Source organism: Prosthecobacter sp., assembly GCF_044222345.1.
In the GTDB taxonomy this organism is placed as follows: Bacteria; Verrucomicrobiota; Verrucomicrobiia; order Verrucomicrobiales; family Verrucomicrobiaceae; genus Prosthecobacter.
Window position 1 is genome coordinate 1 of the sequence record NZ_JBGANL010000034.1, and the last position, 55968, is coordinate 55968.

Below are 55968 nucleotides of genomic sequence, written 5' to 3' on the forward strand. Positions count from 1 at the left end.
TTGCGCGACTTCGCCACCAGCTGCGGAAACTCCTCCACACACGGCCCGCACCACGTCGCCCACACGTTGAACAACCGCACCTTCTTCGTGTCGTTCTTCCGCAGCGCTGCGATCCCCTTGGCGTCGATCAGCTCCACCTCCACTTCACCCTTCTCCCACTTCTCATTGTCCGCCGCCAGCAGCTTCCTCTTGTCGATCCATTTCGTCGAGCACCCATGCGGCTTCGTCACCTCCACCGGCACCGCCTTGCCCTCCACCAGCGCCTCGATCGCATTTCGCGCATCCGGCGCGGTCACCGTGCTCTCATCCGCATAGCGTGAATCATCCAGCCGCCCTTGGTACCGCAGCTTGCGCTCCTTGTCGAAAAGGAAGACATGCGGCGTCGCCAGGCATCCGTAGGCCAGCGCCGCCTTCTGCGTGTCCCCATCGTAGAGGTAGGAAAAAGTAAACCCCTGCTCCTTCGCGTGCAGCTTCATCTCCGGAAAACTGTCGTTGTACTTCGAGTAGCCCAGCTCATCCGGCCGCAGCGCCGCCGGATCATTCGGATTGATCGCCACCACCCGCAGCCCCTTCCCTTTGAATTCCTTGATCAGCTTTTTGATCCGCCCCTCCACCGCCTGCGAGGTCGGGCAGTGGTTGCTCAAAAATGCGATCATGAGCAAGTCCGCATCCTCATACTCTTTCAGCGTGTGCTTCTCCTCATCAATCCCCACCAGATCAAAATCCGGCGCCGCATCCCCAATTTTGAGCTCATGAAACCCCTCCGGCATCGCCTGTTTTTTGGCCTTCGGAGTTTCCGCATTCATGAGCGCCGGCAGCAGTCCCACCAGCAGCGTAAGAGCGAGCTTGTTCATAAGTTGAATCATCATTCGTGTTGGGCCGTCTGGCATTTCCAACACAGTTCAAACGAGGCCGGATTCGATTCTTTGCACTGAGGACAAAGCCATTCTTCAGCGGCACAGGCTCCCTCCGTCTGGTGCGGCACCAGCAGCGCGCTTGCCCGCTCAAAATCCGCATCCTCCACCAGACACAAAGTCGGTTGCAGCGGCCCAATGAAGATGTTGGTCAGCTGCGCGGTCGTTTCATTCCGGATGAAACAGGCGATCTCCGCCTCATCGAGGATCGATTTAAAAAAACCAAGCCTCGTCGAATCAATGCTGGTGATGAGGTCGCGCATAAATGGGTGTCACACCTCAAACTCATCCGCCGGATCAAACGGCGGCATCGGCACATTGATGATTTTCAGTTTCCCCACCGCCCGGTGCACACACCCCGGCCGGATCATCACCGTCGTCATCGGCTTCAGCGGCACGATCTGCCCGTCCACCTCCAGATGCCCCTCCCCTTCCAGCACAATGTAGATCTCTGTCATCTTCTTGTGATAGTGCGCCTTCGAATCCGCGTGGATGTCCGTCAGGTGCACCGTCGCCAGCGTGTTCCAGTCCTCCTTGAACGCCCTCCTCGCCTGCCCGCACGGACAAGGCGTCGGCGGAATTTCATCCAGCTGGGCAACGGCAAAACGGGGTTCGGACATACCACAGGTTACTGGCGTTGGTGTTCCTTGGCAAATGCTGCGGCATCCCGCGCTCCATGCAGCACATAAAGAATGCGTACCCCGGCATTCTCCGGCAGCGGGCGGTAATAGATCAGGTAGTTTGGATATTCCGTGACCGCGATCATGCGGATACCTTTTAGCGTGCGGCGCAGCGGATGATATTCGGTGCCCAAAAGAGGATGGCCCGACAGCAGTGCGAACATATCACGAATGGCGATCACCACTTTCCTCGCAGCTGCAGGATTGTCCGATGCGATGTGCTCTGCAATCCCAACCAGGTCGATCGTCCCCACATCGGGGTGCATGTGCTGCAAAGGATCAAACATGCGTTTTCCGCCCTTGAATCCTTGTCATCGCCTGCTCCATGACTCTTTCCACCAGATCATCAGGCACCGGCACAAACGGTCCCTTGTCGCGTTCTACCAGAATATCCTCGAGGCGCTCTTGCTCCTCCCGCGTCATGCCCTGTGCGGTCTCACCGTCATCGTCCTCCAATGTCACCACGAGATGGCTCACGATAAACTCCTCCGGCGTCTCCTGCACAATCTCAGCCTTGCGGGTGAGAAGCGGCATGAGCGTTTCAGGCACATCAATGGTAATCTGGGGCATGCGCAAAGCATACCCCGTTTCCCACCGGACTCATCTCCTTTTCTACAACGCCGCCAGCGCCGCCGCAGCCACCTCCGCCGTCTCCTCCAGATCATCACGGCTGTGCGCCATGCTGATGAATCCCGTCTCAAACTGGCTCGGCGCAAAGTACACGCCGTGGTCCAGGCAGTAGTGGAAGAACTTCCGAAACGCCGCCAAATCTGAAGTCTTCGCGTCCTGCAAATTGTGCACTTCCTTCTCCGTGAAGAACAGGCAGAACATGCTCCCCCGGCGATACCACCGGTAGTTCAGCCCCTTCTTCTTCAGCACCTCCAGCACCGCGTCCTCCATGATCTGCCCCAGGTTCTCCAGCAGCGCATAGCCATTCTTCTTCTCCAGCTCGCGCAGCTGCGCAAGACCCGCCGCCAGCGCCACCGGGCTGCCGCTCAGCGTGCCCGCCTGATACACCGGGCCGATCGGCGCGAGGTAGTCCATGATGTCCGCACGCCCGCCAAAAGCACCCACCGGCAACCCACCGCCAATCACCTTGCCCAGGCACGTCAGATCCGGCGTGATCTTCTCCAGCTCCTGCACCCCGCCTTTGGCCAGGCGAAAGCCCGTCATCACTTCATCAAAAATCAGCAGCGCCCCATGCTTCGCCGTGATGTCGCGCAGCTTCTGCAAAAAGCCCGGCTTCGGCAGAATGAGGCCCGCATTCGCCGGATACGGCTCCACGATCACACACGCGATCTCATGCCCCTGCTTTTCAAACAACTCCTCCAGCGCCGCCTCGTCATTGAACGGCAGCACGCTCGTCAGTTCCGCAAAGCTCTTCGGCACCCCGGCGCTGTCCGGGTTCCCATGCGTCAGCGCCCCGCTGCCCGCCGCCACCAGCAGGCTGTCCGAATGGCCATGATAGCACCCGTCAAACTTCACCAAGCGGTCGCGCCCGGTAAATCCACGCGCCAGACGGATCGCTGACATCGTCGCCTCCGTGCCGCTGCTCACCATGCGCACCTTCTGAATGCTCGGCACCCATTCACAGATCGTCCGCGCCATCTCCACCTCATACAGGTTCGGAATCCCAAAGCTCACGCCTTCTTTGGCCGCGTTGTGGATCGCCTCGATCACCGCAATCGGTGCGTGCCCCAGAATCGCCGGGCCCCACGTCCCCACGTAGTCGATCATGCAGCGGTCATCCACATCGTAGATCCGGCACCCTTTGGCGCGTTTCACGAAAAAGGGATCACCGCCGACGTTGCGGAAGGCGCGCACCGGCGAGTTCACTCCTCCGGGAATGTACTGCTTGGCGAGGTCGAAGAGCTTGGTGGAAAGGGGTCCGTTTGGCATGGTTGGAAGTGGAAAGGGATACGCGGGAGATTTTATGCGTCGAACAAAAGGTTGCTCCGAACCGTCTGAGTCGGCTATTCTCAGCCCAATTCCCGACCACCCTGCCCATGAAAGCGTTCTGTTTGGTTCTCCTCGCCCTTTGCACCACGCAGGCCGCCCAGGCCCAGTCCGTCACCTTTTCCCCGCGGAATCGCTCCTCTCTGACCACGGTGGAGCCCGGCACCTTTGCCGTGGAAGGCATGACGCCCAGGCCCATCGTGCTCAAAGTCCAGATCGAGGCCCCCGTCTATCCCACCAGCAAGCTCCAGGGCGCCCTCGGCTCCTTTGCCCCCGGCTCTCTCGTCACCCTCCTGGCCATGTCAGACACCGCCTACCGCGTGCGCGGCCGCGCCCGCCATGGCGACGTCGCAGGCTGGGTGCGCATGAACGAAGTCATCTCCGCCGTGCCGAACCTGAACGAGAACCTCAAAAAACTCTATGAGCGCACCAAGCTGGTGGACGAGCTCATCCAGCGCAAGCAAGTCGCTCTCGGCATGACCAGCCAGGAAGTGCATGCCTCTCTGGGGAAGCCCTCCCGCAAGTCCAGCAAGATCACCGCCGCAGGCAAGGAAGAGCGCGTCGAATATGCCATCTACGAGCAGGTCCCGCAGACCAGCACCAGCGTCAATGCCTTCGGCCAGATCGTTCAAACCGTCGTCTACATCCGCGTCGAAGTCGGCACCCTCAGCCTGAGTTTCAAAGACAACGTCGTCTCCGAAATCGAAGAAACCAAAGGCAATCCCCTCGGCGGCGGCGGTGCCCGTACCATCCCGCCACCCATCGGTGGCTTCTAAGTCGCCAATCTCCTGTCGAGCCCCGCATCGCCTCCGCCACGCGATCAAACTTCGACAATCAACAATCGATTGCTCGTCAATCGTCAATCACGCACGCCCAGAGCGCTCCAAACCCAAGCGGATTGACCACTACCCTTCGCTGCCTCCGCCAGCTTCCGGTGCCCGCTCTTCCACCCCACAGCGCCACCATTCGTCATTCGTCATCCCTCCCCACGACCTCCCTCACCCGCCCCGCCGTCCACCCCTCTGCCCTCAGGCTCCTCAGCGACCGCGCATCATCCCGCTTCGCCAGCCGCTTCCCGTTCTCATCCGTGATCAGCCCATGGTGCCGCCACTCAGGCACCGGCAGCCCCAGCAGCGCCTGCAGCAGCCGGTGCAGATGCGTCGCCTCCAGCAGGTCCTCCCCCCGCGTCACCAGCGTGATCCCCTGCAGCGCATCATCCACCACCACCGCCAGGTGATAGCTCGCCGGCGTATCCTTTCGCGCCAGCACCACATCCCCAAACACATCGGGCCTCGCCGTGAAAACCCCACGCCCCCGGTCCGTCCACACCAGCTCTCCTCCCGCCAAATCCACCGCCTTCGCCACATCCAGCCGCAGCGCATACGGCTCCCCCGCAGCCATCCGCCGCGCACGCTCCGCCGCAATGCGTCCCCGGCACGTCCCCGGGTACAGCGGCCCGTCCGGCCCCTGCGGCGCATTTCCCGCACGCGCGATCTCCTCCTGAATCTCCCGCCTTGTACAGAAGCACGGATACAGCACCCCCAGCCCTTCCAGCTTCGTCAAAGCCGCACGATAATCCTCAAAGTGCTCCGACTGCTTCCGCACCGGCTGCTCCCATTCCAGCCCCAGCCACGCCAGATCTTCAAAAATCGCCTCCTCATACTCCCGCCTCGCCCGCGTCCCATCAATGTCCTCCAGCCGGATTAAAAACCGCCCCCCCGCCGCCTGCTCCTGCGCAAACAACGCCGCATACGCATGCCCCAGATGCAGCCATCCAGTGGGGCTTGGGGCGAATCGTGTGACTTCTGGCATGAGCCGCAAATTGTCACAACCCGCACCGCTTGGCCTCTTTTTTTGCACGGCTCGACAATTCATCCAAACGCCCCAAACTACCCCCGCATGAATCTCGCCGACCTCGTCTCCCACCTCGACACCGAACTGCGCATCGCCGAGATCGCGGACTACTCCAACGCCCTCAACGGCCTCCAGCTCGAAAACCGCAAAGGAGAAGTCACCAAGATCGTCGCCGCCGTGGATGCCACCCTGCCCGTCATCACCAAAGCCGTCGCCGCTGGTGCAGACCTCCTCATCGTCCACCACGGCATGTTCTGGACCGGCCTCCAGACCTGGACCGGCCCCGTCTTCCAAAAGATCCAAACCGCCCTCGATGCCGGTCTGGCGATTTATAGCTGTCACCTCCCGCTGGACATGCATCCCACACTCGGCAACAACGCCCAGATCGCCCAGTCGCTTGGCATCACACCCGACGGCGGCTTTTTGGAATACAAAGGAAACGCGGTCGGTGTGACGGCAGCTCATGAGATCCCGCTGGATGATCTGGTGGCAAAATTCCACGCCTCCCTCGGTGGCAGCAAGGTGCACGTCTGCCCCGGTGGACCCAGGACGACACGCAGGATCGGCATTTCATCCGGAGGCTCCGGCTCGGAAGTCGCTGCAGCAGCCAAGGCCGGCATCGACACCTTCATCACCGGCGAAGGCCCCCACTGGAGCTACACCCTCGCCGAGGAGATCGGCGTCAATCTCATCTACGGCGGCCACTACGCCACCGAGACCTTCGGCGTCAAAGCCCTATCCGCCTACATCCAGCAAAAATTTGGCATCCCCTGGGAGTTCGTCGACCATCCGACCGGCCTCTGAAAGCCGGTTTAAAACGCGAATGCAGAAGAATGACCGCGCATGGCCACGAATCAGAATCCAACCCAGCGCCATTCACCCTAATTCGCGGCTATTCGCGCCCATTCGCGTTGGAAGTTCTAGCCATCACAAATCCGCGCCGCACCAAGCCATGCCCTACCTCGGCACCTCCTTCTTCCAGCGCGACGTCCTCACCGTCGCCCGTGATCTCATCGGCGTGGAACTCGTCTGGAAAGGCTGCGCAGGCATCATCGTCGAAACCGAAGCCTACTCCGTGGAGGGCGATCTCGCCGCCCACACCGCCACCCGCCCCAGCGCCCGCGAGTTCGTCAAAAAACACCCGCCCGGCACCGCCTACGTCTATTTCAACTACGGCATGTACTGGCTCTTCAACCTCCTCGTCAAAGGCGGCTCCCAGGACGGCCTCATCCTCATCCGCGCCCTCGAGCCCACCCGCGGCATCCCGCAAATGCAGCAGCGCCGCCACCGCGAAAAACTCCACGAACTCTGCTCCGGCCCCGGCAAGCTCGCCCTGGCCCTCGGCATCGACGGCACCCACCACGGCCTCCCCATGACCGGCACAGGCCGCCCCGCCGGCTGCGGCCTCGTCCGGCCCTCGTCATCCCCCCACGAAATCGCCACGGACATCCGCGTCGGCATCAGCCAGGCCCTCGACTACCCCTGGCGCTTCCTCTCCCGCCACAGCCCTCATCTCAGCGTCAAGCACGGCAAAGTAAAACTGCCCGCAAAGACTGGCCCTCGATAAAGGCAGACCGTCGTCTGCGCATCGCCCCCGCAGAGTAAAAGTCCTTGGTACCAGACAGCTTTCTTCCACCATTCCACTCCGCGACACACCAGCCCTGAAGGGGCTGCGCAATTAGAGCATTTTAAATAAAAATATGGCCTCATCTGGGTTGAAAAATCCAAAGCTATCGCGAGGGCGACAGCAAAGTGGTCCGCACAGTCCCCTGTGCGGCGCTCCGCCACACCCATCAAATCCGCGTCACCGCCGCTGCCCCATTAGCTATAATATAATTTAAAATGCTCTAAGCCCAGGGTTGCCAGGCTACCCTGGGTCAACTTGAAGCCGACCGGGTAGCAAACCCCGCATTCCGCAGCACATCAAGGCCACCAGCAGCGTTTGCACAGGACTCCGCCGCATAGCATCGCCCACGGCATCGGCTCGCCTCACATGGCCAGCCAGCGTTTAAAACAAGCCGCCGCCAAGGAACAACCTCAACGCCGCCACCAATGCGACGGCCACGTTGATCGTCAGGCCGATCTTCCGCTGGCAGAAGGAACCGGCGATGATGCCTACCACACAGCCCGCCAGCACCGCCCATTGCAGCCAGCCCAGCAGAGGGATGAGTCCCGGCACCAGCAGCACCGCGCACACCAGACCGATAAGAACAGAGAGAATTTGCATAGCAATGTCAAAGATCACCACCCTCCGCTGAATACAACTGCAATTCTCCGGACTCATTGTAAAGCCGCGCCTTGCATTCAGCCGTGAAGGCTGTACTCTCACGGCCTCGAAATGATCCGGAGAGGTGGCTGAGTGGTTGAAGGCACCTGACTCGAAATCAGACGTTGTCGTAAGGCAACCGAGGGTTCGAATCCCTCCCTCTCCGCCATTCAGAAAACGGGTTAAAACCCACTCGCTAGCCGGTTGATTTTTTTGCGGCCCGAGGCACAAATGAGGCACGCCCGTCATGAGTGTCGAAAAGAGCTTCCCCATCTACGGAAAAACCCATGCCAGCGGGAATATTGGCTACAGGGTGGACATGGGCTTCATAGCTGGTAAGCGCGTCTTCAAAAGCTTCCCCACCAAAGAGGCTGCCGAACGTTTCCAACGCCGGTGCCTTGAAGCCGAGGCCAAGAAGAAGCCGGTCGACCTCAGGGATCTCAATGATGTCATGCGTCATGAGGTGCTCTCCGCCCTGGCCAAACTCCGTGAGCACAATGCCACCATTGCCCAGGCAGTGGATTTCTACCTCAAACACGCACGGCCCGCCAAGGCGAACGCCACAATCGGAGAGGTCATGGATCAGTTCAAGGGGGTGAAGACCAAATCAGGCAGATCCAGCAAATACATCGAAACGGCTTGGTCGAGTTTCTTCGTGCCATTCCGTGACCACTTCAAAAATTGTGAAATCAGTGAGGTCACCAGCGATGCGTGTGAACGATACTTTTACCAGTCCAAGACCTGGAGCGCCACCACTCGACGTTCCCACTTGAGACATGTGTCCGTGCTTTTCAATTTTGCCGTCGACCGTGGCTATGCAGGGATCAATCCCATTCGTTCAGTGGAGACACCCAAAAAGCCAGCGGGAACCTCTCGTAAGCGTGTGGTCTCGGTCGAAAACGTCATAAAGCTCCTGCGCTATGCCAATGAGAACGGCTACCAGCAGGAGTGCGCCGCACTGGTGCTCATTCTTTTTTGCGGGGTGCGGGTGGATGAAGTCGCCAGATTGACTTGGGACGACATCAAGCTTGATGAGGACACCCCTGTTGTGACTCTTGGTGACGATCAGACAAAAACCGGAAAAACACGAATCAACCCCATTCCGGACAACGCAATGGAGTGGTTGAAAATACTTCGCGCCAAGGGAAACATCACACCCCCGAATTATGAGGGCCGAATGCGTTACCTCAGGCAGCAAGCAAAAGCTGGATTCAAGCAGAACGCAGCGCGAATTTGCTTTGCCAGTTACCACCTCGCCAGATTTGAAGATGCCCCTAAAACTGCTTTCCTGCTTGGTCACGACAGCCCAACCCTTCTTTACTCCACATACAAGGCTCTTGTCACAAAAGAGGCTGCCATCCGCTACTGGAAGATCACCCCTGAATACGACGGTAAAAACGATTACATCGCTCCTCCGCCCACACAGGAAGAACTTTCAGAAGCACGCAGAAAGGGAATCCAAAGAGCCTTGAGCCAAAATTGATCCCTATACGGATGGAGATAGCGAAGCCTTTGGAGCCTGGTCAATGAACGCCGGTCGAAATTGGGATGTCAGCAACGTCATGACAAACAAATCCATACTGACACCTCGCGACAAAGAAATTCAGTCCCTTTTTGCCAGAGGAAAAGCACCCAAGATCATTACGATTCGGCTTGGCATCAAAATTTCCCATGTGCTGCTGGCAATTGCGACGGTGCCGGGTCAAATCAATGCTTAACAAAGTTGAAGGTTTTGATATTATGACCGACACCTCTCATCCATGGCGACCGCCGAACAGCTCAAATCCCTCATCAGAAGTCATCTCAGCGATGATGAAGAGCGATTCATGACTGTTGCCCTGCAAGTCGCTGCGCATGAAGCTGTGCAAGGCCACGGCGCTCTGGCTCATGATATTCGGGACATTGTTGACAAGGCCAGACGCACCCGTGGTCCCAATGTTCTACTGAAGTTCCCGCAGGAGCTCAGCGGTCTGGTTTTGTCCGAGCGTGCAGACATTCCACTCGCTGCCCTAGTATTGTCTGAGCCTCTGATCGAGCGAATTCGGCGGGTCATTCATGAGCATCGGCAGCAGGAGAAACTGAAAAGTCACGGTCTGGGTCATCGACGCAAACTGCTTCTGGCTGGTCCTCCTGGTACAGGTAAGACCATGACCGCGCGCGTGCTGGCACATGAACTCAAGATGCCATTGCACACGATTCAGGTGGATCGTCTTGTAACCAAGTTCATGGGCGAAACGGGGGCTAAGCTTCGGACCATCTTTGATCTAATACGTGATGTCCCAGGGGTTTATCTTTTCGACGAATTCGATGCCATTGCAGGAGATCGTGCACTCGACAACGATGTGGGTGAGATGAGGCGCGTCTTGAATGCCCTGCTTCAATTTATCGAGCAGGATGCCTCAGACAGCCTCATCATTGGAGCGACGAACAACCTGCGACTTCTAGACAAAGCATTGTTTCGTCGATTTGACGATGTGTTGCATTTTGTTCTGCCCGATGACTCGGAACGAAAAACTTTGATCACAAATGTGCTAGGCACATTCAGACCCCGGACGCTCACTTGGAAGAGCATTGTCACAGCCTGCAGTGGATTGAGCCACGCGGAGATCGACATGGCCGTCAGGGACGCGGTCAAGGATGCCATTCTGCACGACCGAAAAACCATTCAGCAAGATGCCCTCATGGACGCGCTGAATGATCGTCGCAGTGCGCAGCCAGTCTGATCGTTATGCCACGTTATCCGCACCTCTTTCTCGACGGACCATCTCGCACCAAAGATTTCTCCAGTCCTCAGCAGGGCGGCGGCGGAGTTGATTTGCCTCGGCGTGAACGCCAAGCTCATGCCGAAAGACTTAAGAATGAGCTAGTAGTGAGCTTTGAAAAGGATCGAGAGAAGCGTGTTGCTGCTGTTTCTGATCGAGCGGGCACTTATCTCTCATTTGCAAGTGATCCGGGTTTTGATCTAACCACAAAGAGCCTGGAGGCTGCAAAGCTTGGCATCAGACTAATGAATGTGCAGGAATCAAGGGACGCTGGCACCTCAATTACTCGCGCCACGGTCTATGTGCCACAAAATGCTTCTGCGCACTTTCTGAAAAAGCTCACTCAATACGAAAAGCAGGATAGCAACCGAGGACCAGAGCCCAAGCCGATGAATGCGACACTGGTTGAAAGCATCGCCGAAATCCGGCTCGCCGTGCTTGAACGGGGGTTTTGGACCGATGCCATTTCGCTTTTGCCCGGAGATTCACCAGACTGGGTTGAAGCTTGGCTAAGCACTGCCGATCTGGGCGCGATTGAGCGATTCAACTTTCTGTGCGAGAGACTGGAGATTAAACAAGGTGAGGGCCGCTTAACTTTTCCCGAGCGCACCGTGCTTTTGATCTGTGCCTCGCGTGGTCAACTTGCGCAATTGATTGAGCACTCAGAACACATCGCGGAGTTTCGGGCGGCACGGGAAGTGGCATCGTTTTTCTTGTCGCAGAGTAATCGTGAGCAAGCTGATTGGGTTCAACATTTGCTCGATAGGCTGTCCTATCAATCGCCCGATGATGTGGCTGTTCTCGTTTTGGATCATGGGGTCAATCGAGGACACCGATTGCTAGAACCACTATTGGCGGAGATTGACCGACATGCAGTGCTTCCTTCATGGGGCAAGAATGATCATCATGGACATGGAACATTAATGGCTGGCACGGCGGCTTATGGTGATCTGCTGCAAGTGCTCCAGGATAAGCATCCTGTACGGGTGACACACTGCCTCGAATCTGCCAAGATCTTGCCGCCGCCGCCAGCCTACAATTCAAAACAGCTATGGGGTCACTATACCGCTCAGGGCATTAGTTTGGCAACGATTCAAGCCCCGCATCGCAAGCGGGTGATTTGCATGGCCGTTACAAGCTCAACCAATGGCGATCGAGGACGTCCTTCGTCTTGGTCTGGCAAACTCGATGAACTCGCCTCGGGCTGCGACGATGAGATTCGTCGATTGATCATCGTGAGTGCCGGCAATGTCGCTGATGAAGAAGATTGGAAACGCTATCCTGAATCGAACAAGACGGCCGAGATTCATGATCCTGCGCAAGCTTGGAACGTACTCACTGTTGGCGCTTTCACAGCCAAGACTCGTCTTGCTGATGAGACTATGTCTGGTTGGAATGCTATGGCGGAGACGGGTGCGTTGTCACCCTACAGTTCTACATCGTTGACGTGGGATCGATATCGATGGCCGCTCAAACCCGAGGTGATCTTCGAGGGCGGCAATTTGGCTGTTCATCCTGAATCTGGTGCGGTGACGCCACATGATGATTTGGAGCTGCTTTCCACCAGCAAAACTCCGCAGTTCGCTCAATTCGCTGCCTTTGGTCAAACAAGTGCCGCCGCTGCCCAAGCCGCATGGATGGCTGCAAAAATACAGGCGGCTTATCCGACAGCTTGGCCGGAAACGGTTCGTGCATTGATCGTTCACTCAGCGGAGTGGACCGAAGCACAAACCCGCGTCTTTCTCACTGGAAACACAAAGAAGGCCTTTGGGCGTCTTGTGCGGGCCTGCGGGTATGGCGTGCCTGATCTGGAACGCGCACTCTACTGCGCCAACAATTCACTGACATTGATCGCTCAAGAAACCATCCAGCCATTCACAAAGCATCTGGAACGTAGTGGCTACGTCACCAATCAAATGCACCTATATCAGTTGCCTTGGCCAACCGAGGACCTCCTTGCACTTGGTGAGTTGCCGGTTCAGATGCGAGTCACACTCTCCTACTTCATTGAGCCTAGTCCTGGAGAGGTTGGGTGGCGGGATCGCTATCGATATGCATCTCATGCTCTGCGGTTTGACCTAAACGCTCCTGGCGAATCCGAGGACGAGTTCATCAAGCGTGTCAATGCTAAGGAGCGTGAGAATCCAAAAGTTGGCCCCGGAACGAAGGCTCCGGGTGATCACTGGACGCTAGGAGAGCTGCGCGATGTTGGCTCAATTCACTCTGACATCTGGTCAGGTCGAGCCGCTGATCTGGCCTCGTCTTTTCGACTGATCGTGCATCCTGCAGTCGGCTGGTGGAGGGAGCGACATCACCTTGGCCGTTGGAACAAGGTTACGCGCTACTCTTTGATCGTATCTATCCATTTGCCAGGCGTGGAAACCGACATCTACACGCCAGTCGCTTTTAAGATCAAAGCAGCAATCCCGATTCCAATCGAAGTGCCGGTAGTGTGAGCCCTCCAACAATGGAGGTCTGATGGCCCTGGGGCAAGAGCACTTGGCATTCCACATAGCTGGCCGCATAGACCACACCTCTTTGATTCGTCGGAGAACCAACGATCACCTCATGAGAGCAGTTTGACCAATGCAATCAAGTGCTTTGGATGAAGCGAATCAGGGACTCCCCCTGACATGGCATTCACTAGAGCATCCGCAAGATAGAGCTTCCCACCTTTGATGCCGAGTTCCGCCACAAACAGTCGTGCGAGCTGGTATCGGAAAACGAAATTCCTCAATGATCGTGGGCCAACAACATCCGAGGCTCTCCTCTCGACCAGCGTCTGAACGGCTTTTCTGATAGCGAATGTCTCAGCCATCGTGAATGAGTGGTCATCATCAATCTCAGTTTTCGGCTTTGCTCGCATCACCTCGCGTTGAAACTCTTTCCCGTCCTTGGTGATATCTTCGTCAATCCGTTCCTTTGGTTCGGCACCTGAGGCAACAGCGCTCTCAGCAACGGGTGATGGATTGCTTTCCGTAGGTTCTTGTTCAGTCTCTATTGAATCATCTTTCTTCTCCGGCTCGTCATCGAAGGAATTGAAAGTGGGTGCCACAACGGGGGCATTCAACGACACGAAATATCGGCACAAGACTTCATCGGCCTCGCGTGCGCTAAGTGCCGAAAGCCGGAGGTGAACTGAAAACAGCTTCTCCATACTCTCACGAATGAGCCGATCATCCTTCAGTCCTGTGGCGTCCCTCGCAGTGCTGCGCACCCGGGCATACTTGTGAAGAATGGCGCGCTTCAAAACTTCCTCTTCCACCAGCATCACGACTTGCATTCGGGTGCTGATCTCCGGCTGTTCTACCATCAGCTTAACGGACTCCATCACCGTGATAAGCAATTCCAGCGGACAGCGATCTAGGTCATCAACCACAAGAAGCACCTTTTTCGGAGCAGAGGGAGCGGTCCAGAGCAGGATGGGAAACAGCCCCCCAAGTGCGACAATGATCCACGCGGGCCAGTAGCCGAGATGCCACGTTCCAGGAAGCCACCCGAAGAGGTCGAATTCAGACCAATGCGCCACCTCATACCACAGCAACCCGATAAGCGCAATGTAGGCAACCCATGCGAGAACGCCGAATGGCGATCCGCTTGGCAGCCATCCTTCGATCAATGCTCGCACGTCATGCCCTATCGTTGCCTGGAGTCCGAGTTTCTCTGTATGGCGGGTTACCGACAGATACTTGTCATTGAGTGCCTTGACGGATTTCTTGAGCCCAAAGAACAGCTTTACCAACCAGATGAAGAGTCCAATGCCGAGAGCTGGCAGCATGTAGGACACCCATCCATAAACCTTGATGCCAAGGTCGATCATTGGGTAAAGAGATGCAGCGAGGACAAACAGTGCCGACAGGAATGGCCATGGACCATGGCGTGCCAATCCGATGGAGAACATGCGCGGATAAGTTTCCCAGAACCAGCCGGAGCAGGCTGCGTCAGCCAGGGTTTCGTAAAGGTGAACCCATGTCTCGCGGGCAGTCGGATACTTCCATGCCTGGAATCGCACCGTCGTGTAGCAGTTCTTTTTCAATAGTTCCGCCGTTAAGTCCACCAAATGCGTTTTTCCACGCCCCCATGGTGCAAAGATCGCCAAACAACATTCGCCGGTGTTGGGTTCCGTGAAGAACTTCCGCAGCACCTCGGCGTATTTGCCCACATTAAGTGCAGACTGCACCTTTGAGGCTTTACTGGTGAAGTCATGTTTGCCGCCGGTTTTGAGTATAACCTTTGGATACCGTGACAAGAAGTCAAGCCAGTCGTTGAGGCGATCAGGCTCAATTGCGGACACATGCGACACGAGCAGGTTACCAATCAGCGACGGATCAAATCCTACCATGCGGAGATCTTCACCCGTTGGGTTGTCTGCTTCATGCCAGATCATCGCCGCCACAAGGTGGCGGGCAGATACCTCGGCCAGACCATCAGTCTTTTTGGTGCATCTCATGCTTACCACTCGTGCGTGGGCGAACATCTGGTCCGCCTCGTTCAAGAAGCTGATTTCATCGCCTCGGGTGTGTCGAGACGAAGTAGCGGCGAGAGCTTCGTTGTAGGAGTGAAAGATTGCTTCAGTAGTTTCGTCATCGAGAGCAAGCTCCCTTGCTATAGCGAACCCCAATGATGTATCTGTCTCCAATTCGTTTTGGTGCTCGACCACCGAGGCCAGCAACCCTAGAAAGAGATTTCTAGGTTCGATATAGGCAAAGCCTTGAGTAGCTCTGAAACGCTCAGCCTCGTCGCATGTCAGCTCGATGGCTAATTTTACCTCATCGCTAGGAGCGATTCGAAGTTCAGTAAGTCGTTCGAGAACTCGCTTAAATGCCCCTGTTCCAGAGGTCCCTGGCGTTGCGGAAGCTGCATTTCCAGAGCTAAACCGAGCCGACATATCGAGTGTCTCCTCAATTTGAGCCGCCTGGGTTGGAATCACAGCCGTGGACAAAGCATTAGCCGACAGGAGCTTCTGTTGTCTCAAAGAAATTAGGCGTGCGATAGCGCTGGAATGAGCATTTGTAAGTTTTTCATGCCAGTTTGGACTCAGGATTTTGTGGGATCGCCCTTTGAATTGTTTGGGGAAATCTCTCGTCGCCTCATTCAGAACCCGCTGGGTCTCCGCGACATCCTTTTCCGCCTGTTTGATCTGGGAGTCGAGTGAACTAGGGGCGAGGAAGTTTTTCATTCCGCTCCACAAGCCTTGGTTATTTCTTTCTTCGGACGACCCTTCCGCGTCAGGTGGCACTGCGTCGCTCATACTGTTGCTTGGTTTGGATGTCTTTTGCTGGCTGGTACATTTTCAGCCAGCGCATTATCAAAGAGCACCCGGATGAACTCAGCTTTGTTGGCGTAGCCTTTCGAAGCAGCAATTTCCGCCAGCGCCTTGTCTTTCTCTGCACTGATGTACGCACCTGCGAGTTTCGTTCCGGGTTGTCTTTGATTTGGCATATCCCAAGAGGTTTTAGCACCAGAGACGCAACCGAGCCACAGCAAACTGGATGAACAGGCAACGGCAAATTCCTTTTTAAGGTCTTTCGTTTCAGGATCGACAAGGATGCGTGTGGTCTGCTACAATGATCTCCAGAAAATGACGGTCTGCTTTGCTCGCTTTCGCCGGTCAAAAGTTTGCGTGTTTTCTGTGGCGCTGGGGTCCTTATGGCTCCGGTGACTGAGGCGAATCAGCTGTACAATTTTGATGATGAAGAGGTTTCCCGAAAAAACGGGCCTGAATCTTTCCCCTTTACTGCTTCACACCTCCCTCTAGCCTTTGAGCAGTTCGGGGAGACCTGAACCGGGGCTTAAGAATCTCGTCCACTAGCGGCAGACGTGTGCCGCAAACACGTCGCCTAACGACCATGAACAATGGCCGGGAGGCGACGGCGTATGTCCAGAGCCCTCCGGCTTAAAGGCCGTTGCGGTCGTCTAGTGGCGACTTCTTAACTCACCGGCCACCTCGGCGGGATTTCTCAGATCCCGCCTTCTTGGTGGCGAGTTTTGAATCTCTGCCGCCATGAAATGCACCCATTGCAACGCCGCCATTCCTGAGGGTTCTAGTCACTGTCCAAATTGCCAGGACACCCCAAAAACCTTCACAACACCTCAGCAGAATTCATTGTGGAAGCGCTCAAAGGTGGCCATGGTCCTTCTCTGCATTTTGGGTCTGTGGATGATCTCCAGCATTGCAGGTTTGTTTTCAACTGACCCTGTTGAAATCGAACTGGTTGACATCTCACCTGTTAAAGATGTGGACGAAGAACGGTTCCTGTTGTTCGTCCTGGAACATCAACTCGACGGAATACTGTTTTATTCTCATCAAAAGCCAGAAGAGGCAGTGCCTGCAATTGCGGAGACAAAAGAGTATGCCCAGGCTTATGTGGCTCATCTCCAGCAGCATCCTGTGCAGATCAAAGGCATTTTGGAAAGCTTTCAAAAGGTTGTCGGACTGGCGGATGCGTATGAAGGAATGCTTGGTGATGTCGGAGGCATTGAAAAATCCACCAAAGACAAAAAGGGCGAGGCAGCTCTAGAGGTCGGCATCGGAGGACTAGCAACAGGGTGGGCGTCCGCAAAAGCGCTGGACTCTGGGAATGCTAAAGCCGCCGTCGCTGGGGTTGTGGCTGCTCTCTGGTCGGCATGGCAGAAGGGTCAAACGATTGAAGCAGATAAGAAGGCACAGCTCGAAAGGGTGGCTTCTGCATTTTTCATGGAACTTGATCAGGTCCGTGCTGACGCTGTTGTGGTGGCAGACGCAGTGTCGCAAAAACATTCGTGGAACAGGGCCTCTGTTGGATTTGTCAGAGGACAGAAGGCTTACGGCCAGGAACAGCTTGTGCGCGACTCCAAAGACCTCGCTCCGGTATTGGAGGATCTGGTTCGTCAAAGACCACTCAACCCGATTCTCCAGTTCAAAAGCATCATGCTGGAGGACTTTCTTGATGGTGATGGGACGAGTCAGCAGAAGCACATGGAATGGTCCGCAAAATTCATCGAACTTGCTCGCATGGTTCCCTCAGGAGCAGTTTATGACTTCTTTCGTTGGCGCTACATGATGCGTGCAGGGACGATGGCATTGGAGGCGGCAAAGCAAGAAGAACAGGGAAAAAAGCTCGGCGACTCATCGAAAGCCGCTGTCACCGCTGCTTCATGTTGGAAAACGGCCTTGAGCATCAACGTTTCGGACCCAAGCGGTGAATTGCGTTGTGGCTATGGTCACAGCCTAGCATTGGCCGGCAAACTCGATGAGGCCAGGGAAGTGCTCTCGAAGATCAAAGAACACGTCGGATCAAATCCAGATTATCACTACCTGCTTGCCCGGCTGTTTTCCGTTAACGAAGAACCTGATCAGTCGCTGGAACACCTGAAAGAAGCGATCGCAAAAGGCTTCGATAAGATATCAGAAGCCAGGGAAGCTCAAGACCTGAAAAACCTTCGAGGAGCACATGGTGACGAGGTGAGTTCCATTTTGACCGTTAGACTTGCGTGGAGTGTGAGCTATGGGATGTTCAACGACGACATCACGATCGCGAACCAGTCTGCCTTCCCTGTCACCCATTTGGTGCTTCGCCCTGTTATCAGCAATTCCAATGGCAGCTTCTCTCCAAACCAGCCACTGACTTTGGCGAAGCTCGATGCTGGAAAGTCTCACACCTGGGCCAACTGTGTCTCTGTGAAAGGTGGCGGGAAAGAGGACCGGCGTAAGGCAGAGCTCCAGTGTGACCAGAGCCCTCACTGACCCCTCCCCCTTAAAGCCAGAGTATTGCGGGTATAGCATGATGAACAGGAAGCATCGCCTTCTTGGAAATCATACACCCTCAATGAAAACCGCCATCGTCACCCTCTACGTCATCGCATTCATTCAATTCCTCGGAACCATCGCCGGCTTCGCCATCTCATTCGACGTTCTGAAAAGCGCGTTTAATGAAGCTGGCAAAAGCATCATCGAAATCAGTGACCAGCGATACGTCCGGAAACAATGATCCGCCATGTCCAGACCGAAACACTACAGCCCGCAAATCAGCAGGTTCCTCGTGTCCGTCCTGTATCACGAGGCACAGAACAGAAAGATCCCCATGACCAAACTCACGGACGATCTGCTGCTCAATGCCCTTCGTGGTTCCCCAGGATGGATCACAGCGACGACCCTGCGTTCAGCGGACATCACCCTCCCACCACGTTCTGAGCTGTTAAACGCAGCCTAGAGCTCAAACAGCACCCAAACCCACGCATCAAGCCAGGCCATCAACGGTCTGGCTTTTTTCGTGCCTTCATCCCAACACCACCACACACACAACACCATGGCCATCAGACTCAGCGCCAACTACAGCAAGAAGCTCGGACTCCCACAATACAGCAGTCACAGCTTTTCTGCATCCGTCGAAGTCGAACTCACCGACATCAGCCAGGTCGAATCCGAATTGCAGAGGCTTTATCAGCTCCTGCAGCACTCGGTCGATCAGGAAATCCAAGAACCCGGTTACGTCCCAACGACCAATGACCGTCCCAACAACAATGGAAACGGTCATCAGCAACAGAATGGACGCACCTACCAGATCAACGGTAACGGTCGTCAGCACAGCAACGGACAGAACCAGCAGCAACCAAGAGCTGTCGGTGATCAGTGGCAGTGCACGGACGGTCAGAAGGGGTTCATCCTTCGCATCGTCAACGAGAACCTCAGCATCACCAAACAAGTGGCCGAAGATCTGTCCCAGCAGCTCTTCGGTATCGGCGTTAAACAGCTCAACAAGATGCAGGCTTCCCAGCTCATCGAAGATCTGCTCGTGAAGGCCGGTAAACCCGCACCTCGCCAAACCCGCTGGCAACAACAACCCACCAATCACCAAGCAGCATGAACACCATCGCTGACGCTCCACCCAAAGAGCCCAGCGAGAAAGACATCATTCGGTCATTGCAGAACACAGTTTCGGCCTCTCGGCTGTCATTGTTTCTGCAATGCCGACTGAAGTTTTATTTTCGCTACGTGCTCAAGCTCAAGAAACCAAAGACACCCTCGCTCCACGTTGGCAATTCGGTTCACTCCGCGTTGAAGGCATGGAACAAAGCACGATGGCTCAATAAACCGCTCTCGCTGAAGGAACTCCACGATGAGTTCTCAAAAGCATGGGCGGACGACACCGAAGGTCTCGTCAAATGGGAACTCGGTGAAGAAGACGAAGAGCGAACAACAGGCTGGCGACTTCTTGACACCTACATCAGGCAAAGTGCTTCGATGGCACAAACCAAGCCTGACGCAGTAGAAGTGTCCATTGAAGCTGATCTCAGCCACCATGGGCTCCCACGCCTTATCGGCATTCTCGATCTGGTCCAACAAGGCGCCATCATCGACTTCAAAACCAGTTCCTCGACACCCAACCCCTCATCCGTCGAGCACCTCCACGAAACCCAGACCAGCAGCTACGCCATCCTTTACCGCCACAACACAGGCAAAAAGGAAACCGGCATCCAGCTGCATCACCTGGTCAAGCTTAAGAACCCCAAGCTCTGCATCACCGACCTTCCTCCCATGACCCAACAACAGGAACACCGCCTGTTTCACCTCATGGACAACTACTACGAGGATCTGGGTCGCACCGAGTTTTATCCATCACCCAGCTTCGCCTGCATGGGGTGTGAATTCTTCGGTGAATGCAGACGGTGGCATTAAAACCCTCAACCCCAGTACATCATGAAACATCTCATCCTCCTCATCTGCCTGCTCACGCCGTTAACCACGGTTAAGGCGGGTTGGTTCTCCAAAGACCCTGATCCTCTCGATGAAGCCAAAGAGAAGATCACGCACCTGGAAACCCAATTGTCCGCACAGTCCATCACGCTCAATCGCTGGCAGATCACCTCCGGCGCCCTGGGCATTGGCTGTCTCACCCTCCTCATCATCGGAACCGCCCTCGGAGCCAAAACCCGCCACCACTATGAATCAACACGAAGACTGGGACGAACCCCAACATCCACACCACCTCTCAATGGCCGCAAACCCACAATCTTGGGCAAAACGGCTGAAGACAATGTGCATTCCACATTGGCGGCCTGAACCGCTGCCTTCTCCCGTGGTCGATCATGAACTCCCTCACCTCACCGGTATCGAAAGATCGGCTGAAGTGTTGCGGTTCATGATCAGCAGGCTGGAATACGCTCTGTCTCCCTTGGGAAACCTGAGGGAATTCATCAAGCTCAACTTCCGTCTGTCCATTTGCATCGCTATTCCGGTGCTGATGGTTGCTCCACTGGTCACCATGGCCATCACTCAGTTCAAGGCCTGGATTGCCCTTCTGACGGACACATTCAGCAGCTTCGTTCTGTTTCCGCTCTCCGTGGTTCTCAGCATCCTCTTGGTCTGCGGCATGATTTACATCGGTCGGTCCATCCTTGAGATGCGAATGCGAACCCAACGCCGTGATCCCTACGGTTACTGATCCCGAGCTTGTGTAAAAGTTTTCACAAGCTCTCAACCCCACCCATCAAGCCCATGTGTCCGTAACCGGCGCATGGGCTTTTTGCGTTCAACCCACAACCCCAAGCACCATGCAACCCATCGCCCTGCCAATAGCGGAGCTCAAATCCGCCCTCTCAGGAATTGGTAAAGTGATCAATACCCGAGCCACCTTGCCAGTTCTGCATCACGTCAAAGTGGAGCGAACGTCTGATGGTTGGATTGCCCTTACCGGCACCGACCTTGACCGCTTCATCACCGTTCGTTTTGAGCATCCAGCCGAAGGCACGCCGACTGCTGTTCTCATCCCATATGACCAGCTTCTTCAGCTCACCAAAAACTGTGGTCGCAACGAAAACCTCATCATCGACCAAGCTCCCAACGGAGCCGTCATCAAATTCGCCCTGGCTGACAGTCTTGGTGAACAGAAAGTGAAACACATCCCAATGGATGAGTTTCCCGTCACGCCACGCATTAAAACGGAAGCCATCGTGCTGCCGCCAGAGATTCGTCGATCCATTCACGAAGCCTTGGAATGCGCTAGCACGGACGAAACCCGTTACGTCCTCAATGGCACCTTCATCGACACCAGCAATCCGAAAGCCAACTACATTGTGGGCACTGACGGAAAGCACCTTTATAGCGCAAATTCATTCTCGTTGCCGCTCAAGAACTCCGTCATCATCCCGAATCACAAATTCTTGGGATGGAAGGAATTCAACAATGACGGTGAGTGGCAGATTAAGGTCGATGAGAAGACGCTGCAGATCTCCAGCCGACGTTGGAGGTTCGTCAGCAAGCAGATCGAAGGCAATTATCCCAACTGGCGGCAAACGATACCCAATCCAGACACCGCAAAGACCCACATCACCCTCGACCCGGCCAAACTGGAAGTGCTCATCAAGCTCATTCAGCGCATGCCTTGTCATGATGCGGAGAAGTTCCAGACCATCGGCTTATCAGTCCATGGCGGTCAATTCCTGCTCCTTGGGAAAGACCATCTCAACGAGCCATGGACGCGAGTTCCAGTCTCTGACGCCAAAGCCGAAGGCCCTGAAGTCACTGTGTTCCTGAGCCGTCGTTTCGTCATCAAAGCACTGCAATACGGGCTCAACACCATCAGCCTCATCTCATTTGTCTCACCCCTGCGATTCCACAACAAGGGCCGGCAAATGATAGTTATGCCGCTGAGGCCTGATGCAGAAAACACCCCGCCATATCAACCACAACCCGCACCTGCGAACAGTCCTCCATCACGGCCTGTTCCAACACCAGCACCATACACACCCAAACCCATGATCACAAGTCCCACATCCGAAGGACCAGCACCCTCAAACGAACCGAAAAACGCCGTGGAGGAAGCCATCGACATGACCTTGCTCATTCGTGACAAGTTCAACGAAGGATTCAACCTGCTGCGCGATCTGTCCGTGAAGCTGAAAACCATCAACCGGGATCAGAAAGCCAGTGCACGCGAAATGCAGTCCGTCCGATCCACGCTTCGCTCCATCCAAGGGCTGAAGATCTAAACCATCCCCAACGACAAAACCCAAGCCCATGTCCTTCTTTTTTGAGGGGCATGGGCTTTTCGTTTCATGAAGCGCATCTCGTCCATCGTCTTCGACAGGCACGAGAAACTGAAGCGAGCCACCATCATCACTCCACTCGGCACCATCAAAGTCGAATGGAGGAATGGCTACTGGACATCCTCTGATGATCTCGCGGCCAAACAGCTCGCAGTTCCTGTCATCCAAAGAATCGAGCGTCTCTTTTCCTGACGCTTTCAACCCCAAACCCAAACACCACCATGATTGCAAACCTCGACCCAGAATCACCGCCTCCGTCCATCCGCAAAGCACCAAACCTCATCCTGCATTGCGGAGCAAACAACGTGGAGCTGGATGAAGTGCGTAAAGTCAGGACACCACGCTCAACAAATAGCTGGTGCCCGATTCCTCACCATCAGCTCATCAGCCAAGTCCAAAACACCCTCAAGACCACCAACCTGCGTATAGGCAATCAGGCACACTCTCTGTCGCATGAGGGCCAGCGATATTTTGGCCTCATGGAAGTGCATGCCCAGAAATCTAATGACGATTACGCTTGGATTTTGGGACTCCGGAACTCGCATGACAAACGATTTCCCGCCGGCATTGTCGCTGGTGCTTCCGTAACCGTCTGCGACAACCTCAGCTTTGTGGGCGAGATCAAGTTCGCTCGAAAACATACCCGGTTCATCAATCGTGACCTGCCGCAATTGGTGTCACGGTCGATTGGTCAGCTCCTGGCGAAATGGCACTCGATGGACAAACGCATCGCTGCCTACAAAGAAGCAGAGATCACTGACATCGAAGCCCATGACCTGCTCATACGCTCTGTTGACATCGGCGTGTGCTCTAACCGTTTGATCCCTGATGTTCTTCATGAATGGCGTGAGCCAAAACATGACGCATTCGAAGGGAGGAACGTCTGGTCACTTTTTAATGCCTACACAGAAAGCCTCAAAGGCAACCTGGCGGAGCTGCCCAAGCGCACAGAAGCCCTCCATGGACTGCTTGATACGCATGTTGGACTGAGCGCGTGAAAGGGGAGGGATTCGATTTATTCGGGTCCCTTTTCTTTAGCTGGGAATCTCTTTTTTCCAGGTATTTATTCGCCTTGGTGATGGTGGGATAGGTAGGCGTGCCGGTGCCGGGGCAGATGGTTTTGTGGCGGGTTCCGTAGCGACAGCGGTAGGGTCGACGGCATGAGAAGCGGCACCACGGCGGTGATGGTAGCTAGCGAGGAGAGAAGAAGTTGCAGGTGTGACGCACAAATGTGCCGATGCTGTGCCGGGCTGCGATGATTTTGCCGCAGAGAATGGGGCAATAGGCGCATACAGAAGGCCAACATACGCACGGGTGGTTATACGTTAAAGTTGCAACAAGAATACTACTTCAAATATTTCGGAGCTGCATTCATGACCAACCTGAACTCAAAATCCATCTGGAGGCGCTGTTATGTCATCAACGGTTTCAACTTCAACGGAAACCCCGATCTGCTACCACCTTGCGCCTGACCGGAGATTGCTGGATGCGAAGTGCTCGGTGCAAAGCTGTCAGCACCGCCACCCTGGCACAGGTGCGTCCACCACGCCGGACATGCCGCCGTGTCTGATGGGGGTCCAGCACCACACCGTGATCCAGGTCGGTGAAGTGAAGCGACTCGCCATCATGGTGACGCCTCAGTGTGGCGGTGAATTCAAAGATGAAGCCTGGGAGGCGCTGGCGACGATCCGCGCCATCCTGCGGCAGCAAAATGAACCGATGGAGGTGACGATGCAGACGGTGTTCCTTCGTGATCGAGACGACGTGCCTATGGCGGAGTTGCTCTTTGCTGCATGTTATGGCGACAAGATGCCTTTGACGCTCTTTGTCGTTCAGCCTCCATGCGAGGGGCGTGGCATCGCCATCGAAGCGTGGGCGGTGGGCACACGTCATGCACAGGTGGCCTATCACAGTGAGCATCTGGTGACAGTGGATTACGATGGCATGCGCTGGATTTACGCCTCGGGCGGCTCTCTGCACCGCGAGGGTCGCACGGCCTATGAGCAGTCATTGGAGGTGTTTGAGAGCATGCAGCGTGCTCTGGCGAAGGGCGGCGCGTCATTTGAAGACGTGGTGCGCGTGTGGCTCTATCAGGGCAGCATCACGGAGGAGGTGCATGGGGTGGAGCGCTACCGTGAATTGAATCGTGCCCGCACGGATTTCTTCGCGAACATACCCTTCGACAAGCGACCCTTGCCCTCGCCCCACAACGGCCATGCCATCTACCCGGCCAGCACGGGCATCGGCACGCGCTGCCATGGCCTCATCACCGCCTGCATGGCGCTGCAAAGCAAGCGTGATGACGTGTCGCTGCTGGGGCTTGAGAATCCGCTGCAAATCTCCGCTTTTGATTACCCAAAAGAGTACTCCGTCAAGAGTCCAAAATTTGCCCGAGCGATGGCCGTGCGTGTCGGCAATCATCTGACGACGTGGGTCTCCGGAACGGCCAGCATTGTGAACGCTGAGACGGTTCATAAGGGGGATGCGATGAAGCAGACGGAGCAGACACTCACCAACATCGAGAAGCTCATCGCACCGGAAAACTTCGCCCGTCACGGATGGGCAGACGCTGGAGCCACGCTGGCAGACCTGGCCAAAATTCACGTCTATGTGAAGCATCCTGAGGACTTTGATAAAGTACGCCAGGTCTGCGAGCGCCGCCTGGGGCGTCTGCCAACCATTTATGCGGTGGCGGATGTGTGCCGCCCGGACCTGCTCGTCGAAATCGAGGGAGTAGCCTTCTCCTCCATCCGCCAGCCCAACCCTCTGACCTGATGATGTGCTATGAAAACCATCCTACTCCTGTGGGCACTGACGGTCAGCACACTTTCGGCTGATGAGCGTGGCGTTTATGAATTAGGACCACCCGTGCCGCAATCCGGCGCGAGTCTCAAGCCTCACGAACGCGTGGACGAGCTGGTTTTCAGTCGCCAAGACGAACTGGGCATCAAACGCGCGAATCTTTGCTCAGATGCCGTGTTTGTGAGGCGTGCATTTCTGGCTGTGATCGGCACGCTGCCAACGGAGGCAGAGACGCGGGGCTTTGTGACCACGAAGGAGTCTGATAAACGTGCGAAACTCATCGAGATCCTCATCCAGCGGCCCGAATTCACGGATTTCTGGGCGATGAAGTGGGGTGATGTGCTGCGCGTGAAAGCGGAGTTTCCCATCAAGCTTTGGCCAAACGCGGTGCAGGCCTACCATCGCTGGATTCACACGAGCGTGCGTGAAAACAAGCCTCTGCACATTTTCACGCGGCAACTATTGCTCGCAAATGGCAGCAACTTCCGCGAGGGCGAGGTGAATTTTTACCGCGCCATGCAGGATCGCAGCCCGCAGGGTGCTGCGGCGACGGTGGCGCTGACCTTCATGGGTGAGCGTGCCGACAAATGGCCGAAAAAGAAGCTGGACGCGATGGCAGGATTCTTTGCACAAGTGGCCTACAAATCGACGGCGGAATGGAAGGAGGAGATCGTCTATTTCGACCCTACAGCGGACAAAGAAGGCATCACGAAGAACGCCATTTTCCCGGATGGAACGCCAGCAGGCATCAAGACGGGACTGGACGATCCGCGATTAGTTTTTTGCGAGTGGCTGCTGCAACCGTCCAACCCTTGGTTCAGCCGGAGCATGGCGAACCGCATCTGGTCTTGGCTGATGGGACGTGGCATCGTGCATGAGCCGGATGACTTCCGCGTGGACAATCCGCCGTCGAATCCCGCGCTTCTGGCCTTTTTGGAAAAAGAGTTTGCAGCCTCGAAGTGCGACATGCGGCATCTCTTCCGCGTCATTCTCAATTCGCAAACCTTCCAGCTTTCCTCGATTCCCGCGCAGGATACGCCGGAGGCTGCAGCGCAGTTTGCACATTACCCCATGCGGCGGCTGGAGGCGGAGGTACTTGTTGATGCGCTGAATCAGGTCACCGCGACGAAGGAAACCTACAGCAGCCCGATCCCCGAGCCGTTTACGTTCATACCGGAGAACGTACGCGGAATCGCTCTCGCGGACGGCAGCATCACGAGCACGTTTTTGGAACTGTTTGGCCGCCCGCCGCGTGACACCGGCTTTGAGTCCGAACGCAATCTGAGCACGAGCCCCGCGCAGCGTCTGCATCTGCTGAACTCCAGCCATGTGCTCGGCAAAATACAGGCATGCCCGCTGGTTGCTGATGCGGATGCCGGAGACCACGATCTGAACAAGCTGGCGGACAAGATTTATCTCACACTGCTCTCGCGTGCACCCACGGCAAATGAGATCGCGGCGCTGAAAGCGCACATGACCTCCAGCTACTCCAGCGGGCGGGAACTGGCCGCCGACATCGTGTGGGCGCTGATCAATCAGCCCGAATTCTATTTCAATCACTGAACCTCAACTCAACTCATCCCATGAACTCCTTCCTGCCCCCCAATGAGGTGGCACGCGATGTCGTGCGCCTCACCCAAAACATGGGCGGCATCCCCTTCTCGCGCCGCGAGGCACTGCGCCGCTGCGTCTATGGTTCCGCCGGGCTTTTGCTGATGGAGCCTTTCAGGATTAACGCCGCGCCGCGTGCTGCCGCCATCGCCAAGGAGGGCAAGGCGAAGTCGGTCATCCAAATTTGGCTGTGGGGCGGCCCCTGCCACATCGACACCTTTGACCCGAAGCCGGAGGCAGGACGCGACTACACCGGCGCGCTGGATCAAACGCTCGAAACAAACGTCAGTGGTATGCGCATCGGCCAGTTGCTGCCGCAGCTCGCGAAGAACGCGGACAAGTACTCGCTCATCCGCAGCATGACGCATGGGAACAACGGACACGAAACCGCCGCCTATCTAGTGCAGACTGGCCGCTCGTCGGAGCGTGATGTGTTCCCCGGTCTCGGCGCAGTCGTGTCATATTTCAAAGGCTACGACGCGGGCTACAAGGGCCTCATTCCGCCGTACGTCGTGCTCACAGAGCCGCAGGGCCGCTTCTCCGAGGCTGGATTCCTTGGCCCACGCTACAAGCCCTTCGCCACGGGTGGCGATCCCGCGCGTCAGCCATTCGCTGTCGAAGGAATCGTCACGCCCGGCATCACGGAGGAGCATCAAAAAGAACGGCGCAAACTTCTCGGAAGTCTCAACACTCTGGGTGGCGTCCTGCCCGGCAATGCGACGCTGAAAACCGTCGTTGATTCCGAACAGCAGGCCTATGAACTCATTCTGGGCGACGCTGGCAAACTCTTCGATCTCAGCCAAGAGAAGGAGGAGATGCGCGAGCGCTATGGTCGCAATACGTTTGGTCAGTCCTGCCTCATGGCACGGCGTCTCGTTGAAAAAGGCGTGCCATTCATCACCATCAACTACAAAGGTTGGGACACGCACAAGCAGCACTTCCAGATCATGAACCGCAAGCTGCCGGAACTCGATCAAGGCCTCGCCGCACTGCTGGCAGACCTCGCCGAGCATGGGTTGCTCGAAAGCACTGTCGTGTGGTGTACGGGCGAGTTTGGCCGCACGCCGAAAGTGGCCACCGAGTCGCCGTGGAACGGTGGCAGGCATCATTTTGGCAAAGTTTTCTCCAGCCTGCTCGCAGGCGGCGGATTCAAAGGCGGCCAGGTGCTCGGCAAATCCAACGCCACTGGCGAGGAGGTCGCGGAGCGGCCTGTGTATCCGGCGGATGTCATCGGCAGCATCTACGGTCAGCTCGGCATCCCAGCGGAGGCACCGCTACCACATCCACAAGGCACACCAACTTTCGTTGTGCCTGGCAAGGAAGAGAAAGTGCCCATGGGCGGGCTGTTGACGGAACTCATTTAACTACTGCCACACCATGAAACTCAATGCTCACTTTCCCCGCCTCTACGGGCTCGCCGCCATGGTTGGTATGGCGATCTCTGCTCAGGCGCAACCCGCGCCGCGCATTGGTTTTGTGTATCCTGCGGGCGGGCAGATCAGCACCAGCTTTGAGGTCATCATCGGCGGGCAATATCTCGATGAAGAATCGCAGGTCATCGTCTCCGGCGAGGGCATCACGGCTAAAGTGCTCGAACACGACAAAATTCCGGCGGCTCAAGTCGTGGATGACTACCGGGACCGCCTGCGCGAGGTGCAGGGCAAGTTCCGCGAAATGAAACGCGGCGACAAACTGCCCGCCGACCAAGTTCTGGCCACCATCCGTCGCTTGTTACGCGAGGCCGACCTCACGGAAAAAAACCTGCGCCTCATGGCCGAGTATGACCGCCGCCGCAACGATCCGAAGCAGCAGCTTAACAACCAGATCGGCGAAAGCGTGCGTGTGAAGATCACCGTGGCCGAGGTAGCCACGCCGGGAATCCGTCATCTGCGCGTGCACACACCCTCCGGCCTCAGCAATCCGATGCGTTTCGTCGTCGGCCAGCTTCCCGAAGCCCGTGAGGCCGAGCCTCCGCCCGAGTTCGACCTGGAGCACTATCGCGGTGGTATGGATGCCGTGAAGCAGCAGAAACTCGTTACCCCGCCAGTTTCACTGCCCGTCACGCTCAATGGCCGCATCATGCCCGGCGAGGTGGATGAGTTCACCTTCAAAGCAAACAAGGACCAGCGAGTCGTGCTCGCTATGCATGCACGCAGTTTGATTCCGTATTTGGCGGATGCGGTGCCTGGCTGGTTTCAGTCCATCGTTTCACTGCACAATGAAGAAGGCTACGAGGTGGCCTATTCGGACGGTTACCGCTTCGATCCCGATCCCGTGCTCTTCTATAAAATTCCGGCGGATGGGCTTTATCACATCCGCGTGCATGACTCGATCTATCGCGGGCGCGACGATTTCGTCTATCGCATCACCGTGGGTGAACTGCCCTTCCTCACCGGTATTTCACCACTCGGCGCGACCGCAGGGGAAAAGATCGAGATCACCTTCCAGGGCGGCAATCTTGGCACCGAGTTCAAGCAGAAGTATGAAGCGCCTGCGCAGGCAGGCATCACGCTGCTGCATGCCACGGTTGGCGGATTGCGCTCGAACTCGATTCCTTTCCACATCGACACCGTGTCGCAGGAGTGTGAGCGTGAGCCCAATGCTGGGCTTGGTTCCGCGCAGGAACTGAAACCGCCCGTCATCGTCAATGGACGCATCGAGACGACCGGCGACGCGGATTTCTACCACGTCAAAGGCCGGGGGAATCACGAAATGATCTTCGAGATCTTCGCTCGCCGTCTCGGTTCGCCCGTGGATGCCAGCCTCACGGTCTTTGACAACGACGGCAACCAGATCGCCTTCAACGACGACCATGAAGACCTCGCCTCTGGGCTCACCACGCACCATGCCGACTCACGCATCAGTGTGAAGCTCCCGGCTGACGGCCAGGCCTTTGTGCGCGTGACCGACACGCAGAGTCAGAGCGGCATCACCAACGCCTACCAGCTCAAAGTGCATGTGGCGGAGCCGTCATTCTCGCTGCGTGTCACGCCATCCTCACTCAATACGAGACCGGGCGGCAGCGCGAAGCTCACCGTGCATGCGCTGCGCAGCGGTCAAAAATGCCGTCGTGCCTGCCGACAAGGACGTGGCCGACATCGCCATTACCGTGCCCTCCGCTGGTGAAACCGAAAAGCCTGTCACCCTCATGCTGGAAGGTATCGCTGAGGATGGCAGCAAAACGATCACCGCCGAGGCCGTTCCAGCCGAGGACATGATGCAGGCATTTATCTACCGCCACTTGGTGCCAGTTGATGCTTTGCTCGTCTATGTGCGCACACCGCCGCCACCGCCTGTCAAAATCACGCCTTAGTTTTAAACTGCCACCTCATGTCCACCGACTGGCTTTCCCACCGCTCAGAAATTCGTGTGCTCGACTGCACGATCCGCGACGGCGGATTGATGAACAACCACCACTTCGAGGACCGTATCGTGAAGGCTGTCTATGACGCCTGCGTCGCGGGTGGTATTGACTATATGGAGATCGGCTACCGCGCCTCGCGGAAGAACATCAAGCTAGGCGAGCACGGCTGCTGGAAATACTGCCAGGAGGAAGACATCCGCCGGATCGTCGGCGAAAACGCAACCGCGCTGAAACTTTCCATCATGGCCGATGCCGGCAAGTGCGATTACCGCGAGGACATTCCAGCAAAGCAGGAAAGCGTCATCGATCTCGTCCGCGTCGCCTGCTACGTCCATGGCGACTGCGAACTGGAAGCCGCACTGGAACTCCTCGCACCCTCCGAGGCGCAGGCGATCTACGTCGTGGACAGCTTTGGCGCTCTTTATCCGCTGCAAACACGTCGTCTCGTGCAGAAATATCTCCAGCACGCCAAAGCATGCGGCAAAGAGGTCGGCATCCACGCGCACAACAACCTCCAGCTCGCCTACGCCAACACCATCGAGGCCATCGTGCTCGGCGCGAACTACCTCGATGCTACCATGGCCGGTCTCGGCCGTGGTGCGGGCAACTGCCACATGGAGCTGCTCCTCGGCCTGCTGCGTGATCCGCAGTATCAACTGCGCCCCGTGCTCCAATGTGTTGCTGAAACGATTGAGCCACTGCGTCACGAACTCGGTTGGGGTTTCGACCTGCCCTACTTGCTCACCGGCCTCTTCAATCAGCATCCCCGTGCCGCCATCGACTACAATGCCCAGCCGGAGACTGGAGACATCGGGGCGTTTTTCGACAGCTTTTAGGAGGGCTGCGACGATACGAAGCTCAACATGTATCTCAACACGGGCGCAGCCTTACGCAAGCCTTGCGGGTGCGGTGAAAGTGCTGGCACGTTTTAGTGGGCGAAACTCAACCCATCTCTGCCCTGTGCCGCTGCATCACTCTTCTCAAATTCACCGAAAAAGGCTCCAGCCATATCAAGAAGTCCACCTCCCGGGCTCATGCTTTTGACGATCTCGCCGCAAAGTCAGGCGTGAAAGTTGAAGGCCAGTTCTGGACTATCGGCCACTAGGATGGCGCATTGATACTCAGTGCCGAAAGTGAGGCCAAGATTCTCCACCTGCTGGCCTCTCTGGCCGCGCTCGGGAACGTGCGCACCGAGACGTTGCAGGCTTTCACCGACAAGGAGTTTGAAGCCATCCTGAAAGCCTGATCTCGGCTCGTGGCAGCTCAGGACGTCTTCGCACTTTTGCCACGACGGCCAGTCTTCCAGGCAGGCTCGGATTTGAGGCCGCAGAACGGCCCAAGGTGCTGTTTTTGAAGGAAGCGCGTCACGTCATCTGCGGCCACGGAAATGGCGTCGTGCATCGGACATGGCGGCCCGTGGCCGCACCAATTTGGACCAAACGGGCACATCGGACGGATGTCCATGCGCTCGAATACCGCCACGATGTCATGTAGCGTGATGTGTCGCGGCGGACGAGCCAGCCGATAACCACCGTGCGGTCCTGTGGTTCCGGTCGTGATGCCGTGCAGTGACAGAGCTGCCAGGATCTTCGCCACGACAGGCCGTGGGAGCTCGCGTGCATCCGCGATTTCCATAGCGCTGACGCGAGTTCCCTCCTCGTCGTATTTCTGCGCAAGGTAACTGGCGGCTGCGATGCCTTGTTGGGCGAGTTTTCCGATCTTTAGCATGGTTGAGGTAATCCATACCTCGCAAACCCCATGCCACAAATCCGGCTGCCTGTGGGCTGAAAACAAAATAGGCGCATTGGATGCCATAATGCACACGGCCTTCGATCTTGAGGCTTCGCGTGGAGACAGGCAATCTTTGAATTACAGAACTTGGTTTCTGTAATTCCAACCCGAACCCGTAGAGCCGCCGTGTTAACCAAACTCCAAGCCAAAGTCTTCTTCCTCGGAGGCACTGCCGTCTTTTTCGGCATCTTCCTGGTGCTATCCATCGACACCCATCTGAAGGTGCCTGACCAGACAAATGAAAAAAATCTGACGCCCGCTGTGATCGCCGGGAAGCACATTTGGGAACAGAACAATTGCATGGGCTGCCACACGCTTTTTGGCGAAGGTGCCTACTACGCGCCAGAGTTGACGAAAGTGGTTGAGCGACGCGGCAAGGACTGGATCAAGATCTTCATCAAGAATCCTGCGGCCATGTTCCCTGGGCAGCGCAAAATGGTGAAGTATGACTTCAATGATGAGCAAATTGATCAAGTGATCGCCTTTCTCGAATGGTGCGGAAACGTGGATCTGAATGGCTTCCCTGCCGATCCGCCGCTGCGTGATGCGTTGCAGGCCATGGGCACGCCAACTCCTACGATAGCCTCGTCAGGACCAGCGCCGCTGAAAAAGCCGGTTCCAGCCATCTTCACCACTGCTTCATGCATTGGCTGCCATCAGATCCAGGGACAGGGTGGTGCCGCCGGTGCGCTCATTGGTGCGCCACCGCTTGATGATGTCTTCCGCCGCTACGACCGCGAGAAACTCATCACCTGGGTCAAAGATCCGCAGAAGATCAAACCTGGCACGAAAATGCCCAGCCTCTACGGTGTGGCCGTCAATGAGGCGCAGCTCAATGAAATCGCCGACTACCTCATGAGCCTGAATCCCGCTTCGGCAACTCCGACTGCACCGGCACCCGTGCCCACGCCTGCTCCAGCACCTGCGGTCCAGCCGAAATAACCTACTACCCGTTCTCTAATCATGAAATTCCAATCCCAAAAGATCGCTTACTGGTTCTTCGCCTCTGCCATGGTGCTGCTCCTCTTGCAGATCGTCTATGGCTTCATCATGGGCTTTGCCCGCATCGGCATGGACGGCCTCCATGAGTGGATTCCGTTCAACACCGCCCGCGCCGTGCATACCAATTTGTTGGTTGTCTGGCTCCTGCTCGGCTTCATGGGCAGCGCCTATTTCATCATCCCGGAAGAAGCAGACCGCGAACTGGTGTGGCCAAAGATCGCCTGGCTCCAATTGATCTCCTTCCTCGTCGTCGGCGTCATCGCTGTGGTGGGCTACCACTTCAATTACTGGGAGGGCCGCAAGTTCCTGGAGATCCCGCGACCGCTCGATTACCTCGTCGTGGTAAACGTGCTCACCTTCCTCGCGAACATCGGGCTCACGATCTGGAAAGGGAAGCGCTTCACCACCACCGCCATCGTGCTCTACTTTGGTCTGCTGGCTGCAGCGCTGCTCTACTTGCCAGGTATGATTGATTTCGATAACCAGACTTTGGACTCCTTTTACCGCTGGTGGGTCGTGCATCTTTGGGTCGAGGGCGTGTGGGAACTCATCATGGGCGCGCTGCTTTGCTACCTGCTCATCAAGCTCACGGGCGTAGATCGCGAAGTGGTGGAAAAATGGCTCTACATCATCGTCGGCCTCACCTTCCTCTCCGGCATCCTCGGCACAGGCCATCACTACTACTACATCGGTGCGCCAAAATACTGGCTCATGATTGGTGGCATATTCTCCGCACTGGAGCCGCTGGCATTCCTCGGCATGGCCATCTACGCGCTCGCCATGGCGAAGAAAGGCGGACGCCGACATCCCAACAAAGCCGCGCTCAACTGGACACTCGGCAGCGCCATCATGTCATTCGTTGGCGCAGGCTTCCTGGGCTTCGCGCACACATTGCCTCAGGTGAACATGTACACGCACGGCACACTCGTCACCGCTATGCACGGCCACATGGCCTTCTGGGGCGCGTATGCCATGATCAATCTCGCGATGATCGCCTATGTTCTACCCATCCTCACAGGCCGCAAGCTGTGGGACAACGCCGCTTCCGGTTATGCCTTCTGGCTGAGCAACATTGGCATGGTGGCGATGACCGGCGCCTTTGCTGTCGCTGGCATCACGCAGGTGAATCTGGAGCGCCGCATGGGGCTCGATTTCCTCGCCGTGCAAAAAGAAATCGAGATCCACTTCGTCGGCCTCATTCTCGCCGCCAGTCTCTTCCTACTCGGCATCTGCTTCTACGTTTACAACTTCTGGCGTTTCGGCCTGCCCACGGATGAAGCCGCGCAGTCCGACGTGCGTGCAGTTGAAGATCTGCCCCCTGTGCTGTGAGTGCTGATTCTGTTTTTTATCTCGAAACCGGGCGCGAGTCTGAACTCTTTGCCAAAGCATGGGCGGCCAGACTGCCGCTCATGCTCAAAGGCCCCACCGGCTGCGGCAAGACACGATTCGTCGAATACATGGCGGCCAAACTGGGCCGCAAGCTCATCACCGTGGCCTGCAACGAGGATACCACCGCCACCGATCTTCTCGGACGTCACCTGCTCATCGGAGGCGAGACTCGGTGGACCGACGGACCGGTGACACGCGCTGTGCGTGAAGGGGCTATCTTGTATCTCGATGAAGTCGCTGAGGCTCGTGCGGATGCCATCGTCGTCATTCATTCACTCACCGATCATCGCCGTGAGTTGTTCCTGGATCGCACAGGCGAGACACTGCACGCACCGCCGGAGTTCATGCTCGTCGTGAGCTACAATCCTGGCTACCAGCGCAGCATGAGAGAGTTGAAGCCCTCCACCCGTCAGCGCTTCATCGGACTCGGATTTGGTTATCCATCTGAAGATCTCGAAGCGCGCATCATCACCGGCGAAACAGGCATCGAAGACAAACAGGCCCGTGCGCTCGTTAGCATCGCCAAGAAGGTCCGTGCACTGACCGAACTCTCACTGCTGGAAAGCGTTTCCACCCGTCTGCTCATCGACGCCGCCAAGCTCATCCAAGCTGGCCTTCCGCCGCGCTACGCCGCCACCGTCGCCATCGCCGAGCCGCTCACCGATGATCCCGATGCGCTCGCTGCGATTCGCCAGGTCATCGAACTCACCCTCTGATCTCTCTCCATGTTTGAATGGGAGGAAAACGTCTTTCTCGGCCTCAAGGCGCTTTATAAACGCCTCGTCGAAAAACCGCGTGAGCGTGAAGCCGCCGCTGTGAGAGTCGAGTTGAAGCCACGAAGGCAGCAGCTCTTTCTGCTGGCCAACATGATCGCCGGAAAGCCCGTGATGGTGCTCGAAACACCCAACGCCGTGCTTTGTGACCACGAACGCATTTTCCTGCCACCGGAGTTTTCGCTCGCCAACTCTCGCGATGCCAATGAATCCATCTTCCAGCTCAAGACACTGCTCGGAGCACTCGCCATTCGTGATCAGGCAACGGATCTGCATTCTTTGATCGCCACATTTCCGTCACTCGAAACGCGGGTGATCGCGGCGCAGGCCGCCTTGGGTGAAAAGAACTTCTGGCAGGTCATCGGTAGCCCGGATTTCTCCAAACAGCCCTGCGCAGCCGAAACGAAGCCTTTGGCCGAACCCACCGATACTCTGCAGCAGCCTGAAGGCGTCACCGAGATCGAAGGCAAGGGCCAAACAAACATCACCGTGCTCCAGGGCGAGGATGATCAGCCCATCGAGTCTGAAATGCCCATCCACACCTTTGAGAAGGCGGAGACGCTCGAAGAATCCAGCGGCCTGAACCGAAAAAACGACGATGACGACGAACTCGACGAACACGCCGAGGCCTTGCGCTCGGTGGACATGAAGCACGTCGTGCGCACCCGTGAGCGGCCACGCTCCATCTACCGCAGTGACATCGTCATGGATGGCCTAGCCTTTGAAGTCGGTGATGATGCTCCCGCTGCTGGCATTCCATATCCCGAGTGGGATTATAAAAAGCAACAGCACAAGCCCGACTGGTGCTTCATCCGCCAGCAATCACTGCGCGACAGTGATCCTTCCTGGGCTCAACGCACGGCCACCAAGCATCGCTCGGTCATTCTCGATCTGCGGAAAAAACTCGCCGCGCTCGCCACGCAGACGCAGCGTGCGAAACGCCAGCCAGACGGGCCAGAAACCTGACATCGACGTAGCCGCCGCTGCGCGTTCACCGCCCGCCGTTCTGGTCACCAGCCCCGATGATCGCCTCTACATCCAGCGCCAGCGAAAGCTGCACGATGTCGCCGCTCTCATCCTGATGGATCAGAGCTACTCCACCGATGCATGGCTCGACGACGTCCGCGTGCTCGACACCATCCGCGAGACGCTCTTTTGCGTTGGCGAGGTCATGGACGAATTCATCGAAACCTTTGCCGTGGCTGGCTTTAGCTCGAACACGCGCCGCCAGTGTGATTTCCATCTCATCAAAGATTTCGACGAGTCATGGCATGGCACACGCGCCCGGCTTGGCAGTCTCGAAGCCCAGGGCTACACCCGCATCGGCCCTGCGCTACGTCATGCTCAGGAGCTGCTCATTCGTCAGCCAGCGGAGAAGCGTGTCATCTTCCTCATCACCGATGGCCGCCCTTGCGACTACGACCGGTATGAGGGCGAATACGGTATCCGTGACGTGCGCAAGGCCATCGAAAACGGCAAGCGTCATGGCATCATGACACACGCCTTCGCCATCGAGAAACGCGCCTGCGAGCAGTTCCCGCGCATGTTCAGCCGCCAGCACTACGACATCGTCCCCAATCCACGCGCCCTTGTCACCAGCATGTGTGGAGCCTTCGCCCGGCTGAAACTGGCGGTGTGAGATAAGACCAGAAGCACGAACAAACCAGAGATGAGGCGGCTCAGTCTTCTTACACGCGGGATGGCCATACTTCACCCAGCAGCGCGGCGTGCGCGTCATTCAGTCGTCGCGTGCCCCTTGAATGCGATTTTCCAGAAAAGAGGGAGTGGTGAGTGGCACGTCTGGAATTCCACCTCTGTGTTTCGGAGCCAAGAGCGAACGTATTGCCACGATTGATTCATGGCAGACGTATGGCCAAATAAGATGTTATGAACAGCATCCCACCACCTAAAAGTCTTCGCCTTGAAAACCGCCCTGATCCTCTTCTCCGCATTCTCCTTTCTCGGTTATGGATCGGCGTGCTTTTTTTCGAGTCGCATGAAACAGGAGTTTCTTCGCTACCGTCTCGCCTCGCAGCGCATAGGTGTGGGTGCCTTGCAGTGGTTCGCTGGGGTTGGCCTGCTGGCGGGAATGAGTCAGCCCTGGATCGGGCAGGCGGCAGCGGGCGGACTGGCGCTGGTGATGCTGGTCGCAGTCATCGTTCGCATCCATATTAAGGACACCATGCTGCAAACGATCCCGGCGCTGTTTTATTTAGCGATCAACACCTATCTCTGCCTTGCCGGCTTCTGATCTGCTCGCCGCTTACAGCAGCGCAATGGCGGCGCACATCGCCAGCACCGCAAGAGAGGGCAGCGCCTTGCTGCTCGAATCTTTCACTTTGAGGTGCATGAAGAAAGCTCCCAGCATCAGCACTCCCATGCCAACCGCCGAGGGTTGCGCCAGACTGGGAATCCAAAACGAGGCCAGAAGCGCCAAGGCGAACCCGACTTTGAGAATGCCGATGAGGCAGAAGACCGGGAACGGAAGGCCATAAACGGCAAACTCTTCGCGCAGGGTTTTCGCGTTCTTGCCGCGATACGCGGTGGCCTTGCCGGAGCGCAGGAGCCAGACGTTCAAAATGCCAAGTGCCACGATGAGTTTTAAAGCGATGAGGAGGTAGTGCATGGTGTGGATGTGAACAATTCGACTGCGGTGAAATCAGACACCTTTGAGGGTGCTTCACTCCCACGGGGACCGCAAGCAAATCCCCTGCCAGCCGCTGCCCTTTGAACACGGCACCGTTTCTGACGTGTGGGTGATTGATCCTATCGGTCACGCTTCGGGCGAGAGCGCAAAAAGCCGGCAGGAGTCCCATGCGGAGATCAAAATTAGGTTCCGGCCATCACCCGTGCCTTCTGGGCCTTCCGTAGTCCAAGCTCTGGGCCACCGAAACGATGAACAACCCCAAGTATCCCATGGAGCTGTTCCTTCGTGTGATCACCGTGAGCCTAGAGACGATGAAGATCGTGGATGGGCTGCCGGTGCTGGATTTTTAGAGCCCCGAAACCCCAATACCATAAAACGCCATGACTGACTCACCGGAAATACCTTAATCCGACCTCTGGGATCTCGATGCTGCCTCCATCTTTCTGCCGGAAAATGGCTTTGGTTTTTTCTGCATGAGAGGGGCAGAATGGGAACAAACGGAAGGCGAGACTGCGGTTCGATGTGTGGGCGGCGATGGGCACCGATGACAGCAAAACCCGAACCAGATGGTCATCCCATGCGGCTCTTGCTGCATTCTGCGCAAGACAGGCTGTGGTTATCTGCTCGACAGCGTGGGAATGAGGGGCATCGTTGAGGCTTGATGAAACTCACCTCTCTACTCCGCCGCATCTTGCCATGGCTCATCGTGGCCGGAATCACGGTCTTCGTGGTTTATAAACTCAAAGTTAAACCTGCCGAGGTGATCGTGCCGAATGTGACTCAAAGCACCAACGCTGACGAAGTCATGGGCACGGGCACGCTGGAGGCGCGGGTGAAGACGACGGTGAGCGCACGCATTCAGGAACGGCTGGCGGAGGTGCTGGTGGACCAAGGCGACAAGGTGAAGGCGGGGCAACTGCTCGCGCGGCTGGATGATGCGGAGATCAAGCAGCAGGTGGCCATCGCGGAGGCGACGCTGGCGGCGGCGCGGCAAACGGCGGAGCGTGTGAGCGCGGATCTGGCTCGCTCGGAAGCGGTGCTGGCGCAGGCGCGGCTGGATCACAAGCGTTTGATCGGCCTGCTGGCCTCCAACGCGGTGTCGCAGACGGACACGGACAAAGCGGTCGAGGCGCTGCATGTGGCGGAGGCGGATTTGAAGCGGTCCCATGCGGCCATCGCGGAAGCGCAAGGCCAGGTGCTGGTGGCGGAGAAGACGCTGCTGTATCGCAAGGAGCAGATGGCTTTCACGCAGATTCACGCGCCTTACGACGGGCTCATCATCCGGCGTGATCGCGATCCGGGCGACATGCTGGTGCCGGGCGGAGCGCTGATGGAAATCATCTCGCTGGATGAGATCTGGGTGAGCGCGTGGGTGGATGAAACGGCGATCTCCAAAGTCGCGGCGGGACAAATGGCTCGTATTGTTTTCCGCTCCGAGAGCGACAAGAACTATCCCGGCGTGGTGTCGCGCATCGGACGCGAGACGGACCGCGAGACACGCGAGTTCCTCGTCGATGTGCGTGTGAACGAGCTGCCAAAAAACTGGACCATCGGCCAGCGGGCGGAGGTTTACATCCAAACGGAGCAAGTGCGGCCATGAACCTCGCCGTCCGCGACATCCGGCACAACGCGGGCCGATTTGTGTTCACCACGGTGGGCATCGGGCTGCTGCTCATGATCGTGATGGGCATGGGCGGCATCTATCGCGGGCTCATTCATGAGGCCACGCTGCTGGTGGATCGCGTGGGCGCGGATCTGTGGGTCGTGCAGGGCAGCACGCGCGGGCCGTTTGCGGAAATCTCGCGGATTTCAGCCAGCCTGGAGGATCGCGTGCGCGCGGTGCCTGGCGTGGCGAGTGCGCGGCGTTTCGTGTCGCATACCATCCAGCGTGTGCATCGCGGCAGGCCGCTGCGCATGGTGGTGCAGGGGCTTTCGTGGCCGGATGACCGTGGCGGATGGATTCCGCTCGTGGCGGGGCGTGCGCTGCGGCAGGCGCACTATGAAATGATCGCCGATGTGACGCTACAGCTGCCGCTGGGCGAAAAAATCACGCTGGGCAAAGACTCGTATGAAGTCGTTGGCCACACGCAGGGCATGGTCGGCTCCAGCGGTGATGGGCTGGCGTTTTTCACCGTGAGCGATGCGCTGGCGATTCAATTTGATGTGCCCGGCGAGGCCGTGCGACTGGAGCGCGCGGCGCGGCGTTCGCGATTGGAAAACATCGAGATCGGCCGCCTGCAACCGCTGCTGCTCGACCGCGCCGCTGGTCCTTCGAGCAGCATTCCCGCACTGTCGAAGCCGCAGGTCAGCGCCGTGCTCGTCACCTTGCATCCGGGTGCGGATGCCGCCGCTGTGCGCGCCACGCTGGGCAACTGGCCGGACATCACGGTGTATTCCACGCAGGAGCAAAAAGACCTGCTGCTCTCCGGCATGGTGGACAAGGCGAAGCGGCAGCTCGGCCTCTTCCGCGTGCTGCTCATCATCATCTCCACCATCATCATCGCGCTCATCATCTACACACTCACGCTCGACAAGATCCGCGACATCGCGCTGCTGAAGCTCATCGGCGCGCGCAATCGCGTCATCGGCGGACTCATCCTTCAGCAATCGCTGCTCATGGGTGCATTTGGTTACGCGCTCGCATGGTGGATCGGCCAGTTCGCCTTTCCGCGCTTTCCACGGCTTGTTGTCATCGAGACGGCGGACCTGATTTCGCTCGGCTTCATCGTCCTCATCATCTCCACGCTCGCCAGCATGCTCGGCATCTGGAAAGCCCTGCGCGTGGAACCCAACACCGTCCTCTCCGCATGAGCACGCCCGCCGTCGAAGTCCAAAACCTGCGCAAAGTGTATGGCAGCGGTCACACCGAAGTCATCGCCATCCGCGATGCCACGCTGAGCATCGCACGCGGCGAGATCGTCGGCATGCTCGGCCCCAGCGGCAGCGGCAAATCGACCATCCTCACCGCCATGGCCCTGATCAATCCGCCGACCTCCGGCCAGATCGCCATCAACGGCACGCCCGTGCTCGATGGCTCCAAAGCGCTCGTCGATCTGCGTGCCTTCCGCCGCCAGCACCTCGGGTTCGTGTTTCAAAAAGCAAATTTGATCCCCTTCCTCACCGCCTTGGAAAACGTGCAGATCGCCCTCGAAGTCAACGACACCGCGCCCAAGGCCGCGCGCCAACGCGCCATGGAGTTGCTCGACTACCTCGGCGTCGCCGAGCGTGCCAACAACCTCCCCGTCGCCCTCTCCGGAGGCGAGCAGCAACGCGTCGCCGTTGCCCGTGCGCTCGCGAACAATCCCAGCCTCATCCTCGCCGACGAACCAACCGCCGCTCTCGACAGCCAGCGCGGTCGGCAGGTCATGGAACTCTTCGCCAAAGTCGCCCACGAGCGCAACGCAGGCGTCCTCGTCGTCACCCACGACCACCGCACGCTCGATGTCTTCGACCGGATCGTGGATGTCGAAGACGGTATGATCCGTGAGCGCGCTCCGGAAAACGGGGTCGGGAACCAATCGTGACAATCGGATGGAAAATCGAGGGAGGGGCATGAGGTTATCTTTTGAATGAGATGCCAAACTCATAGTTTAAAGGGCACCTCTGGATACTTAGCTTTTAAGTTTCCCCGCCTCGTAACGTCTTCATTTACAACGCGCAAATTTTGACAAATAGCGGTTTCCAGAGGTACCCTAAAGCTAGAGCTAAAGTTCTAGGGCCACCAAGCGTGTCCCGCCATTCACGAATCGTCCAATCAAGCTTCCCATCCCCATGCGCTCTATCCTTCCCCCGCTGGCCATCCTTCCCGGCGGCGCCATCATCCTTATTGCGTGCCTTTTTCCCAACAACTCCTTCGCTTTGCCTGCCTACATCGGCATTGCCTTGTATTCGATCTTTGTGACGGTGAGCCTGCTGCGGAAGGCGACGCCTCAGGTGAAACGTCAAATCCTCATCTCTTCAGTCGTGTCGGTAGGCGTCGCACTTGGGATGGGCGTCTTCTTATACCTGTGCTGACCTTGGCAGAAAAGGAACTGGGAGATGGGGGATTGATGCCAAAGAAAAGGGCCAAGAAACTTGCCGATGAGCAAAAGCTGAAACCTGCGGCAAAAGGATCCCTAACAGACAAAATGCGTAACGAGATTTTGACCAAGCACGAATGCATCATATCCAAAGAAGGCGTTTTCAACGCCAAGTTCCTCTACCTTGGCTCCACGAAGATCTTCGGCGGTATCGGCAAAGGATTGGCAGAAGCCATGGCGACACTCAAACAGCACAAGAAGTGATTGTGACGAAGACCGCACCTCAGCCATCCATGAAACCCATCTTCTGTCTCGCTCTACTACTTTGCTCGCTCTTTCCGATGGAGCGCATCCTCGCGGTTGACGCCCCCCTTTCGGGATCAAACGGCACTTCAGTTCGCGATGGTTGGGTAACGGTCGTGCCACCGGTGTTTGAGGGTGCGATCAACAATCCGCTCAAAGGCTTCCGGGAAGCCAAGAAGGACGGCTACGGGTTGCTGGAGCGTCAATACATCAAGTGGAGCGACATCGAGGTCGGCGAGGGCGACAGCGTGGAGCGCATCATCGCGCACACGAACAAGATCACTTCCACCAAGGGTAAGCGCTTCGAGGACCTGAACGTCAAACTCGTGCCGCGTGTGTATCTGGACTGGAATGGTGAGATCGGATCGGAGAAAGACCCGAAGCAGCATTGGCCCGCAGACTTGCACACCTTCGACTACGACAGCCCTGCTTTCCAAGACAGGCTGCGGCGGCTCGTGGCAAAACTCGGCGAAGCCTGGGACAATGACCCGCGCATCTTTGCTGTGCAGATGGGCCTCATCGGTCACTTCGGCGAGCACCATCATCCGGCACCGATGGCCCAGCAGCGACGCTTGCTGGTCGAGGCATTTCAAAAGGCGTTCAAGCACAAGCCCGTGCTCGTGCGGCATACAGACCCGGAGTTCATGCAGGCCGGGTTCGGCATCTACTACGACACCTTTGCCTACATCGACCGCGAACCGCCTCAAGGCTCAAAAGACCAGTTCCCCTGGCAGGCCACGCATGTGTATCCCCAAATCTGGAAGCGCGCCCCCATCGAGGGCGAGGTGGAATACAACTGGCAGCAGCAGCGCGACAACGCCAAGCCCAAAGAGACCTTTGGCCGCACACCCGACGAGACGATGGAGCAGCCTGCCTATCGCCGCTACATGATCGACAAGATCCACCGCTACCACGCGAGCTACCTCGGCTGGATCGACAACTACGACGCATCCGACAAAGACGTGCTCGCAGGTGCTGGAGAAGTCCAAAGGGCCTTCGGCTATCGCTTCGTGCTCGAAGCCGCCAGCTACCCGCTCAGCGTGCAGCCGGGCAAAAATCTCACGGTGAAGCTCAGCGTGCGAAACACCGGCAGCGCCCCCTTTTATCTCGATTGGCCTGTTGCGGTCGGTTTGCTGGAACCCGTGAGCAAAGCGCTCGTCTGGTCAGCTCCACTCAGTGGCGTGGATATTCGACAATGGATGCCCGGAGAGGATTGGGACAGCGCCGCCTTTGCGTATCGTCGTGCTGCGAAGACGAATGCCAACGAAGGCAAAGCTACGCTGCCGAAAAGCATAGCACCGGGCCAATACATCGTCGCCCTCGCTATTTTAGATCGTCAGGGCGGCATGGTGCCAAGCGCACGTTTCGCTACAACGAACTACCTCCGTGGCGGCTGGCATCCACTCAGCAACATCGGCATTGGAAAGTCGCCGGTGGATTTGAAAGACCCCACTTTCGACAGTCCCGCCTTCGACGACAGCCTGCATTACATCGTGCCCGAGAAGCTGCGATCCGTGAAAACGCCGCCGCTGCCGCCCGTGAAAGCCGTGACGCCGTGGACTCCTGATCCGAGCACGGAACTCATCAACCCCTGGCGCTACTGGACACTGGAGGCCGACGGCCACGGCCACGGCCTCGAAAAGCAAATCCTCAACGAGCGTGGCCGAGTCATGCGCGTCACCGGTGACTTTGGCAAAAGCTCAAGCCTCAACTACAGCTTTGGAAATGGCATCAAGCTCGACCGTGGCCGCTACCGTTTCACCTTTCGCGCGCGGGGAACGCTCGGCCAAGCCGTCGAGTTCGAGCTGGCCGACGACTGGCGCAAAGTCTCCAAGGAAGCGGAGATACCGCTCACCCAGGAGTGGCAGGAGCACAGCATCGAGTTCAAGATCAAAACCACATTCAAGGATGAGACATCCCTGCGCTTCCGCCTGCCACGCGATGCCAAAGGCACTTTCGATCTCACTGATACACGTCTCCGCAAAACAGACTAATTTTCCCACAATTCCTCATGATTCATCCACCCACGATTCTCTCACTAATTATTCTGGCACTCGCCCTCCCGGCGCACGCAGCGGTAAATCGCCAGCCCGCCGATTCGGCTCCCTTGAAGTTTGCAGCGACAGAAATTGAGCGCGCTGCGAAGGATGCCAAACAACCCGTGCCGGATGTGACCCTCAGTGTCACGCCAGACGCGGCGCAGAGTTATCGAATCGAACGGGAAGGCGCGAAGGTGCGCGTCATCGGCGGCGATGCTGCCGGTGCGATGTATGGCGGGCTGGACATCGCGGAGGCGATCCGCACCGACACGCTGAACACGCTGAAGGACTCCGAAAACAAACCGCACATCGAGAAGCGCGGCATCAAGTTCAACATCCCGCTCGATCTGCGCACCCCGAGCTACACCGACAGCTCCGACGCCGCACAGGCGAACATCCCGGAGGTGTGGGAACGCGAGTTCTGGATCGACTACCTCGATGCCATGGCGCGTCATCGCTACAACGTGCTCTCGCTTTGGAGCCTGCATCCATTCCCCTCCATGGTGAAAGTCCCCGAGTTCCCCGAAGTCGCGCTCGATGATGTCTGGCGCACCAAGGCCAAGCTCGACGACAGCTTCAGCTTCTCCGGCAAAGGCTTTGTCCGTGATGAAATGCTCGCCAATCACGAGGTCGTCAAAAAGATCACCATGGATGAAAAGATCGAGTTCTGGCGCTGGGTCATGCAGCAGGCCGCAGATCGCGGCATAACGATCTATGTCTTCACTTGGAACGTCTTCACCTACGGAGCCGAGGGCAAGCACGGCATCACCGACGACCTTGGCAATGACATCACGAAGGCTTACTTCCGCGCCAGCGTCCGGGAGATGGTGAAGACCTACCCGCTGCTCGCTGGCATGGGGATCACAGCGGGCGAAGGGATGCCGCACGACATGGATTCCAAGGTGAAGGAACGCTGGCTGTGGGACACCTACGGCGAAGGCGTGCGAGATGCGTTGAAGAACGAGCCGAAGCGTGACTTCAACATGATCCACCGCTTCCACTGGACCGCACAGAGCGACATCCTCGATGCCTTCAAAGACTACCCCGGCACCTTTGACTTCAGCTTCAAATACAGCGTGGCGCACATGTATTCCATCACCAAGCCGATCTTCATCGAACCTTTGCTGGAAGGCCTCGCGCCAGGTCGCAAAACCTGGCTCACCGTTCGCAACGACGACATCTACACCTTCCGTTTCGGCGATCCCGCCTACGCCCGTGAATACATCACCAACATTCCGCCTGCTGACAAGATCGCCGGCTTCTACATGGGACCGGACGGCTACTGCTGGGGCCGCGAGTTCCTCGATCGCAACCCCGCTCCCGGCAAGCGTCCGCTTGTTATGGAGAAGCAATGGTATTCCTTTATGCTCTGGGGCCGCCTCGCCTACGATCCCTCGCTGCCCGACTCGCACTTCGAGCGCATCCTCGCCGCCCGTCATCCACAGGTCTCGTCAACGCATCTCTTCACCGCTTTGCAAAGCGCCTCACAGGTCATGCCGCTCATCACCCGCTTCTTCTGGGGCGACATCGACCTCAAATGGTTCCCCGAAGCCTGCTGGAGCCATCGCAAGAGCAAAGGCCAGGGCTTCTACACCGTGCGGCATTTCATGGAAGGCAAGTCAATGCCCGGCGCAGACGTGCTCAACATCCTCAACTGGCGCACCCGCCTCACCAAACGCCAGCCGATGGAGCAGACCACTCCACTCGACATTGCCACGGCACTCGAAGGAGCCGCTGCCGAGACTTTCGCCGCGCTCGCAGCCCTCCGAGAATCCGCCAAACAAGACACCGAACTCCAAAAGACCGTGAACGACTGCGAAGCCCTCGCATGGCTGGGTCGCTACTACGCCGCGAAGATTCGCGGAGCATGCGCGTTGGCCTTATTTGACGCGAACGGCGATAAGTTCGAGCAAGACGCAGCTCTCCGCCACCTCGACGATGCGCTGACTCATTGGAAACGATATGCCTTCATCCGCGATGCTCACTACGTCCCCGCGCTCTACAATCGCCTCGGCCATGTGGACATCACCGCCCTCATCGAACAAGTCACCGCCGATCTCGGCATCGCCCGCGACTGGAAACCCGGCACGCTCAAGGATGACGGCAAAAGAGGCGGCACGGAGAAAGGATTCCGGCAGTAGCATCAGATGGTCCTTCCTCTCATTAAGTGGGAAAAAGGCGGAGCACTTGTAACGCCGCATCATTTTCGGCTCAAGATCCGGGTGACATGACAAATACGACGACGGCTATCCCACTCCAATTCCACATGAAACCCGGCGTTTACAAAGACGATGCTGCGCTCGAAGGCAATGGCCCCTCGACGAAGGTTCACAGAGAGGCCCACAAAAGTAACGAAGAGGCTAATAAAGCCTACGAAGCAAAGAAGGCCTCTGAAATGGCGAAGTGAAGTAACTCTTCGGCTCCGTATTACCGGGGAATTGACACTTGGCCCTACGCCGCGCATCGCGTGTTGCGCAACTCCACGCTCGAAGCATGGGAAGACGCAGGCTGCCCGCCATCAGGTCGCCGACCGGGAGAGGGTGACCGCATCGCTAGCGAAGAAGGTGGGCGCGACTTCTTCCGCTACGACGACGTGCCACCGCGTTCCACAATGCTAGGCAACCCCGAAGCGATTTGTTGGTATGCCGGGATGATTTGTGAAGCAATCCACGATCTCCTTACCGTCAAAAAGTTGATGGCACGGCTGAAGCTGGCGGTGTGAGATCAGGCCAGAAACACGGCCAGGCCAAGGATGAGGGCCAGAAGACCCGCAAGGCCAGCGCTCCAGCGAATGGCAGCGTGTCGCAAGTCCATGAACTGCCATGCGACAAGTGCAAACTTCACCCCTGCCACCAGCAGGATGAAACGACTGGCTGTGACTCTTTCGCCAAGGGCAAAACTAAGCCCGGTCAGCAGCATGAGCGCGGCCCAGATGAAGGTGTTGGCGCGTGTCATAGCAGGTAAATGACGGGGTAAACCAGCAGCCAGATGAGATCGCACATGTGCCAGAAGATGCCGCTGCTCTCGACATCCAAATGCTCCTCGCGGTGATAGTGCCCGTGACGGATGCCACGCGCCATGAAGGCAAGCAGCACCACGGCCGCGAGAACATGAACCAGATGGAAACCCGTCAGAGCATAGTAAAACGTGAAGAACACATCCCTGCCGAAGCCGATGCCATGCTGGACTTTGTCAACATACTCGATGCCCTTGAGTAGCGTGAAAACGAGGCCCGTCATGATGGCGGCTGTCACCCAGCGGAGAGATTGGTTTGGTTTCCCACACCTCAGAGACCCGAGGCCGTTTGCCATGCACCAGCCACCGGTCAAAAGCAGCAGTGTGTTAGCGAAGGCCAGCGGCTGGTTCAGCAACTCCCGCCCGGCAGCAAACTCCGCAGTATGGTCTCGGCCCTGGGCTAGAAAGGTGATGATGCCAGCCCCAAAGGTGATGACCTCCAGGAAGACCAGCAGCCACACGAGCACACCGCCCGGCGGCTCCCAGGCTTCGGTAGAGGCGGTTTGATAGGAAGTTTTCATATCGTGTAAAGAGTGCTCCGTGCACTTCACTCTCATAACGCCAGTTCAATGCCATTGGCTATTACGGAACACGGGTTCCGCAATTGCGGCGCATACCTTGCCAGAACGTGCGGAGCAGCCATTTGAGAATGCTGCATGATGTCATTGCATGACTCCCGAAGACCCCGTGAAGAAACCCGATCTCCAAGGCCGACCTGAGATCGTAAAGCTTGTGAATACCTTCTATGATCGTGTGCGGGCGGATGCGGTGCTCGGTCACATTTTTGATCAAGTGGCGCAGACGAATTGGGAAACTCATTTGCCAAAGATGTACGCCTTCTGGGAGACGGTGATGTTCCGCAGCGGAGGATTCACTGGCAACCCGCTCGCTGCTCATGCGAAACTGGTAGCTCTCACGGACATGGGCCGTGACAAGTTTGATCATTGGCTCAAGCTCTTTTGCGGAACCGTGGACGACCTTTTTGTCGGCGAACATGCCGATCACATCAAGAACTGCGCCGCTGACATGGCGAACGTGATCTTCTCACGCATCAACCAAGTCCCCGACCCGCGCTTCGACCCCGCCAACCTCACTCCCGAGCAGCGCGAGCGCTACGCCCGCTACAAATCCCAACCACAACCAGCCACCCCATGAAAACAACATCGCGACTCCTCCTGACGGGTCTTGTCACCAGTTTGCTCACTCAATGCGGAGACCAGGAACTCAGCCCCAACGAAAAAATGTCCCAGGCGACCTTCATCAAGGCGATGGACTCCTACGGCACAGCTCCGGCGGCAGCGTCCGCACCTACAGGTGACGCGCTGGCGAATCCCACCAAGCAGCAGGACAAGCCTGTCTCCGGCACGGAAGACGCGGTGCTCACCGACGCGCCGAATGTGCCGCCTCCGATCACGCGCGATCATCCCACGAAGGTCACTATCAAGCTCGAAGTCGTCGAACTGGTAAAGCGCATGGCCGATGGAGTGGACTACACGTTCTGGACCTTCGGCGGGAGCGTGCCGGGCAAGTTCATGCGCATCCGGCAAAACGATGAGGTGGAGTTTCACCTCATGAATCGCCCGGACAGCAAGATGCCGCACAACATCGACCTTCATGCCGTGACGGGACCGGGAGGCGGGGCTGCGGCCTCCTTCACCGCACCGGGTCACGCCTCCGTGTTTTCGTTCAAGGCGCTGAACCCCGGCCTCTATGTCTATCACTGCGCCACCGCCCCGGTGGGCATGCATGTCGCCAACGGCATGTATGGCCTCATTCTCATCGAGCCCATCGGCGGCATGCCAAAAGTGGACAAAGAGTTCTATGTCTTCCAATCTGAGTTCTACACCAAAGGACCGCATGGTGAGGCCGGATTGCAGCCATTCAGCATGGAGAAGGCGCTCACGGAAATACCGGACTACGTCGTCTTTAACGGCTCTGTCGGAGCCATGGCAGGTGACAATGCCGTGCAGGCTGCCGTAGGCGAAAAAGTGCGTCTCTTCGTCGGCAATGGCGGCCCAAATCTCGTGTCGTCCTTCCACGTCATCGGCGAAATCTTTGACAATGTGTATCTCGAAGGCGGCGCGAAGCCCGCGCAGCATCAGGTGCAGACCACGATGATTCCGGCTGGCGGCTCTGCCATCGTCGAGTTCGGGCTCGAAGTGCCAGGCACCTATATCCTCGTCGATCACTCGATCTTCCGTGCGTTTAATAAAGGCGCAGTCGGCATGATCAAGGTCAGCGGCCCCGAGAACAAGCTCGTGTATTCCGGCAAGCAGGACGACCGCATCTATCAGATGGAAGGCAGCACGATCCAGAGCATCGCGCAGGCATCCACTCAGCAGGCTCCGGCCGCGAACAAAGAAGAGCGCATCGCGCGCGGGAAAATGCTCTACACCAGCATCTGCATGGCCTGCCATCAGCCGGAAGGTCAGGGCATCCCCAAAGCCTTCCCTCCAGTCGCCAAGTCGGATTACCTGAACGCCGATCCGAAGCGTGCCATCGCCACCGTGCTGCATGGCCTTCAGGGCAAAGTCACCGTCAATGGCGAGACGTATGAGAGCATCATGCCGCAACTCGGCCTCAATGATGAGCAGGTCGCCAACGCGCTCACCTATGTCTATAGCAACTGGGGCAACAACGGCACTGAAGTGCTTCCTGCGATGGTCAAAGAAGTCCGTGCCACCGTCCCACCACCCGCCGCAGCTCCTGGAGCGCATTGAGTCATGAGACACGCGCTATTCGCTCTCCTGCTTGTGCCAGGTGTCTTGTTTGCAAAGACACCTGAGCCACCGCCGGGCATGGTTTTCATCCCCGGCGGAGAGTACAAACCTCTCTACGCCAAAGAGGCCACGCCCCGCACGGCACCCGCGTTCTTCATGGATGCCTTGCAGGTGACGAATGCGCAGTTCCTCGATTTCGTTGAGGCGCATCCCGAATGGCGGAGGACTCAAGTGCGCAGCGCACAGGCGGACAGCAACTACCTCAAGCACTGGGCAGGAGATCTGGATCTCGGTGCCCAAGCACCGCCACAGGCGCCAGTGACGCACGTCTCATGGCATGCGGCGCAGGCCTACTGCCAGTCACAGCACAAACGTCTGCCCACGCAGGACGAATGGGAGTTCGCGGCACGCGCTGACGCAAAAAGAATCGATGCCAGCACCGATCAGGCCTTTCTAAAACTCCTGCTGGAATGGTATTCCAAGCCCGCCACCTCTGCGCTGGAGAGCGTGCAGTCCGGCATCTTGAATGTCCACGGTGTGCGCGGTCTGCACGGCCTCGTGTGGGAATGGGTGCATGATTTCAACAGCAGCATGATCGTCGGCGACTCACGCGGCGACGGCTCCATGGAGCGGAAGCTCTTTTGTGGCGCGGGCTCTCTGCTCGCAGCGGATGTGAGCAATTACGCCGCCTACATGCGCTTCGCTTTTCGCTCCAGCCTCAAAGGAAACTACTGCGTCGGCAGCCTCGGCTTTCGGGGTGCAAAATCGGTCAGCTCCAATGCGAAGGACGTCACACGACCTGCCACCTTCAAGACACCTTATGATCTTTCGGGCGAGTGGCGCACGCAGACTGACAAGCCGGTCATGCTCGCCAGTCTGCGCGGCAAAGTGCGTGTCGTCACCATGGGCTTCACCCGCTGCAAGTTTGCCTGCCCGCGCATCTTTCATGACATGCAGAAGGTCGAGACTGCGCTCGGAGCGGATGCGAACAAAGTCGGCTTCACCTTCCTCTCCATCGATCCCCAGCATGACACTCCGGCCGCCATGGCCGCCAAAATGGCCGAACTAAAAATGAGCAGCGAACGCTGGACCTTTCTCACCGCGCCTGATGACACCGTCCAGCAGCTCGCCGTGGCCTTGAACTTCAAGTTTCAGCTCGTCGAAGGCTTCTTCGCCCACTCTAACCTCATCGCCGTGCTCGATGAAGACGGGAATGTCATCCACCGGGAGGAGTCGCTCGGTGCCGACATCGAACCCACTGTCAACTCGGTGCGCCAGCTTCTGAAGCCATGAAAACTCGACTCATCCTCGCCACTGCGCTGGCGTTCCAACTCTCGACACATGCGCAAACCGCCGCCGCGACTAACCCGCTTTCCTTTACCGATGGTCGCGTCGTGTTCGGCCTCGAAGACCAGACGCGTTTTGAATACCGCTACAACAACTTCGACTTCAACAGCGGCCTGCGAACCATCAATGACGACTCCTGGCTGCTGAACCGTTTTCGGCTGAGCATGCAGTTGAAGCCTGCCGACTGGCTCACGTTTTATGTTCAGGGACAGGACGCGCGTGAGATCGCCAGTGACCGCTCCGACATCCCCGGCCTGCTCGGCGCGGAGGGCGACAATCCTTTCGATCTACGTCAGCTCTATGTCGAAATAGGTGATGCCAAGGTTTCCCCGCTCTCGCTCAAAGTCGGCCGCCAAGTGCTGCTCTACGGCGATCAGCGCCTCATCGGCCCCTTGGAGTGGAGCAACATCTCCCGCACCTTCGACGCCGTGAAACTGCGCTACACCGGCAAAGACGGTCTGTGGGTCGATGCCTTCATTTCTTCCGTCGTCGTCATCGACCGCTTCGGCATGGACGACAGCGACAAAGACTCTCTCCTCTCTGGACTCTATGCGCATCTGCCCAACCACGGTGTTCAGGACACTGAGCTGTTTGCCTTCTACTTTGACGACACCAACCGCAACGACCACTTCCTCACCCTCGGCACTCACTGGAAGTCCATTCCCGGCAAACTGGGCCCTTGGGATTACGAAAGCGAATTTGTGGGTCAGGCAGGCAAAGCGGGAGGACGTGATCTCCTCGCCTTCGCCAGTTACGTCGAGGGCGGCTACACCTTCCACGCCCCGATGAAGCCTCGCGTTGGCCTCGAATACAGCTACGCCAGCGGGGACGGCAATGCTGCGGACAACAAGCAGGGTGCTTTCCAAAACCTCTTCCCCACCAATCATCTGCACTATGGTTACATGGACGCCTTCTCCTGGAGCAACATCCACAACATCGCTCTGCATCTCAGTGCCAAACCAACCGTCAAGGTCACCACCAGCCTAGATTACCACGTCTTCTGGCTCGCCAACACCGCCGACACTTGGCGCCGCGCCAACGCCACCACCACCGTGCGCCCCGCCAGCCCCGCCGCCAGCAACTTCGCCGGAAGCGAACTCGACGTCCTCGTCACCTACGCTGCTTCGAGCCATCTTACGCTTACCACCGGTTACTCGCACTTTTTCGTCGGCGATTACCTGAATGCCACCGGAGCCAGCAGTGATGCCGACTTTGTTTATCTCATGACCAGTATCAAATTTTGATTCGGTAATTGGCAAACTTTTCATCCTGATTAATCTCAACTCCATCAAGTGTAGAATCGGAGGCATAGCGCAATCCCTTGGAGGTGGTTCAATTCATCAGCGACGGTTTTGTGCCGATGAATGAAATGTGTGAGCATGCCGGAATGAGCAATCGCCAGATCTACGAGCGAACCAAGGCTGTGTTCGAGTATTTCAAACTGCTTTTTGATACGGGTCCACCCCAAAGGTAATCTGAACCAATGCCCTCCCCCCTCCAATCCCTCATCACCAAAGCCACTCGCTACGCTCGTTTCAACATGAAAATGAGTGGTTCGCTAGCTCCGGTGATGCTGTCTTCAACAGACAAGGGTATCATTCTGTTTTGCCCGAACAGTTTGAGCGATACGGGGGCCAAGGACGATTTCGCCAAGAAGGTCCGTCTGATCACTGCCTCGTATGGTGCTTCTGCGGTAGTGCTCATTGTGGAATCCTGGATCACAAAGGCCAAGGCAGACGAGCCACTAGATGCGTTAACACCACCTTCCGAATCATATGACAGGGAAGAAGTCTTGGTGCTGATCGGTCAGGCTCCCCAAGAAAAAATCACTCACTTCCTGCCCATCCATCGGCTCGGGAACGGCAAATTCTGGAATCTAAGTGATGCTGAAGACATGCCCGCAGATAGTTTTGAAGGAAGATTCGCTGGCATGCTTCCACCCAAACCCGTCGATGAGTAACCACGGCAGATGGGAAAAATGCTGCTTGAGGCGATGGGGGTGAAGGTGAGCATGCTGAGATAAAGCCATGCTCAGCACAACAAAAGAAGGTTGGTGATGGCGGGCAGCTTGTGTAAACATTTTCACAAGCACGCAAAAACAGAAAACCCCCGCGTGACGAATCACATGGGGGTCTTTCCGTTGGCGTCTCGTTATCGAATTGTTACGCCGCTTCTTTGAGCTGTTCAATCAGTCCACCACGCTTTGTGACCTGTGAGACCATACAGAACGGCTCCGCATGGTTTTTGCCATGATGATGTTCGATTTCAATATCAACCGGCTGACCAACAAGAACGTTCAGGGCTTCAGGAATGATTTCACCCGCCAAATTAATGACTTGGTGAATATCATCGCCTAGAAGTTCCGTCAGATCGTTGATGATCTGCTTGGAATCCTTGACCTTGTATCCTTTTTTGGCCAAGTATTTCTTCGTCGGATGGAGCAGTGATGTGGCTTCAAAAATCAGCCTCAATTCACACTCTTCTTTATCTGGGACGCTACTATTGATCAGGCGTGCGTCCGTAATCTTTGCCTGGTGGAATCCTTCAATGAGGACCCAGCTTACCATTTTCTGTATCTTGAGCATATCTTCTTTTCTCTTGCGACGTAGCAGGTTTTGCCACGCCATCTTTTCCTGAAAAGCTGTGTGTCATTTTTTCATCAGTCTTATTACCGAGGTCCAAATCTCCATCCAGATTTATGCCTGGAGTGGTTGATTTGAAGATAACTTTTTGCACGCGATCCATGTAAATAACCTACCACAACACGGGATCAATGTACAGCAGATTCTAAGAAATGTTCTGTGTATTTGGAATTCGCATGCAGCTTTGTTTTTTTCGCTTTGGCTCATCATCAGGGAATGCCCCGTAGGACGCACGCAAGGCCTCCAGAAACGCTTCAAATGCTTTCCGAGTATGGTGGACAGCGGAAAGCATTCAAAGTGCTCAGATTGCCTCTAAACGCGATTCCCTCTGGAGGCTCTTGTTCGCATCTCTCGAACTGTTTTGTTGGCTGCATTTGAAACCTTGGAGCCAATATACTGTCTTTGACACTGAGGTTTAAGATTCCCTATGCGGACGATTTTTTGGAACTGCCCAACAGCTGCGGAATATGAATCGAGGAACTCTCTCATTTCCAGATTCAGTTCGCGAAGCCTATGACGACCACATTGGATGAGTGCTGAGGTGTAGGGTTCTTGAAGCTTGATCGCCTTCGTTTGATATTTGATGACGTGCTCAAGATCTGTTCTGGTATGCAACGCGCGATTATGAAGTGATGGCACCAAATCAACACCTTCCGTCTCCGCGATGTAGGTCGAAATGGTATTCAACCTGTCCACCGTCAATGCATCACCTGAAACAAGGATATGCGAATGAGGCAGAACGCGCAGAGGGAGAAAGCGAAGAATTGCCAACTCATGAACGATATAGGCACCTTCGATCAAGCCTTCGTTGAATGCCCAACGAACAGCGCTTGCATTGGCTAACCAGTAATTCCGAAGATCAGCACTGTTTGTTGAATCAAGCGGAAGTCCACCATCAAAGGAACAGGTGAGATGGGAGAAGTCAGCTTTGTTGAACGCTGGACCATACCGGAGTGTTGAACTCATTCCCCGGTAATAGGCACAGCGAGAACACAGATGCCAAAGCCGACATGGACGCTTGCCTGATGAGAACTGAGCGCCACAATAGACGATCTTCTCAGCGCTCAAAAACCCAGAAGCAATGATCGGGTAAATGCTCTCGAAGTAGTTTCCCTTGTTAAAATCATCCGGGAAGTCTTGATGTTTGATGGTGATGCTCCGGATCAAAGATTGCTGATCCTCATCGAACAGAGCCAAATTTTTAACCATCTCCGCACTGTCACACCAGTTTAGGTCTTCTTTGAATTTTGGTCTCTGAACGATTAAAGCGGATGAGTTGGAGGTGCGGGTTGTTTCTTGAGCATTGGACAGGATAGATGAAGTCGAGCTGGTGGATGTGGATGATGAACCAGGGTCAACGGATGCAGGATAATCAAATGAGGGAGAGGAGAGAGGAGTGCATAATCTATCTCTTAGATCGTTCTCCGGGTTTTGAATCGAAGTTGGTATTTGTGATGCAGTGCTCAAGGTGAATGAGCGCTCTTTGTTTGAAGTGATTTTCATAGAACTGACAAGGGGATGCAGGTCGGTCACCATCGCCGACCTGCTGATTGATGCTCATCTCTCAGTGGTTTTTATATTCAACACTGATGGCGAGAGCTGTTTTTTTTCTTGGCTGCTGTTATCGAGTGAGAATCTCCGCTTCCCTCAACACATCGGTGAGTTCGTCCAAGCGTTCATTCCACTCATCTCTCTGTTTATCAGTCACAACATCAGCTTTGAGATCTCCCAAATATTCCACGAGCTGCTCAATGGCTTTCATCGCCTGTCCATGCTTTGAGATCGTTGGAAACTCACCGGACGAACTATATGGCGATTCAGATGCATCAGCCTTTCCAGAGACCACCGGCTTGTTGGTGGCCGCTTTCGCGGGTGACTTCTTTACCTTTTGAGACGGCTTAATTGCACCCAGCGAGACGGCCTTCAAGAATCCCGAGTTGATGCTCTTGTTTAGCGCGGCTCGGATTTGTTGGACCTCCTCTGTTTTGCCATTTTTGCTGAGAGCGCTAATGGCATTTACAGTCTCGACCAAATGTTTGGCTGTC

61 protein-coding genes, 1 tRNA gene and 1 pseudogene (1 of these 63 only partly in view) are annotated in these 55968 nt (G+C 56.8%); 46 read left to right on the top strand and 17 right to left on the bottom strand.

Annotation, left to right across the window (positions count from 1 at the left end; translation table 11 throughout):
• The 6 genes from ACILSL_RS17440 to hemL form a co-directional block, all read right to left on the bottom strand.
• The coding region (locus ACILSL_RS17440; RefSeq protein ID WP_395733338.1) for a redoxin family protein at positions 1-854 on the bottom strand (854 nt) is incomplete at its 3' end.
• An 11-nt stretch (positions 855-865) separates the two neighbouring features.
• Positions 866-1177 carry a DUF2007 domain-containing protein gene (locus tag ACILSL_RS17445; protein ID WP_395733339.1) on the bottom strand — a complete coding sequence of 104 codons (312 nt, stop codon included), beginning with the start codon at positions 1175-1177 and terminating at the stop codon, positions 866-868.
• 9 nt (positions 1178-1186) lie between these two features.
• Positions 1187-1534 (bottom strand): cupin domain-containing protein, encoded by a 348-nt coding sequence (locus tag ACILSL_RS17450; RefSeq protein ID WP_377168360.1) that lies wholly within the window; start codon positions 1532-1534, stop codon positions 1187-1189.
• 8 nt (positions 1535-1542) lie between these two features.
• Entirely contained in the window at positions 1543-1881 is a 339-nt protein-coding gene (locus tag ACILSL_RS17455; RefSeq protein WP_395733340.1) for a type II toxin-antitoxin system RelE/ParE family toxin, read from the bottom strand.
• Positions 1874-2128 carry a hypothetical protein gene (locus ACILSL_RS17460; protein WP_395733341.1) on the bottom strand — a complete coding sequence of 85 codons (255 nt, stop codon included), beginning with the start codon at positions 2126-2128 and terminating at the stop codon, positions 1874-1876. The genes ACILSL_RS17455 and ACILSL_RS17460 overlap by 8 nt, the downstream gene beginning before the upstream one ends.
• Before the next feature lie 78 nt (positions 2129-2206).
• Positions 2207-3493, bottom strand: a complete 1287-nt coding sequence (gene hemL, locus ACILSL_RS17465; RefSeq protein WP_395733342.1) for a glutamate-1-semialdehyde 2,1-aminomutase — start codon at positions 3491-3493, stop codon at positions 2207-2209.
• A gap of 107 nt (positions 3494-3600) precedes the next feature.
• Here hemL and ACILSL_RS17470 point away from each other — a divergent pair, with 107 nt between their 5' ends.
• Positions 3601-4326 (top strand): hypothetical protein, encoded by a 726-nt coding sequence (locus ACILSL_RS17470; RefSeq protein ID WP_395733343.1) that lies wholly within the window; start codon positions 3601-3603, stop codon positions 4324-4326.
• 193 nt (positions 4327-4519) lie between these two features.
• Here ACILSL_RS17470 and gluQRS read toward each other — a convergent pair whose 3' ends face one another.
• Positions 4520-5362, bottom strand: a complete 843-nt coding sequence (gene gluQRS, locus ACILSL_RS17475; protein ID WP_395733344.1) for a tRNA glutamyl-Q(34) synthetase GluQRS — start codon at positions 5360-5362, stop codon at positions 4520-4522.
• A gap of 87 nt (positions 5363-5449) precedes the next feature.
• Between gluQRS and ACILSL_RS17480 the strand changes: the two genes are divergently transcribed.
• Both ACILSL_RS17480 and ACILSL_RS17485 read left to right on the top strand, forming a co-directional pair.
• Positions 5450-6208, top strand: a complete 759-nt coding sequence (locus ACILSL_RS17480) for a Nif3-like dinuclear metal center hexameric protein (RefSeq protein ID WP_395733345.1) — start codon at positions 5450-5452, stop codon at positions 6206-6208.
• 148 nt (positions 6209-6356) lie between these two features.
• Positions 6357-6971 (top strand): DNA-3-methyladenine glycosylase, encoded by a 615-nt coding sequence (locus ACILSL_RS17485; protein WP_395733346.1) that lies wholly within the window; start codon positions 6357-6359, stop codon positions 6969-6971.
• A gap of 441 nt (positions 6972-7412) precedes the next feature.
• Here the strand turns inward: ACILSL_RS17485 and ACILSL_RS17490 are convergent, their stop codons facing one another.
• Entirely contained in the window at positions 7413-7631 is a 219-nt protein-coding gene (locus tag ACILSL_RS17490) for a hypothetical protein (protein ID WP_395733347.1), read from the bottom strand.
• Between the two features lie 118 nt (positions 7632-7749).
• Here ACILSL_RS17490 and ACILSL_RS17495 point away from each other — a divergent pair.
• The 5 genes from ACILSL_RS17495 (at position 7750) to ACILSL_RS17515 (ending at position 12888) form a co-directional block, all read left to right on the top strand.
• Positions 7750-7839, top strand: a tRNA-Ser gene (locus ACILSL_RS17495).
• A gap of 78 nt (positions 7840-7917) precedes the next feature.
• Complete coding sequence (locus tag ACILSL_RS17500; protein WP_395733348.1) at positions 7918-9153, top strand: tyrosine-type recombinase/integrase; 1236 nt, start codon at positions 7918-7920, stop codon at positions 9151-9153.
• Positions 9154-9196: 43 nt separating this feature from the next.
• Positions 9197-9388: a hypothetical protein gene (locus ACILSL_RS17505; protein WP_395733349.1), complete on the top strand. Its 192-nt coding sequence runs from the start codon at positions 9197-9199 to the stop codon at positions 9386-9388.
• 42 nt (positions 9389-9430) lie between these two features.
• Positions 9431-10393, top strand: coding sequence for an AAA family ATPase (locus ACILSL_RS17510; protein WP_395733350.1), 963 nt, complete (start codon positions 9431-9433; stop codon positions 10391-10393).
• A 5-nt stretch (positions 10394-10398) separates the two neighbouring features.
• Positions 10399-12888: a S8 family peptidase gene (locus tag ACILSL_RS17515; protein WP_395733351.1), complete on the top strand. Its 2490-nt coding sequence runs from the start codon at positions 10399-10401 to the stop codon at positions 12886-12888.
• 110 nt (positions 12889-12998) lie between these two features.
• Here the strand turns inward: ACILSL_RS17515 and ACILSL_RS17520 are convergent, their stop codons facing one another.
• Both ACILSL_RS17520 and ACILSL_RS17525 read right to left on the bottom strand, forming a co-directional pair.
• Entirely contained in the window at positions 12999-15611 is a 2613-nt protein-coding gene (locus ACILSL_RS17520) for a P-loop NTPase fold protein (RefSeq protein ID WP_395733352.1), read from the bottom strand.
• A 68-nt stretch (positions 15612-15679) separates the two neighbouring features.
• A complete protein-coding gene (locus tag ACILSL_RS17525) occupies positions 15680-15874 on the bottom strand; it encodes a hypothetical protein (RefSeq protein WP_395733353.1) in 195 nt (64 codons plus the stop codon).
• A 562-nt stretch (positions 15875-16436) separates the two neighbouring features.
• Between ACILSL_RS17525 and ACILSL_RS17530 the strand changes: the two genes are divergently transcribed.
• The 18 genes and pseudogenes from ACILSL_RS17530 (at position 16437) to ACILSL_RS17615 (ending at position 31482) form a co-directional block, all read left to right on the top strand.
• On the top strand, positions 16437-18158 hold the full coding sequence (locus ACILSL_RS17530; protein ID WP_395733354.1) for a tetratricopeptide repeat protein: 1722 nt from the start codon (positions 16437-16439) through the stop codon (positions 18156-18158).
• An 82-nt stretch (positions 18159-18240) separates the two neighbouring features.
• Positions 18241-18402: a hypothetical protein gene (locus ACILSL_RS17535; protein ID WP_395733355.1), complete on the top strand. Its 162-nt coding sequence runs from the start codon at positions 18241-18243 to the stop codon at positions 18400-18402.
• Positions 18403-18408: 6 nt separating this feature from the next.
• Positions 18409-18624, top strand: a complete 216-nt coding sequence (locus tag ACILSL_RS17540; RefSeq protein ID WP_395733356.1) for a hypothetical protein — start codon at positions 18409-18411, stop codon at positions 18622-18624.
• A 96-nt stretch (positions 18625-18720) separates the two neighbouring features.
• Positions 18721-19278, top strand: coding sequence for a hypothetical protein (locus ACILSL_RS17545; RefSeq protein WP_395733357.1), 558 nt, complete (start codon positions 18721-18723; stop codon positions 19276-19278).
• Positions 19275-20090: a RecB family exonuclease gene (locus ACILSL_RS17550; RefSeq protein ID WP_395733358.1), complete on the top strand. Its 816-nt coding sequence runs from the start codon at positions 19275-19277 to the stop codon at positions 20088-20090. Before ACILSL_RS17545 ends, ACILSL_RS17550 begins: the two co-directional genes overlap by 4 nt.
• A gap of 21 nt (positions 20091-20111) precedes the next feature.
• Positions 20112-20474 carry a hypothetical protein gene (locus ACILSL_RS17555; protein ID WP_395733359.1) on the top strand — a complete coding sequence of 121 codons (363 nt, stop codon included), beginning with the start codon at positions 20112-20114 and terminating at the stop codon, positions 20472-20474.
• Positions 20475-20490: 16 nt separating this feature from the next.
• Positions 20491-20856, top strand: coding sequence for a hypothetical protein (locus ACILSL_RS17560; protein ID WP_395733360.1), 366 nt, complete (start codon positions 20491-20493; stop codon positions 20854-20856).
• A gap of 109 nt (positions 20857-20965) precedes the next feature.
• Positions 20966-21163: pseudogene (locus tag ACILSL_RS17565) on the top strand (DNA polymerase III subunit beta); the annotation flags it as partial.
• Between the two features lie 141 nt (positions 21164-21304).
• Entirely contained in the window at positions 21305-22402 is a 1098-nt protein-coding gene (locus tag ACILSL_RS17570; protein WP_395733411.1) for a DNA polymerase III subunit beta, read from the top strand.
• 66 nt (positions 22403-22468) lie between these two features.
• Positions 22469-22651 carry a hypothetical protein gene (locus ACILSL_RS17575; protein ID WP_395733361.1) on the top strand — a complete coding sequence of 61 codons (183 nt, stop codon included), beginning with the start codon at positions 22469-22471 and terminating at the stop codon, positions 22649-22651.
• Positions 22652-22680: 29 nt separating this feature from the next.
• Entirely contained in the window at positions 22681-23457 is a 777-nt protein-coding gene (locus tag ACILSL_RS17580; protein ID WP_395733362.1) for a DUF932 domain-containing protein, read from the top strand.
• A 556-nt stretch (positions 23458-24013) separates the two neighbouring features.
• Entirely contained in the window at positions 24014-25234 is a 1221-nt protein-coding gene (locus ACILSL_RS17585) for a Rid family hydrolase (RefSeq protein WP_395733363.1), read from the top strand.
• A 9-nt stretch (positions 25235-25243) separates the two neighbouring features.
• The gene (locus tag ACILSL_RS17590; protein ID WP_395733364.1) at positions 25244-26824 is read left to right on the top strand and encodes a DUF1553 domain-containing protein; all 1581 of its coding nucleotides are present in this window, start codon (positions 25244-25246) and stop codon (positions 26822-26824) included.
• Between the two features lie 20 nt (positions 26825-26844).
• Complete coding sequence (locus tag ACILSL_RS17595) at positions 26845-28236, top strand: DUF1501 domain-containing protein (RefSeq protein ID WP_395733365.1); 1392 nt, start codon at positions 26845-26847, stop codon at positions 28234-28236.
• 13 nt (positions 28237-28249) lie between these two features.
• Positions 28250-29998 (top strand): hypothetical protein, encoded by a 1749-nt coding sequence (locus ACILSL_RS17600; protein ID WP_395733366.1) that lies wholly within the window; start codon positions 28250-28252, stop codon positions 29996-29998.
• On the top strand, positions 29943-30185 hold the full coding sequence (locus tag ACILSL_RS17605; protein WP_395733367.1) for a hypothetical protein: 243 nt from the start codon (positions 29943-29945) through the stop codon (positions 30183-30185). The genes ACILSL_RS17600 and ACILSL_RS17605 overlap by 56 nt, the downstream gene beginning before the upstream one ends.
• A 17-nt stretch (positions 30186-30202) precedes the next feature.
• Positions 30203-31072, top strand: a complete 870-nt coding sequence (locus ACILSL_RS17610) for an aldolase catalytic domain-containing protein (RefSeq protein WP_395733368.1) — start codon at positions 30203-30205, stop codon at positions 31070-31072.
• 278 nt (positions 31073-31350) lie between these two features.
• Positions 31351-31482, top strand: a complete 132-nt coding sequence (locus ACILSL_RS17615) for a hypothetical protein (protein WP_395733369.1) — start codon at positions 31351-31353, stop codon at positions 31480-31482.
• Between the two features lie 17 nt (positions 31483-31499).
• Here the strand turns inward: ACILSL_RS17615 and ACILSL_RS17620 are convergent, their stop codons facing one another.
• Positions 31500-31964 carry an RrF2 family transcriptional regulator gene (locus tag ACILSL_RS17620; protein ID WP_395733370.1) on the bottom strand — a complete coding sequence of 155 codons (465 nt, stop codon included), beginning with the start codon at positions 31962-31964 and terminating at the stop codon, positions 31500-31502.
• 189 nt (positions 31965-32153) lie between these two features.
• Between ACILSL_RS17620 and ACILSL_RS17625 the strand changes: the two genes are divergently transcribed.
• The 6 genes from ACILSL_RS17625 (at position 32154) to ACILSL_RS17650 (ending at position 37442) form a co-directional block, all read left to right on the top strand.
• Positions 32154-32969 (top strand): c-type cytochrome, encoded by an 816-nt coding sequence (locus ACILSL_RS17625; RefSeq protein ID WP_395733371.1) that lies wholly within the window; start codon positions 32154-32156, stop codon positions 32967-32969.
• A 21-nt stretch (positions 32970-32990) separates the two neighbouring features.
• Entirely contained in the window at positions 32991-34358 is a 1368-nt protein-coding gene (locus tag ACILSL_RS17630) for a cbb3-type cytochrome c oxidase subunit I (protein WP_395733372.1), read from the top strand.
• Positions 34355-35134, top strand: coding sequence for a CbbQ/NirQ/NorQ/GpvN family protein (locus ACILSL_RS17635; protein ID WP_395733373.1), 780 nt, complete (start codon positions 34355-34357; stop codon positions 35132-35134). Before ACILSL_RS17630 ends, ACILSL_RS17635 begins: the two co-directional genes overlap by 4 nt.
• A 9-nt stretch (positions 35135-35143) precedes the next feature.
• Entirely contained in the window at positions 35144-36157 is a 1014-nt protein-coding gene (locus tag ACILSL_RS17640) for a hypothetical protein (protein ID WP_395733374.1), read from the top strand.
• Positions 36123-36830: a nitric oxide reductase activation protein NorD gene (locus ACILSL_RS17645; protein WP_395733375.1), complete on the top strand. Its 708-nt coding sequence runs from the start codon at positions 36123-36125 to the stop codon at positions 36828-36830. The genes ACILSL_RS17640 and ACILSL_RS17645 overlap by 35 nt, the downstream gene beginning before the upstream one ends.
• 282 nt (positions 36831-37112) lie before the next feature.
• A complete protein-coding gene (locus ACILSL_RS17650) occupies positions 37113-37442 on the top strand; it encodes a DoxX family protein (protein WP_395733376.1) in 330 nt (109 codons plus the stop codon).
• A gap of 12 nt (positions 37443-37454) precedes the next feature.
• Here the strand turns inward: ACILSL_RS17650 and ACILSL_RS17655 are convergent, their stop codons facing one another.
• A complete protein-coding gene (locus ACILSL_RS17655) occupies positions 37455-37817 on the bottom strand; it encodes a DoxX family protein (RefSeq protein ID WP_395733377.1) in 363 nt (120 codons plus the stop codon).
• A gap of 682 nt (positions 37818-38499) precedes the next feature.
• Between ACILSL_RS17655 and ACILSL_RS17660 the strand changes: the two genes are divergently transcribed.
• The 9 genes from ACILSL_RS17660 to ACILSL_RS17700 all read left to right on the top strand — a co-directional run bounded on the left by ACILSL_RS17660 (position 38500) and on the right by ACILSL_RS17700 (position 46921).
• A complete protein-coding gene (locus ACILSL_RS17660) occupies positions 38500-39438 on the top strand; it encodes an efflux RND transporter periplasmic adaptor subunit (protein ID WP_395733378.1) in 939 nt (312 codons plus the stop codon).
• A complete protein-coding gene (locus ACILSL_RS17665) occupies positions 39435-40649 on the top strand; it encodes an ABC transporter permease (protein WP_395733379.1) in 1215 nt (404 codons plus the stop codon). Before ACILSL_RS17660 ends, ACILSL_RS17665 begins: the two co-directional genes overlap by 4 nt.
• Complete coding sequence (locus tag ACILSL_RS17670) at positions 40646-41362, top strand: ABC transporter ATP-binding protein (RefSeq protein ID WP_395733380.1); 717 nt, start codon at positions 40646-40648, stop codon at positions 41360-41362. The genes ACILSL_RS17665 and ACILSL_RS17670 overlap by 4 nt, the downstream gene beginning before the upstream one ends.
• A 247-nt stretch (positions 41363-41609) precedes the next feature.
• Positions 41610-41852, top strand: a complete 243-nt coding sequence (locus ACILSL_RS17675; RefSeq protein ID WP_395733381.1) for a hypothetical protein — start codon at positions 41610-41612, stop codon at positions 41850-41852.
• Entirely contained in the window at positions 41846-42121 is a 276-nt protein-coding gene (locus ACILSL_RS17680; RefSeq protein ID WP_395733382.1) for a hypothetical protein, read from the top strand. Before ACILSL_RS17675 ends, ACILSL_RS17680 begins: the two co-directional genes overlap by 7 nt.
• A gap of 29 nt (positions 42122-42150) precedes the next feature.
• Positions 42151-44154, top strand: coding sequence for a DUF4832 domain-containing protein (locus ACILSL_RS17685; RefSeq protein ID WP_395733383.1), 2004 nt, complete (start codon positions 42151-42153; stop codon positions 44152-44154).
• A gap of 17 nt (positions 44155-44171) precedes the next feature.
• Positions 44172-46340, top strand: coding sequence for a carbohydrate-binding family 6 protein (locus tag ACILSL_RS17690; protein WP_395733384.1), 2169 nt, complete (start codon positions 44172-44174; stop codon positions 46338-46340).
• A 125-nt stretch (positions 46341-46465) separates the two neighbouring features.
• Positions 46466-46606: a hypothetical protein gene (locus ACILSL_RS17695; RefSeq protein ID WP_395733385.1), complete on the top strand. Its 141-nt coding sequence runs from the start codon at positions 46466-46468 to the stop codon at positions 46604-46606.
• A 60-nt stretch (positions 46607-46666) separates the two neighbouring features.
• Positions 46667-46921 carry a hypothetical protein gene (locus ACILSL_RS17700; protein ID WP_395733386.1) on the top strand — a complete coding sequence of 85 codons (255 nt, stop codon included), beginning with the start codon at positions 46667-46669 and terminating at the stop codon, positions 46919-46921.
• Positions 46922-46923: 2 nt separating this feature from the next.
• Here ACILSL_RS17700 and ACILSL_RS17705 read toward each other — a convergent pair whose 3' ends face one another.
• Both ACILSL_RS17705 and ACILSL_RS17710 read right to left on the bottom strand, forming a co-directional pair.
• Positions 46924-47154 (bottom strand): cytochrome C oxidase subunit IV family protein, encoded by a 231-nt coding sequence (locus tag ACILSL_RS17705; RefSeq protein ID WP_395733387.1) that lies wholly within the window; start codon positions 47152-47154, stop codon positions 46924-46926.
• Entirely contained in the window at positions 47151-47735 is a 585-nt protein-coding gene (locus ACILSL_RS17710; RefSeq protein ID WP_395733388.1) for a cytochrome c oxidase subunit 3, read from the bottom strand. The genes ACILSL_RS17705 and ACILSL_RS17710 overlap by 4 nt, the downstream gene beginning before the upstream one ends.
• 148 nt (positions 47736-47883) lie before the next feature.
• On the opposite strand from ACILSL_RS17710, the gene ACILSL_RS17715 reads away from it, so the two are divergent.
• From ACILSL_RS17715 to ACILSL_RS17735, 5 genes are all read left to right on the top strand, one after another.
• On the top strand, positions 47884-48369 hold the full coding sequence (locus ACILSL_RS17715; protein WP_395733389.1) for a group III truncated hemoglobin: 486 nt from the start codon (positions 47884-47886) through the stop codon (positions 48367-48369).
• A gap of 113 nt (positions 48370-48482) precedes the next feature.
• Positions 48483-49934 (top strand): copper-containing nitrite reductase, encoded by a 1452-nt coding sequence (nirK, locus tag ACILSL_RS17720; RefSeq protein WP_395733412.1) that lies wholly within the window; start codon positions 48483-48485, stop codon positions 49932-49934.
• A gap of 3 nt (positions 49935-49937) precedes the next feature.
• Positions 49938-51227, top strand: a complete 1290-nt coding sequence (locus ACILSL_RS17725) for an SUMF1/EgtB/PvdO family nonheme iron enzyme (RefSeq protein WP_395733390.1) — start codon at positions 49938-49940, stop codon at positions 51225-51227.
• Complete coding sequence (locus ACILSL_RS17730) at positions 51224-52525, top strand: alginate export family protein (RefSeq protein WP_395733391.1); 1302 nt, start codon at positions 51224-51226, stop codon at positions 52523-52525. The genes ACILSL_RS17725 and ACILSL_RS17730 overlap by 4 nt, the downstream gene beginning before the upstream one ends.
• 239 nt (positions 52526-52764) lie before the next feature.
• Positions 52765-53241: a hypothetical protein gene (locus ACILSL_RS17735; RefSeq protein WP_395733392.1), complete on the top strand. Its 477-nt coding sequence runs from the start codon at positions 52765-52767 to the stop codon at positions 53239-53241.
• A 202-nt stretch (positions 53242-53443) separates the two neighbouring features.
• Here the strand turns inward: ACILSL_RS17735 and ACILSL_RS17740 are convergent, their stop codons facing one another.
• From ACILSL_RS17740 to ACILSL_RS17750, 3 genes are all read right to left on the bottom strand, one after another.
• Complete coding sequence (locus ACILSL_RS17740; RefSeq protein ID WP_395733393.1) at positions 53444-53908, bottom strand: hypothetical protein; 465 nt, start codon at positions 53906-53908, stop codon at positions 53444-53446.
• 327 nt (positions 53909-54235) lie between these two features.
• Positions 54236-55426: a hypothetical protein gene (locus ACILSL_RS17745; RefSeq protein WP_395733394.1), complete on the bottom strand. Its 1191-nt coding sequence runs from the start codon at positions 55424-55426 to the stop codon at positions 54236-54238.
• Between the two features lie 118 nt (positions 55427-55544).
• Positions 55545-55968 carry the 3' portion of a ParB N-terminal domain-containing protein gene (locus ACILSL_RS17750; protein ID WP_395733395.1) on the bottom strand. The gene runs 704 nt beyond the window's last position, so only the last 424 of its 1128 coding nucleotides appear in the window; its start codon lies beyond the right edge, outside the window; the stop codon is at positions 55545-55547.

Coding starts and splice junctions, on each gene's coding strand:
- ACILSL_RS17445 (WP_395733339.1), bottom strand. CDS start 1,177: ATGCGCGACCTCATCACCAGCATTGATTCGACGAGGCTTGGTTTTTTT.
- ACILSL_RS17450 (WP_377168360.1), bottom strand. CDS start 1,534: ATGTCCGAACCCCGTTTTGCCGTTGCCCAGCTGGATGAAATTCCGCCG.
- ACILSL_RS17455 (WP_395733340.1), bottom strand. CDS start 1,881: ATGTTTGATCCTTTGCAGCACATGCACCCCGATGTGGGGACGATCGAC.
- ACILSL_RS17460 (WP_395733341.1), bottom strand. CDS start 2,128: ATGCCGCTTCTCACCCGCAAGGCTGAGATTGTGCAGGAGACGCCGGAG.
- hemL (WP_395733342.1), bottom strand. CDS start 3,493: ATGCCAAACGGACCCCTTTCCACCAAGCTCTTCGACCTCGCCAAGCAG.
- ACILSL_RS17470 (WP_395733343.1), top strand. CDS start 3,601: ATGAAAGCGTTCTGTTTGGTTCTCCTCGCCCTTTGCACCACGCAGGCC.
- gluQRS (WP_395733344.1), bottom strand. CDS start 5,362: ATGCCAGAAGTCACACGATTCGCCCCAAGCCCCACTGGATGGCTGCAT.
- ACILSL_RS17480 (WP_395733345.1), top strand. CDS start 5,450: ATGAATCTCGCCGACCTCGTCTCCCACCTCGACACCGAACTGCGCATC.
- ACILSL_RS17485 (WP_395733346.1), top strand. CDS start 6,357: ATGCCCTACCTCGGCACCTCCTTCTTCCAGCGCGACGTCCTCACCGTC.
- ACILSL_RS17490 (WP_395733347.1), bottom strand. CDS start 7,631: ATGCAAATTCTCTCTGTTCTTATCGGTCTGGTGTGCGCGGTGCTGCTG.
- ACILSL_RS17500 (WP_395733348.1), top strand. CDS start 7,918: ATGAGTGTCGAAAAGAGCTTCCCCATCTACGGAAAAACCCATGCCAGC.
- ACILSL_RS17505 (WP_395733349.1), top strand. CDS start 9,197: ATGAACGCCGGTCGAAATTGGGATGTCAGCAACGTCATGACAAACAAA.
- ACILSL_RS17510 (WP_395733350.1), top strand. CDS start 9,431: ATGGCGACCGCCGAACAGCTCAAATCCCTCATCAGAAGTCATCTCAGC.
- ACILSL_RS17515 (WP_395733351.1), top strand. CDS start 10,399: ATGCCACGTTATCCGCACCTCTTTCTCGACGGACCATCTCGCACCAAA.
- ACILSL_RS17520 (WP_395733352.1), bottom strand. CDS start 15,611: ATGAAAAACTTCCTCGCCCCTAGTTCACTCGACTCCCAGATCAAACAG.
- ACILSL_RS17525 (WP_395733353.1), bottom strand. CDS start 15,874: ATGCCAAATCAAAGACAACCCGGAACGAAACTCGCAGGTGCGTACATC.
- ACILSL_RS17530 (WP_395733354.1), top strand. CDS start 16,437: ATGAAATGCACCCATTGCAACGCCGCCATTCCTGAGGGTTCTAGTCAC.
- ACILSL_RS17535 (WP_395733355.1), top strand. CDS start 18,241: ATGAAAACCGCCATCGTCACCCTCTACGTCATCGCATTCATTCAATTC.
- ACILSL_RS17540 (WP_395733356.1), top strand. CDS start 18,409: ATGTCCAGACCGAAACACTACAGCCCGCAAATCAGCAGGTTCCTCGTG.
- ACILSL_RS17545 (WP_395733357.1), top strand. CDS start 18,721: ATGGCCATCAGACTCAGCGCCAACTACAGCAAGAAGCTCGGACTCCCA.
- ACILSL_RS17550 (WP_395733358.1), top strand. CDS start 19,275: ATGAACACCATCGCTGACGCTCCACCCAAAGAGCCCAGCGAGAAAGAC.
- ACILSL_RS17555 (WP_395733359.1), top strand. CDS start 20,112: ATGAAACATCTCATCCTCCTCATCTGCCTGCTCACGCCGTTAACCACG.
- ACILSL_RS17575 (WP_395733361.1), top strand. CDS start 22,469: ATGAAGCGCATCTCGTCCATCGTCTTCGACAGGCACGAGAAACTGAAG.
- ACILSL_RS17580 (WP_395733362.1), top strand. CDS start 22,681: ATGATTGCAAACCTCGACCCAGAATCACCGCCTCCGTCCATCCGCAAA.
- ACILSL_RS17585 (WP_395733363.1), top strand. CDS start 24,014: ATGCCGCCGTGTCTGATGGGGGTCCAGCACCACACCGTGATCCAGGTC.
- ACILSL_RS17590 (WP_395733364.1), top strand. CDS start 25,244: ATGAAAACCATCCTACTCCTGTGGGCACTGACGGTCAGCACACTTTCG.
- ACILSL_RS17595 (WP_395733365.1), top strand. CDS start 26,845: ATGAACTCCTTCCTGCCCCCCAATGAGGTGGCACGCGATGTCGTGCGC.
- ACILSL_RS17600 (WP_395733366.1), top strand. CDS start 28,250: ATGAAACTCAATGCTCACTTTCCCCGCCTCTACGGGCTCGCCGCCATG.
- ACILSL_RS17610 (WP_395733368.1), top strand. CDS start 30,203: ATGTCCACCGACTGGCTTTCCCACCGCTCAGAAATTCGTGTGCTCGAC.
- ACILSL_RS17620 (WP_395733370.1), bottom strand. CDS start 31,964: ATGCTAAAGATCGGAAAACTCGCCCAACAAGGCATCGCAGCCGCCAGT.
- ACILSL_RS17630 (WP_395733372.1), top strand. CDS start 32,991: ATGAAATTCCAATCCCAAAAGATCGCTTACTGGTTCTTCGCCTCTGCC.
- ACILSL_RS17640 (WP_395733374.1), top strand. CDS start 35,144: ATGTTTGAATGGGAGGAAAACGTCTTTCTCGGCCTCAAGGCGCTTTAT.
- ACILSL_RS17655 (WP_395733377.1), bottom strand. CDS start 37,817: ATGCACTACCTCCTCATCGCTTTAAAACTCATCGTGGCACTTGGCATT.
- ACILSL_RS17660 (WP_395733378.1), top strand. CDS start 38,500: ATGAAACTCACCTCTCTACTCCGCCGCATCTTGCCATGGCTCATCGTG.
- ACILSL_RS17665 (WP_395733379.1), top strand. CDS start 39,435: ATGAACCTCGCCGTCCGCGACATCCGGCACAACGCGGGCCGATTTGTG.
- ACILSL_RS17670 (WP_395733380.1), top strand. CDS start 40,646: ATGAGCACGCCCGCCGTCGAAGTCCAAAACCTGCGCAAAGTGTATGGC.
- ACILSL_RS17675 (WP_395733381.1), top strand. CDS start 41,610: ATGCGCTCTATCCTTCCCCCGCTGGCCATCCTTCCCGGCGGCGCCATC.
- ACILSL_RS17685 (WP_395733383.1), top strand. CDS start 42,151: ATGAAACCCATCTTCTGTCTCGCTCTACTACTTTGCTCGCTCTTTCCG.
- ACILSL_RS17690 (WP_395733384.1), top strand. CDS start 44,172: ATGATTCATCCACCCACGATTCTCTCACTAATTATTCTGGCACTCGCC.
- ACILSL_RS17695 (WP_395733385.1), top strand. CDS start 46,466: ATGAAACCCGGCGTTTACAAAGACGATGCTGCGCTCGAAGGCAATGGC.
- ACILSL_RS17705 (WP_395733387.1), bottom strand. CDS start 47,154: ATGACACGCGCCAACACCTTCATCTGGGCCGCGCTCATGCTGCTGACC.
- ACILSL_RS17710 (WP_395733388.1), bottom strand. CDS start 47,735: ATGAAAACTTCCTATCAAACCGCCTCTACCGAAGCCTGGGAGCCGCCG.
- ACILSL_RS17715 (WP_395733389.1), top strand. CDS start 47,884: ATGACTCCCGAAGACCCCGTGAAGAAACCCGATCTCCAAGGCCGACCT.
- nirK (WP_395733412.1), top strand. CDS start 48,483: ATGGACTCCTACGGCACAGCTCCGGCGGCAGCGTCCGCACCTACAGGT.
- ACILSL_RS17725 (WP_395733390.1), top strand. CDS start 49,938: ATGAGACACGCGCTATTCGCTCTCCTGCTTGTGCCAGGTGTCTTGTTT.
- ACILSL_RS17730 (WP_395733391.1), top strand. CDS start 51,224: ATGAAAACTCGACTCATCCTCGCCACTGCGCTGGCGTTCCAACTCTCG.
- ACILSL_RS17735 (WP_395733392.1), top strand. CDS start 52,765: ATGCCCTCCCCCCTCCAATCCCTCATCACCAAAGCCACTCGCTACGCT.
- ACILSL_RS17740 (WP_395733393.1), bottom strand. CDS start 53,908: ATGGCGTGGCAAAACCTGCTACGTCGCAAGAGAAAAGAAGATATGCTC.
- ACILSL_RS17745 (WP_395733394.1), bottom strand. CDS start 55,426: ATGAAAATCACTTCAAACAAAGAGCGCTCATTCACCTTGAGCACTGCA.